At 70.6% G+C, this 56,679-nt stretch carries 48 protein-coding genes (2 of these 48 cut by a window edge); 27 read left to right on the forward strand and 21 right to left on the reverse strand.

All coding sequences use genetic code 11. The features are described from left to right. Positions 1 to 1,336 carry the 5' portion of a carboxylesterase family protein gene (locus ACIBSW_RS18970; RefSeq protein WP_354723558.1) on the reverse strand. Its footprint begins 269 nt before the window's first position, so 1,336 of the gene's 1,605 nt are visible here — the first part of the coding sequence; it begins with the start codon at positions 1,334 to 1,336; its stop codon lies beyond the left edge, outside the window. A 400-nt stretch (positions 1,337 to 1,736) separates the two neighbouring features. Here ACIBSW_RS18970 and ACIBSW_RS18975 point away from each other — a divergent pair, with 400 nt between their 5' ends. The 4 genes from ACIBSW_RS18975 to ACIBSW_RS18990 all read left to right on the forward strand — a co-directional run bounded on the left by ACIBSW_RS18975 (position 1,737) and on the right by ACIBSW_RS18990 (position 5,998). After that, positions 1,737 to 2,564 (forward strand): alpha/beta hydrolase, encoded by an 828-nt coding sequence (locus tag ACIBSW_RS18975; protein WP_354723556.1) that lies wholly within the window; start codon positions 1,737 to 1,739, stop codon positions 2,562 to 2,564. A gap of 381 nt (positions 2,565 to 2,945) precedes the next feature. Next, positions 2,946 to 3,878, forward strand: a complete 933-nt coding sequence (locus ACIBSW_RS18980; RefSeq protein WP_354723554.1) for a sugar ABC transporter permease — start codon at positions 2,946 to 2,948, stop codon at positions 3,876 to 3,878. Next, on the forward strand, positions 3,875 to 4,696 hold the full coding sequence (locus ACIBSW_RS18985; protein ID WP_354723552.1) for a carbohydrate ABC transporter permease: 822 nt from the start codon (positions 3,875 to 3,877) through the stop codon (positions 4,694 to 4,696). Before ACIBSW_RS18980 ends, ACIBSW_RS18985 begins: the two co-directional genes overlap by 4 nt. A 30-nt stretch (positions 4,697 to 4,726) precedes the next feature. Further along, complete coding sequence (locus ACIBSW_RS18990; RefSeq protein WP_354723550.1) at positions 4,727 to 5,998, forward strand: extracellular solute-binding protein; 1,272 nt, start codon at positions 4,727 to 4,729, stop codon at positions 5,996 to 5,998. A 53-nt stretch (positions 5,999 to 6,051) separates the two neighbouring features. Here ACIBSW_RS18990 and ACIBSW_RS18995 read toward each other — a convergent pair whose 3' ends face one another. The 3 genes from ACIBSW_RS18995 to ACIBSW_RS19005 form a co-directional block, all read right to left on the reverse strand. Then, on the reverse strand, positions 6,052 to 6,447 hold the full coding sequence (locus ACIBSW_RS18995) for a hypothetical protein (protein ID WP_354723548.1): 396 nt from the start codon (positions 6,445 to 6,447) through the stop codon (positions 6,052 to 6,054). A gap of 32 nt (positions 6,448 to 6,479) precedes the next feature. Continuing rightward, positions 6,480 to 8,462 carry an alpha-L-rhamnosidase C-terminal domain-containing protein gene (locus tag ACIBSW_RS19000; protein ID WP_354723546.1) on the reverse strand — a complete coding sequence of 661 codons (1,983 nt, stop codon included), beginning with the start codon at positions 8,460 to 8,462 and terminating at the stop codon, positions 6,480 to 6,482. 133 nt (positions 8,463 to 8,595) lie between these two features. After that, complete coding sequence (locus tag ACIBSW_RS19005; RefSeq protein WP_354723544.1) at positions 8,596 to 9,624, reverse strand: LacI family DNA-binding transcriptional regulator; 1,029 nt, start codon at positions 9,622 to 9,624, stop codon at positions 8,596 to 8,598. 68 nt (positions 9,625 to 9,692) lie between these two features. Between ACIBSW_RS19005 and ACIBSW_RS19010 the strand changes: the two genes are divergently transcribed. The 3 genes from ACIBSW_RS19010 to ACIBSW_RS19020 all read left to right on the forward strand — a co-directional run bounded on the left by ACIBSW_RS19010 (position 9,693) and on the right by ACIBSW_RS19020 (position 14,978). Then, positions 9,693 to 10,385, forward strand: a complete 693-nt coding sequence (locus ACIBSW_RS19010) for a copper resistance CopC family protein (RefSeq protein WP_354723542.1) — start codon at positions 9,693 to 9,695, stop codon at positions 10,383 to 10,385. 110 nt (positions 10,386 to 10,495) lie between these two features. Continuing rightward, positions 10,496 to 14,362, forward strand: coding sequence for a hypothetical protein (locus ACIBSW_RS19015; protein ID WP_354723540.1), 3,867 nt, complete (start codon positions 10,496 to 10,498; stop codon positions 14,360 to 14,362). A 136-nt stretch (positions 14,363 to 14,498) separates the two neighbouring features. After that, entirely contained in the window at positions 14,499 to 14,978 is a 480-nt protein-coding gene (locus tag ACIBSW_RS19020) for a hypothetical protein (RefSeq protein ID WP_354723538.1), read from the forward strand. 28 nt (positions 14,979 to 15,006) lie between these two features. Here the strand turns inward: ACIBSW_RS19020 and ACIBSW_RS19025 are convergent, their stop codons facing one another. Next, positions 15,007 to 16,323: a jacalin-like lectin gene (locus ACIBSW_RS19025; protein WP_354723536.1), complete on the reverse strand. Its 1,317-nt coding sequence runs from the start codon at positions 16,321 to 16,323 to the stop codon at positions 15,007 to 15,009. A gap of 48 nt (positions 16,324 to 16,371) precedes the next feature. Beyond that, complete coding sequence (locus ACIBSW_RS19030) at positions 16,372 to 16,899, reverse strand: helix-turn-helix domain-containing protein (protein WP_354723534.1); 528 nt, start codon at positions 16,897 to 16,899, stop codon at positions 16,372 to 16,374. Here ACIBSW_RS19030 and ACIBSW_RS19035 point away from each other — a divergent pair. Together ACIBSW_RS19035 and ACIBSW_RS19040 are read left to right on the forward strand one after the other, a co-directional pair. Then, positions 16,861 to 17,445 (forward strand): class I SAM-dependent methyltransferase, encoded by a 585-nt coding sequence (locus ACIBSW_RS19035; protein WP_354723532.1) that lies wholly within the window; start codon positions 16,861 to 16,863, stop codon positions 17,443 to 17,445. The genes ACIBSW_RS19030 and ACIBSW_RS19035 overlap by 39 nt on opposite strands. Positions 17,446 to 17,462: 17 nt before the next feature. After that, a complete protein-coding gene (locus tag ACIBSW_RS19040) occupies positions 17,463 to 17,654 on the forward strand; it encodes an SPOR domain-containing protein (RefSeq protein WP_354723530.1) in 192 nt (63 codons plus the stop codon). Here the strand turns inward: ACIBSW_RS19040 and ACIBSW_RS19045 are convergent, their stop codons facing one another. Next, complete coding sequence (locus ACIBSW_RS19045; RefSeq protein ID WP_354723528.1) at positions 17,655 to 18,590, reverse strand: LysR family transcriptional regulator; 936 nt, start codon at positions 18,588 to 18,590, stop codon at positions 17,655 to 17,657. A 76-nt stretch (positions 18,591 to 18,666) separates the two neighbouring features. On the opposite strand from ACIBSW_RS19045, the gene ACIBSW_RS19050 reads away from it, so the two are divergent. From ACIBSW_RS19050 to ACIBSW_RS19060, 3 genes are all read left to right on the forward strand, one after another. Further along, positions 18,667 to 19,446, forward strand: a complete 780-nt coding sequence (locus ACIBSW_RS19050; RefSeq protein ID WP_354723526.1) for a hypothetical protein — start codon at positions 18,667 to 18,669, stop codon at positions 19,444 to 19,446. An 80-nt stretch (positions 19,447 to 19,526) separates the two neighbouring features. Continuing rightward, positions 19,527 to 21,740, forward strand: coding sequence for an ATP-binding protein (locus ACIBSW_RS19055; RefSeq protein ID WP_354723524.1), 2,214 nt, complete (start codon positions 19,527 to 19,529; stop codon positions 21,738 to 21,740). Between the two features lie 54 nt (positions 21,741 to 21,794). After that, positions 21,795 to 23,033: an MFS transporter gene (locus tag ACIBSW_RS19060; protein ID WP_354723522.1), complete on the forward strand. Its 1,239-nt coding sequence runs from the start codon at positions 21,795 to 21,797 to the stop codon at positions 23,031 to 23,033. A gap of 63 nt (positions 23,034 to 23,096) precedes the next feature. Here the strand turns inward: ACIBSW_RS19060 and ACIBSW_RS19065 are convergent, their stop codons facing one another. From ACIBSW_RS19065 to ACIBSW_RS19080, 4 genes are all read right to left on the reverse strand, one after another. Then, complete coding sequence (locus tag ACIBSW_RS19065; protein WP_354723521.1) at positions 23,097 to 24,536, reverse strand: PepSY-associated TM helix domain-containing protein; 1,440 nt, start codon at positions 24,534 to 24,536, stop codon at positions 23,097 to 23,099. Between the two features lie 132 nt (positions 24,537 to 24,668). Next, on the reverse strand, positions 24,669 to 24,986 hold the full coding sequence (locus ACIBSW_RS19070; protein ID WP_354723519.1) for a hypothetical protein: 318 nt from the start codon (positions 24,984 to 24,986) through the stop codon (positions 24,669 to 24,671). A 73-nt stretch (positions 24,987 to 25,059) separates the two neighbouring features. Beyond that, positions 25,060 to 25,524, reverse strand: coding sequence for a hypothetical protein (locus ACIBSW_RS19075; protein ID WP_354723517.1), 465 nt, complete (start codon positions 25,522 to 25,524; stop codon positions 25,060 to 25,062). Further along, positions 25,521 to 26,930, reverse strand: a complete 1,410-nt coding sequence (locus tag ACIBSW_RS19080) for a pyridoxal-dependent decarboxylase (protein WP_354723515.1) — start codon at positions 26,928 to 26,930, stop codon at positions 25,521 to 25,523. The genes ACIBSW_RS19075 and ACIBSW_RS19080 overlap by 4 nt, the downstream gene beginning before the upstream one ends. 181 nt (positions 26,931 to 27,111) lie before the next feature. Here ACIBSW_RS19080 and ACIBSW_RS19085 point away from each other — a divergent pair, with 181 nt between their 5' ends. Next, entirely contained in the window at positions 27,112 to 27,858 is a 747-nt protein-coding gene (locus tag ACIBSW_RS19085) for a trypsin-like serine protease (RefSeq protein WP_354723513.1), read from the forward strand. A gap of 28 nt (positions 27,859 to 27,886) precedes the next feature. On the opposite strand, the gene ACIBSW_RS19090 is transcribed toward ACIBSW_RS19085, so the two are convergent. The 3 genes from ACIBSW_RS19090 to ACIBSW_RS19100 form a co-directional block, all read right to left on the reverse strand. After that, positions 27,887 to 28,771 (reverse strand): bile acid:sodium symporter family protein, encoded by an 885-nt coding sequence (locus ACIBSW_RS19090; protein WP_404799382.1) that lies wholly within the window; start codon positions 28,769 to 28,771, stop codon positions 27,887 to 27,889. A gap of 126 nt (positions 28,772 to 28,897) precedes the next feature. Continuing rightward, the gene (locus ACIBSW_RS19095; RefSeq protein ID WP_354727960.1) at positions 28,898 to 32,299 is read right to left on the reverse strand and encodes a family 16 glycoside hydrolase; all 3,402 of its coding nucleotides are present in this window, start codon (positions 32,297 to 32,299) and stop codon (positions 28,898 to 28,900) included. 119 nt (positions 32,300 to 32,418) lie between these two features. Next, positions 32,419 to 33,696, reverse strand: coding sequence for a methyl-accepting chemotaxis protein (locus tag ACIBSW_RS19100; RefSeq protein WP_354727958.1), 1,278 nt, complete (start codon positions 33,694 to 33,696; stop codon positions 32,419 to 32,421). A gap of 824 nt (positions 33,697 to 34,520) precedes the next feature. On the opposite strand from ACIBSW_RS19100, the gene ACIBSW_RS19105 reads away from it, so the two are divergent. From ACIBSW_RS19105 to ACIBSW_RS19120, 4 genes are all read left to right on the forward strand, one after another. Beyond that, positions 34,521 to 35,693, forward strand: a complete 1,173-nt coding sequence (locus ACIBSW_RS19105; RefSeq protein ID WP_354727956.1) for an aldose epimerase family protein — start codon at positions 34,521 to 34,523, stop codon at positions 35,691 to 35,693. A 57-nt stretch (positions 35,694 to 35,750) separates the two neighbouring features. Then, positions 35,751 to 36,872: a sugar ABC transporter substrate-binding protein gene (locus tag ACIBSW_RS19110; protein ID WP_354727954.1), complete on the forward strand. Its 1,122-nt coding sequence runs from the start codon at positions 35,751 to 35,753 to the stop codon at positions 36,870 to 36,872. A 101-nt stretch (positions 36,873 to 36,973) separates the two neighbouring features. Then, positions 36,974 to 37,945, forward strand: coding sequence for an ABC transporter permease (locus tag ACIBSW_RS19115; protein WP_354727952.1), 972 nt, complete (start codon positions 36,974 to 36,976; stop codon positions 37,943 to 37,945). Beyond that, entirely contained in the window at positions 37,945 to 38,706 is a 762-nt protein-coding gene (locus ACIBSW_RS19120) for an ATP-binding cassette domain-containing protein (protein ID WP_354727950.1), read from the forward strand. The genes ACIBSW_RS19115 and ACIBSW_RS19120 overlap by 1 nt, the downstream gene beginning before the upstream one ends. Positions 38,707 to 38,728: 22 nt before the next feature. Here the strand turns inward: ACIBSW_RS19120 and ACIBSW_RS19125 are convergent, their stop codons facing one another. Further along, positions 38,729 to 39,871, reverse strand: coding sequence for a substrate-binding domain-containing protein (locus ACIBSW_RS19125; protein ID WP_354727948.1), 1,143 nt, complete (start codon positions 39,869 to 39,871; stop codon positions 38,729 to 38,731). A gap of 138 nt (positions 39,872 to 40,009) precedes the next feature. Here ACIBSW_RS19125 and ACIBSW_RS19130 point away from each other — a divergent pair, with 138 nt between their 5' ends. The 3 genes from ACIBSW_RS19130 to ACIBSW_RS19140 are packed head-to-tail and all read left to right on the forward strand — an operon-like array spanning position 40,010 to position 43,137. Further along, entirely contained in the window at positions 40,010 to 41,326 is a 1,317-nt protein-coding gene (locus ACIBSW_RS19130; RefSeq protein ID WP_354727946.1) for an extracellular solute-binding protein, read from the forward strand. A 22-nt stretch (positions 41,327 to 41,348) separates the two neighbouring features. Continuing rightward, on the forward strand, positions 41,349 to 42,323 hold the full coding sequence (locus ACIBSW_RS19135; RefSeq protein WP_354727944.1) for a sugar ABC transporter permease: 975 nt from the start codon (positions 41,349 to 41,351) through the stop codon (positions 42,321 to 42,323). Then, positions 42,316 to 43,137: a carbohydrate ABC transporter permease gene (locus tag ACIBSW_RS19140; RefSeq protein ID WP_354727942.1), complete on the forward strand. Its 822-nt coding sequence runs from the start codon at positions 42,316 to 42,318 to the stop codon at positions 43,135 to 43,137. Before ACIBSW_RS19135 ends, ACIBSW_RS19140 begins: the two co-directional genes overlap by 8 nt. Positions 43,138 to 43,185: 48 nt before the next feature. Here the strand turns inward: ACIBSW_RS19140 and ACIBSW_RS19145 are convergent, their stop codons facing one another. Further along, positions 43,186 to 43,935, reverse strand: a complete 750-nt coding sequence (locus ACIBSW_RS19145) for a GH12 family glycosyl hydrolase domain-containing protein (RefSeq protein WP_354727940.1) — start codon at positions 43,933 to 43,935, stop codon at positions 43,186 to 43,188. A gap of 210 nt (positions 43,936 to 44,145) precedes the next feature. Between ACIBSW_RS19145 and uidA the strand changes: the two genes are divergently transcribed. Together uidA and ACIBSW_RS19155 are read left to right on the forward strand one after the other, a co-directional pair. Next, the gene (uidA, locus tag ACIBSW_RS19150; protein WP_354727938.1) at positions 44,146 to 45,927 is read left to right on the forward strand and encodes a beta-glucuronidase; all 1,782 of its coding nucleotides are present in this window, start codon (positions 44,146 to 44,148) and stop codon (positions 45,925 to 45,927) included. Positions 45,928 to 45,940: 13 nt separating this feature from the next. Next, on the forward strand, positions 45,941 to 48,244 hold the full coding sequence (locus ACIBSW_RS19155) for a glycoside hydrolase family 9 protein (RefSeq protein ID WP_354727936.1): 2,304 nt from the start codon (positions 45,941 to 45,943) through the stop codon (positions 48,242 to 48,244). 13 nt (positions 48,245 to 48,257) lie between these two features. On the opposite strand, the gene ACIBSW_RS19160 is transcribed toward ACIBSW_RS19155, so the two are convergent. From ACIBSW_RS19160 to ACIBSW_RS19170, 3 genes are all read right to left on the reverse strand, one after another. Further along, on the reverse strand, positions 48,258 to 48,419 hold the full coding sequence (locus ACIBSW_RS19160) for a hypothetical protein (protein ID WP_354727934.1): 162 nt from the start codon (positions 48,417 to 48,419) through the stop codon (positions 48,258 to 48,260). After that, on the reverse strand, positions 48,386 to 48,871 hold the full coding sequence (locus tag ACIBSW_RS19165; protein ID WP_354727932.1) for a TMEM175 family protein: 486 nt from the start codon (positions 48,869 to 48,871) through the stop codon (positions 48,386 to 48,388). Before ACIBSW_RS19165 ends, ACIBSW_RS19160 begins: the two co-directional genes overlap by 34 nt. Positions 48,872 to 48,955: 84 nt before the next feature. Then, positions 48,956 to 50,308, reverse strand: coding sequence for an FAD-dependent oxidoreductase (locus ACIBSW_RS19170; RefSeq protein ID WP_354727930.1), 1,353 nt, complete (start codon positions 50,306 to 50,308; stop codon positions 48,956 to 48,958). 104 nt (positions 50,309 to 50,412) lie between these two features. On the opposite strand from ACIBSW_RS19170, the gene ACIBSW_RS19175 reads away from it, so the two are divergent. Both ACIBSW_RS19175 and ACIBSW_RS19180 read left to right on the forward strand, forming a co-directional pair. Beyond that, entirely contained in the window at positions 50,413 to 51,030 is a 618-nt protein-coding gene (locus ACIBSW_RS19175) for a VOC family protein (protein WP_354727928.1), read from the forward strand. Positions 51,031 to 51,130: 100 nt separating this feature from the next. Further along, complete coding sequence (locus tag ACIBSW_RS19180) at positions 51,131 to 51,568, forward strand: nitroreductase family deazaflavin-dependent oxidoreductase (RefSeq protein ID WP_354727926.1); 438 nt, start codon at positions 51,131 to 51,133, stop codon at positions 51,566 to 51,568. 7 nt (positions 51,569 to 51,575) lie between these two features. Here ACIBSW_RS19180 and ACIBSW_RS19185 read toward each other — a convergent pair whose 3' ends face one another. Further along, on the reverse strand, positions 51,576 to 52,040 hold the full coding sequence (locus tag ACIBSW_RS19185; protein ID WP_354727924.1) for a helix-turn-helix domain-containing protein: 465 nt from the start codon (positions 52,038 to 52,040) through the stop codon (positions 51,576 to 51,578). A 128-nt stretch (positions 52,041 to 52,168) separates the two neighbouring features. Between ACIBSW_RS19185 and ACIBSW_RS19190 the strand changes: the two genes are divergently transcribed. Next, a complete protein-coding gene (locus tag ACIBSW_RS19190; protein WP_354727922.1) occupies positions 52,169 to 53,068 on the forward strand; it encodes a serine aminopeptidase domain-containing protein in 900 nt (299 codons plus the stop codon). Here the strand turns inward: ACIBSW_RS19190 and ACIBSW_RS19195 are convergent. Further along, a complete protein-coding gene (locus tag ACIBSW_RS19195) occupies positions 53,061 to 54,953 on the reverse strand; it encodes an EAL domain-containing protein (RefSeq protein ID WP_354727920.1) in 1,893 nt (630 codons plus the stop codon). The two genes, ACIBSW_RS19190 and ACIBSW_RS19195, sit on opposite strands and share 8 nt — an antisense overlap. Before the next feature lie 164 nt (positions 54,954 to 55,117). On the opposite strand from ACIBSW_RS19195, the gene ACIBSW_RS19200 reads away from it, so the two are divergent. Together ACIBSW_RS19200 and ACIBSW_RS19205 are read left to right on the forward strand one after the other, a co-directional pair. Further along, on the forward strand, positions 55,118 to 56,197 hold the full coding sequence (locus ACIBSW_RS19200; RefSeq protein WP_354727918.1) for a GGDEF domain-containing protein: 1,080 nt from the start codon (positions 55,118 to 55,120) through the stop codon (positions 56,195 to 56,197). Further along, on the forward strand, positions 56,194 to 56,679 hold the 5' portion of the coding sequence (locus tag ACIBSW_RS19205) for a TetR family transcriptional regulator (RefSeq protein ID WP_404799383.1). Its footprint extends 129 nt past the window's final position; only the first 486 of its 615 coding nucleotides appear in the window; the start codon lies at positions 56,194 to 56,196; its stop codon lies off the right edge, out of view. Before ACIBSW_RS19200 ends, ACIBSW_RS19205 begins: the two co-directional genes overlap by 4 nt.

Raw genomic sequence — 56,679 nt, forward strand, 5'->3', positions numbered from 1 at the left:
CGGGTACCAGGGTCGGGTCCTTGTAGGTGAGCTGGTACATGTACACGGGCGCGGCGCGCTGCGCCGCCTTGGCCTCCGCAATCTTGATCGCGTCGCGCCAGATGGGGGAGGTGGTGATCGCGAAGTAGAGCTGGGCCGGCGTCGCGTCAGGCCGCGAGGTGCGGAAGGTATCGATGATCCGATCGAGCTCGGCGCCCTGGTACGTGTCGCCCAGCCGGCTGCGCAGGCCGGCCTCGTCGATGCGGAAGACGTCGGGCGGCCCGAAGAGACTGAAGAACACCGTCTCGTCGCGGCAGGTGCCGCACATCAGCGGCTTGCCGCCCGAGTAAGAAGCGACGCCGTCGGCGAAGGGGTGCCGCGGTATGACGGCGCCGTCGACGAAGGCGCCGAAGCCGGGCAGCGGGTCGGGGTCGCCCCAGGGTGCAACGCCGTTCGCGGCCTCGGACTGCTGGATCTCGAGCAGTCTCGCGGCCGGAATCGCGTGCAGCCTGGGAATGTCCGCCGCGGTCAGCCCCAACAGTTCCAGCGTGCGCCCGGCGCGGGCGGTGGCGCCCTCGCGGGTAGGGAAGCGCAGCGGCGCCGCGCTCTCGATCGAGGCCTTGTGGAACAGCGGCGCGGCGGCCGGCATGGTGTAGACGGCCGCCGTCTTCGCGCCGCCGCCGCTCTCGCCCCAGACCATGACGTTGTCGGCGTCGCCGCCGAAGTCCTCGATGTTCTGCCGGGTCCAGCGCAGCGCCGCGAGAATGTCTAGCATTCCCTGGTTGGCGGCGTAGCCGCCGCCGGCGAGATCGCCCAGGAACAGGTAGCCCAGCAGGCCCAGCCGGTGGTTGGACTCGACCACGACCACGTCGTAGAGCCGCGCCAGGTGGGTGCCGTCCTGCCCCGTGGCGGAGCCGGAGCCGATCATGTAGCCGCCGCCGTGGTTGTAGAACATCACCGGTCGCCGCCCGTGGTCGGCGGCGGGGGTCCAGATGTTGAGGTAGAGGCAGTCCTCGGAGGGGGCCGGCATCCGGCCGTTGCCGTTGGGGCCCATCTCGCCGCCCGCTACCTGGTATGCCGGGTTGGGGAAGCTCACCGCGTCGCGCACGCCGGACCACTTCACGGGCGGCTTCGGTGCCTTGAACCGCAATTCGCCGAGCGGCGGCCTGGCATAGGGAACTCCCAGAAACTTGACGATGCCGTCCTCGCGCCTTCCGCGCACCCTTCCGTAGCGGGTCGCGGCCTCGTCGGTTCTAGGGCGGCCTCCCGCGTGCGCCGGGAATGGCACGCTCACCGCGGCGACCACGGACAAAGAACTGCCGATCATCGCCCTGCGGGTCATTCCTGAGCCGGCCATCAGGCCTCCTTTCGGGACCACAGTCGGTTTGCGCACCGTATTTCGAAGGCACTCACGCGCGGCGCGACGGCGGCTCCGCGCCGGGGTCAGGCATGTAGGCAACGTTCCTCATTAATCCAAACCAACGATAGACATCAATGCACCCCAGGGTCAACGGGATCGATGAAGTTGCTGGTGGGAGCGGCAGCGATGCAAGGCTTGGTGTAGGCAACGTTTCTCGCACTACCTATTGACCATCATGCATCTCCTGCTCTAGCGTCGGAGAGTAGCCATGGTGAAACGATTCAAGATGTTGGGTGCGCGAGGGGCGCATCCATTCCGGAACGGAGAATGAGTCGCTATGCCGCGAGTCGAGAACAGAAGATCGGTCTACTCCCGTATTCGAGGTGTCGTCGTATCCATGATCGTCGCCGGTGGACTCCTCGTGGCCGCGACGCCGAGCGTGGCCTCGGCGGCCGCGAACCCGTATGAGCGGGGCCCGGCCCCGACGGCGTCCAGCATTGCCGCCGTAAGGGGCCCGTTCGCCGTCGCCTCGGTGTCGGTCGCCCGGGGCAACGGCTTCGGCGGTGGGGTGATCTACTACCCGACCGACAGCAGCCAGGGCACGTTCGGCGGTGTCGCCATCTCACCCGGGCTCAACGGCACCTGGGCCGGCATCGCCTGGTTGGGGCCGCGCCTGGCCTCTCAGGGTTTCGTGGTGTTCGGGATCGAGACGAACAACCTCAACGACAGCCCGGCCAGCCGGGGCACGCAGTTGCTGGCGGCGCTGGACTTTCTGACCCGGAGCAGCTCGGTGCGCACCCGGGTCGACGCCGGGCGCCTCGCGGTGGCCGGCCACTCGATGGGTGGCGGCGGAGCCCTCGATGCGGCCCTGCGCCGGCCATCCCTGCGGGCGGCGATCGGAAACGCACCCCACCTGCCCTCGGGAAGCCTTGCCGCCGACCGGGTTCCGACGCTGATCTACGCCATGCAGAACGACACCCTGGTGCCGCCGTCCCGCCTGACGAGCCTGTACAACACGATCCCGGCGGCGACCGAGCACGCCTACCTCGAGGTCGCGGGGGCGGGCCACAACTACATCGGGCAGCCGAGCACGACTCTCGCGCGCACCATGATCCCCTGGCTGAAGATCTTCGTCGACAACGACACCCGCTACAGCCAGTTCCTCTGCCCCTTGACCGACCGGTCCGGCATCTCGGCGTACCGCAACACCTGCCCACTGATCTGACCAAGGGTGGTTCCGCCGGCGGCCGCCGCCGCGGTCGTCCGGCGGGTGATCAGGGTGGGGGAGAGCTTCACGTGGGCGGTGGGCCGGCGCGGTCGGCGATGCGGTCGAGCAGCAGCCGGGCGGCGTCGACCCCCATCTGGTACCCCGCTTGGTCGACGCCACGTCCACGATGGTGACGTGCCGCGCTGGATTCGCCTGTCTCGGCACCTACCCCTCCTTGATAGAAAACGTTACCCATCACAGATCTTGGCTTCCGTGCAGGTCAAGAGCCGAGCTCTCTTGACGTGTAGGGCACCGCCTCGTAAGGTCGGCGAAACATTTGGAGAACGTTACTCACGATCGTCCGTGCGTCGATGAAACGATTCAGCAAGGTTGGCGCCAGTGACAGCTGATCTCAAGGTCCGGCAGTTCGGCCGGGCCGCCACCACGCCGCGGGCCAATCGGCGGCGCGGGGCGCCGCCGTGGTGGTTCGCCCTGCCGGCCCTGCTGTTCTTCGCCTTCGTGGTGCTGGTGCCCAGCGTCCGCGGCGTCTACTACGCCTTCACCGACTGGGACGGGCTCGACCCCGAGTTCGACTTCATCGGCCTGCGCAACTTCACCGACATGCTCGACGACGCCACCGCGTTGCAGGCCATCTGGCACACGCTGCTGATCGCGGTCGCCATCACGGTGATCCAGAACGGCATCGGGCTGCTGCTGGCACTCGGCGTCAACTCCGCGATCAAGAGCCGGAACCTCCTGCGGGTGCTGCTGTTCGCCCCGGTGGTGGTCACCCCGATCGTTACCGCGTACCTGTGGCGGAACCTGCTCGGCCCGGACGGCGCGGTCAACAGCCTGCTCGCCGTCGTCGGTCTGGGGTCCTGGCAGCAGGACTGGCTCGGGGATCCGGAGCTGGCGCTGTGGATGGTCGTGCTGGTGGTGGTCTGGCAGTTCGCCGGCTACTCCATGGTCATCTTCCTGGCCGGGCTGCAGTCGATCCCCCGCGAGATCTACGAGGCGGCCGCGATCGACGGCACCGGCGCGGTGCGCCGCTTCTGGTCGGTGGTCCGGCCGCTGCTCGCCCCGGCGATCACCATCAACCTGATGCTGTCGATCATCGGCGGGATCAAGCTCTTCGACCAGGTGTACGCGCTCACCGGCGGCGGTCCCGGCCACGCGACCGACACCATCTCGACCCTGATCTACAAGGACGCCTTCACGCTCGGCGAGTTCGGCTACAGCATCGCCCTGGCCGTCGTGCTGACGATCATCATCGCGATCGTCTCCGCCGGGCAGTACGCCGTCCTGGCCCGCAACGAGAGGGCGGCCTCATGAACCGCTACACCGCTCGCACGTTCGCGCTCGAGCTGGTCATGGTCGCCGTCGGCATCTTCTTCGCCTTCCCGGTGTACGTGCTGGTGAACCTCGCCGTCCGCAGCCCGTCCGACACGTCCTCGCCGATCCGCCCGACCACCTCGCCGACGCTGTCCAACTTCACCGGGGCGTGGCGCGAGGCCGGCCTCGGTGGCGCGCTGGTCAACAGCGTGCTGGTGACCGCCGTCAGCGTCCTGATCGTGCTGATCCTCTCGGCGCTCGCCGCGTACCCGCTGGCCCGCTCGACCGCCCGCTGGTCCCGCGGCACCTTCCTGCTGATCATGCTGGGCCTGATCCTGCCGTTCCAGCTCGCCGCGCTGCCGCTGTACCAGACCGTCCGCGACCTGGGCCTGCTCGGCTCGGTCTGGTCGCTGGTGCTCTTCTACTCCGGCCTGCAGGTGCCGTTCACGACCTTCCTGTACGTCGGTTTCCTGCGCGCCCTTCCCCGCGACTTCGAGGACGCCGCCGCGATCGACGGCTGCTCGCCGCTCGCCACGTTCCGCTACGTCGTGCTGCCCATGCTCAAGCCGGTCACGGTGACGGCCCTGGTGCTGAACGCCGTCGCCGTCTGGAACGACTTCTTCACGCCGCTGCTCTACCTCAGCGGCAGCGACCGGCAGACCGTCCCGGTCGCCGTGGCCGGCTTCGTCGGCCAGTTCGTCTCGGACTGGAACCTCATCTTCGCCGCCCTGCTGATCAGCATCGTGCCGGTGCTGGTGGTCTACCTCGCGCTGCAGCGCAGCATCATCAACGGCTTTGCCGGGGGGCTGAAGGGATGACCCTTACTGATCTCCAATGCGGGAGTGATCATGAGAAAACCTAGATTCGCGGTCGTCGTCTCCGCCCTGACGGCGCTCACCCTCGCCGCGGCCTGCAGCAGCGGCACCAACGCCAAGTCCGGATCGGACGGCGCCGACAGCAAGACCCTCACCCTCGCCTCCGTCGACCAGGGCTCCATCGAGGACGTCATCAAGGCGTTCGAGGCCGCGAACCCCGGCGTGAAGGTCAACTTCACGACCAGCGGCGCCGACCAGTACCAGGCACAGATCCGTACCCAGCTCGCGTCCGGCACCGCGCCGGACGTGATGACGGTGTGGCCGGGCAACGGCAACCCCGGGGCCACGTACGTCCTGGCCAAGCCCGGCTACCTGCTCGACCTCTCCGACCAGCCGTGGGCCGCGAAGCTGCCGGAGGCGTTCAAGACGGTCGCGCAGTACGAGGGAAAGACCTACAACGCGGTGTTCGGGCTCAACGGCATCGGCGCGGTCTACAACGACGACGCCCTGGCCAAGTCCGGCCTCAAGGCGCCGACCACGTGGACCGAGCTGCTCGCCTTCTGCCGCGACGCCAAGGGCAAGGGCACCCCCGCCTACGCCCTCGGCATCCAGGACAACTGGGTCACCCAGCTCGTCCTCTACGCACTCGCGGCCACCGTCGTCTTCGGCCCGGACCGCGACTTCAACACCAAGCTCGCGAGCGGGCAGGCCACCTTCGCCGGCTCCGCCTGGACCCAGGCCATGGCCGGGTACCAGGAGATGGAGAAGGCCGGCTGCTTCCAGAAGAACCCCCTCGGCACCAGCTACGAGGCCAGCCAGACCCTCGCCGCGACCGGGAAGACCCTCGGCATCGTCCAGGGCAACTGGATCATCAGCCTGCTCAAGCAGAAGAACCCGGCCGGCAGATTCACCATGACCGCGCTGCCGGCCACCGACGACCCGGCCACCTTCCTGATGCCCGCCGCGGCCGGCGCCGGGTACGGCGTGAACGCCAAGGCCAAGAACAAGGACCTCGCGCTCGAGTTCATCACCTTCATCATGTCGCCCGCGGGCATGAAGCTGTTCAACGAGAAGCAGGGCAGCCTGCCGACCCTGCCCGGCGCCGGCACCACGGTCGACCCGGGCCTCAAGGAGCTGACCACCTTCGTGGAGGGCAACCGCACCGTGCCGTTCATGGACCAGCTCTGGCCCAACGCCAAGGTTCAGCAGAGCATGCTCAGCGGCCTGCAGGAGGTCTTCAGCAACCAGGCCACCGCCGACGAGGTCCTCAAGGACATGGACACCGAATACCAGAAGGGCGAGTAGCCACCGGGCGGCCTCCGCGCCCCGCCGGCGCGGGGGCCGCCCGGTCCCGCCACTCAGCCCAAGGGCCGCATGAGGTCGAACCTGGCGCGAAGGCGTTCGGGGAGCCGGCCGGTCAGCCCGTATCCCGGCTGCCCCGGCCAGGGCAGCCGGTACAGGAACTCGCCGAGCAGCACCTCGTCGACCTCCCGGTCGCCTCGGTCGAAACGCTCGTCGAAGTAATCCAGGACGCCCCGCCAGTCCAGGTCGTCCTCGCCGTCCCGCAGGTAGGCCTCGACGATGCGGTCGGTGAAGCCCTCACCGACGCCGAACCAGACGTGCGGGGAGAGGCCCCAGTTCACCATGTGGGCCTCTAAGTCCGGCCGGAGGACCGGGAAGCGATCCACGAGGGCCTGAACGAACTCGATCGCCGTCACGGCGCCGGCCCTCTTTTCTCGCGCGATGTTGATCATTGTGCTCCGGCCGGACCGGCGGCGACACCCGTTTACGGTGCCGAGGTGAACTCGGTGGTGCCGGCGCCGACGGCGTAGACGTCGTACAGGCCGTCGCGGCGCAGCAGGGTCGCGCCGGAGGTGACGGCCGTGCTGGTCGCCGACGCCGAGGCGAGAGGGACCCAGACCTGTCCGCTGGTTCCGGCGGGTGCGGTGACCTGGATGCGGAACTGACCGGCGGAGTCGCGTGCCCACTTGACGACCAGGGAGCCGCCGGCCGTCGGTACCTGGCCCTGAGCCCACGTGAGCGTGCCGGCCTGCGGCTTGACCTGCCAGGTTGCGTAGCCGGGGTTGATCGCGGTGGCGCCGAGGACGTTCTCGGTGAGCAGCTGTGTCGGGCCGGCTCCCCAGGCGTGCGCCAGGCTGTCGAAGCCGCGCGACGGCAGGCCGTTGGCGTTGACGAACTCCCAGAACGTGCCGGTGTAGTAGCCGCTGTTCGGGTCCACCTGGATGCCCCAGTGGCGGCGCAGGAGGTCGAGCGCGCCGGCCGTGTCGTTGCTGCTGAAGCGGGCCATGACCTCCCAGGTGTTGTTGAGCGGCTCGATCGTGTGGCCGTACGGGTCGGCCATGCTCGGCGCGGGCTGGGAGATCTGGCTGCCGTGCGCCTGCCACCGCGCCCGGAAGTAGCTCAGGATGCCGTTCACCCGGTCCGCGGGCGCGACACCGAGCCGGACCGCGTTCATGTTGGCGTCGAGCGGGAAGACGTTCGGCCGGCTGTTGGTGTGCTGGTAGAGCCCGGTGGAGGTGTTGAACAGGCGGGCGTTGATCGCGGCCTTCAGGGCGTTGGCCTTGTTGGTGTACTCGGTCACCCGGGCCGCGGTGCCGACCCGGCTCTCCATCCAGATCATGTTCTGCAGCAGCTCGTAGTAGGCGAGGCTGTACTCGGTGACCTCGCCACTCTGCGAGGTCTGCCAGTAGTCGTTGTCGTTCGTCACGACCAGGCCGTTCGCGTTGACCCGGGTGGCGTGGTACGCGGTCGCGGCCTCCAGTTTCGACCGCAGCCCGGTGATGAACGACGTGTCGTTGGTGTAGCGGTAGTACTGGACCGCGATGATCGCCGAATAGGCCGAGTACGTCACCGCGTAGTCGAAGGCGCCGCAGCCGCGGAAACCGACGGCGCTGGTGAGCCGGCCGTTCGACGCCTGCAGGTTGGTGATGCTGGTGATCGAGCCCTTGACGTACGGCGCGCTGTTCGTGCCGAGGGAGAGCTGGGCGACCGGGTTGGTGATCATGAGGTCGCCGGACCAGATGGCCCGGTCGCGCTTGGCGCCGTCGAAGATGACCGGCACGGTGAAGCAGGACGCGACGCCGGTGGGCACCATGTCCAGCTGCGCGGTGTAGGCGCCGGCGTACCACATGCGGTTGAGCTGGTCGTCGCTGGAGACGAACCAGCCCTGGTACCGGTCGGGGGTGGCGCGGTACGCCTTGAAGTTGACGCCGGCGGCGGTCAGGGTCACGCTGCCGACCGTGGTCAGCTGGAGCGCCGCGAACCGGAAGCCGCCGCGCAGCGCGCCGGTGTAGGTGCGTGCGCCGTTGACGGAGAAGGTGACCGCCGAGCCGTTGTCGCTGTTGTAGACCCCGCCGCTGCCGGCGGTCAGGAACGGCAGCGCCTCGCTGGTGGCGACGCGGACGGTGGCCGTACCGCTGGAAGAGACCGTGATGAACGGCGTGCCGCCGACCTCCTTGCCGAAGTCGAGGATGACGGTCGCGGGGGTGTTCGTCGCGGTGGTCCTCAGGACGGTGGCGCCGGTGCCCTGGCCGGCGAGGCCGCCGGCGTTGGTGACGCTGCCGCTGGTGCGGGTGATGCTCGCGGCGCGCACGCTGTCGGTGGCCGGCGCGGGCACCAGGGCCTGCCAGTTCGGGTCGGCGGGCCAGGTCGGCGGCGCGGCCGCGGCCCGGCCGGGCATCGCGGTCATGGCCAGCAGGCAGACGACGGCGCCGGCCAGGACACTCCGGGATCGGGGACGATCATGCATGGGCCTTCTCCTTACAGGAGCGTGTTGTAACGTTTCATTCAATGCGAAGACTGTGAGAAACGTTTCCCAGATGTTTCGCAGACGATAGGCATCGATGTCGCGATGGGTCAAGAGACCCGATGGGGAACGTTTCTCAGACGGCTGCCGTGGTGCGCCGGACCACCAGGGTCGGCGTCAGCTTCACGGTGGCGGTCCGGCGGTCGCGGTCGGCGATGCGGTCCACCAGCAGCCGGGCGGCGTTCGCGCCCATCTCGCGGCCGTCCTGGTCGACGCTGGTCAGCGAGATCGGCCCGAACGCCGCGAGGGCGCTGTTGTCGTAGCCGGCCACGGAGATGTCGCCGGGCACGGACAGTCCGGCCTCGGCGATCGCCTCCAGCGCGCCGAGCGCGACGACGTCCGCGCCCGCGAAGACGGCGGTGGGCCGGACCGGGCGGGCCAGCAGCGCCTTCGCCCCGAGGTAGCCGCCCTCGTGGGTGTAGGTGGTCGAGGCGATGTCGATCTCGTCGCCGAGCCCGCGGGCGCGCATCGCGTCCCGGTAGCCGTCGGCGCGCAGGGCGTTGGGCATCTCCCGCAGGCGTACGGGATCGGTCTCGTGGTGTTCGATGTGCGCGATCCGGCGGTGGCCGAGATCGGCGAGGTGGTCGACGACCAGCGCGGCGCCGACCGCGTCGTCGTCGGTGACCGTGTCGTAGGTGGTGGAGGGGCCGTGCCGGCCGACGACGACGGTGGGCACGCTGCGGGCGACCGCGTTGAGCCGGGCCTTGGCGGAGACCGGCGCGATCAGGACCAGGCCGTCCATGTTGCGGTCGATCATGGCCTCGATGACCCGGGCCTCGGCCTTCTCGCCGTTGCAGCCGGGTGCGAGCAGCACCTGGTAGTCGGTGCCGGCCAGCTGGGCGGTGATCCCGTCGAGGATGTCGGCGAAGAACAGGTTGCGCAGCTCGGGGAGCATGACGCCGATCGTGTACGTCTGGCCGCGTAGCCCGCGGGCGGCGGCCGACGGCCGGTACCCGAGCTCGGCGATGGACTGCCGCACCTTGGCCCGCATGGCGGGGCTGGCGCCGTACGCGTTGCGCAGGACCTTGGACACCGTGGTGGTGGACACCTGCGCGTGGCGGGCGACGTCGACGATCGTGATCCGCCGGGGCGCTGACTTGTCCACCGGGACAGCGTACTGATCATCCGGGCCAGGGTGTTGACTCGTGGCGCCGTCGATGGTCGAGTCTTCCGATGGGACGCACGGCCGCACGCATGTCCGCCATCGCCGCCGCCACCGTCCTGGCCGTCGCGGTCGTGGCGCCGCCGCCCGCGTACGCACACGGCGGCCTGGTGAGCTCCACCCCACCGCAGGGGGCGACGGTGGACGCGCCGGTCGAGGCGGTGTCGCTGGCGTTCACCGAGAAGCCCGCGCGGTTCGCCTTCTTCGCCGTGTACGCGCCGAGCGGGATCCGCGTCGACCAGCCCTGGTCGCACGCGGAGCCGTTCCGCCTCGAGCGGCCGGTCAAGGAGTTCCAGCTCGTCGACGGGGTGTGGCAGCCGCGGGAGTTCGCCGCGGGCTTCCCGGCCCGGGTGCCGGTGACGCACTGGCCGGAGCGCGGGCCGTACCTGGTCCGCTATCAGAGCGTCGCCTCCGACGGTGAGCCGGTCGCGGGGGAGGTCCGCTTCACCTACGGCGGCGCGGTGACCGCGGCGCCGCCGGGCTGGATCGCGCCGACCGGCGGCCCCTCCGCGGAGCTGCTCGCCGCCGCCGGCCAGGGGCACGACGCCGCACCCGCGCCGAGCGGGACCGCCGCGGCCGCCGCGCCGGCGCCGGTCGACAAGGGGCCGTGGCCCTGGCTAGTGCCGATCCTGCTGGTGGTCGCCGTCGCCGGGGCGATCGCCCTGGCGGTGACCGGACGGCGAAAGACGACTCACCGTTCCTGAGGCACAACTCACGGTTGCCGTGGGCGTGCGGATTCCCTTGCGACGCCCCGGTATCGTCCGTCCGCGCGCGATCGACATGTGTCGACGGGCGGGATGGACGGAGATCCTGAATGGCAGTGTTGGGTTCGTCGGCCGCCGCGAGTCCGGAGCGGATCGGGAACCGGGAGGACTTCGGCCGGGAGTTGTCCCTGCTGCGCCAGGTCGCGGGGCTCAGCGTCCGTGAGGTCGCGGCCCGGACCGGCGGCTACCGCAACCACAGCACCATCGGCGACTGGTTCGCCGGCCGCGGGCTGCCCGCCGCGTCGTCGCGCGAACTGCTCGTCCAGGTGCTGCGGGCCTGCGGCGTCACCGACCCCGAGTCGACCGCCGCGTGGGTGCAGGCCTGGCAGCGCCTGCGCCGGGCGCCGGGACCCCGCCCGCTCGGCCCGGAGCCGTACCGGGGGCTGGCGAGCTTCGAGCCCGAGCACGCGGAATGGTTCTTCGGGCGCGAGGCCCTGACCGCCGAGCTGATCGACCGGCTCGCGACCGCGTACGCGGCGGGCGGCGGGATGCAGGTCGTCGTCGGCGCGTCCGGCTCGGGCAAGTCGTCGCTGCTGCGCGCCGGGCTGATCCACGCGGTGCGGGGCGGCGGGCTCGCCGGCGACGGCTGGTCGGTGCGGCTGTTCACGCCCGGGCGCGCGCCCCTCGACGAGCTCGGGGCCCAGCTTGCCGCCGAGTCGGGCCTGCCGCACGAGGAGGTGGCGGCCGGCCTGCGCGAGCATCCGGCGGGCGCGGCGCAGTACGCGCACCACCGCCTGCTGCTCGTCGTCGACCAGTTCGAGGAGACGTTCACCACCTGCGACGACCGGGCGCAGCGGCAGTCGTTCGTCACCGCGCTGTGCGCCGCCGCCGGCCCGGGCCGGGCCCTGGTCGTGATCGGGCTGCGGGCCGACTTCTACGCCCCGCTGCTGCGCCACCCCGAGCTCGTCGCCGCGGTCCGCGCCAACCAGCTCACCGTCGCGCCGATGGCGGACGCGGACCTGCGCCGCGCGATCACCGAGCCGGCCCGCAAGGCCGGCGTCGAGGTGACCGACGGCCTCGTCGAGTTGCTGCTCAGCGAGGGCCCCGCCCGGTCGCACGACGCCGCCGTGCTCCCGCTGTTGTCACACGCGCTGCTCGCGACGTGGCAGCACAGCCGGGACCGCCGGCTCACCGTCGCCGACTACCGGGAGGTCGGCGGGATCGACCGCGCCGTCGCGGCCTCCGCCGACGCGGTGTACGCGGAGTTCGACGAGGGCCGGCGCCACCTCGCGCGGCAGGTGTTCCTCGGCCTCGTGCACATCGCCGCGGACGCGCCGGACACCCGGCGCCGCCGCGACCGGGCCGAGCTCGTCGCCGAGTGCGGAGGCCCGGCCGAGGAGGTGACCGAGGTGCTCGACCGCTTCGTCGCCGGACGGCTGATCACAGTGGACGCCGACCGGGTGCAGCTCAGCCACGAGGCGCTGCTGACCGCCTGGCCCGAGCTGCGCGGCTGGCTGGAGGCCGACCGCGCCGGCATGCTCACCCGCCGGCACCTCGTCGAGGCGGCCGCCACCTGGCAGCGTGAGCAGCGCTGCCACACGGCCCTGTACCGCGGTGCCCGGCTCGCGGTGGCGCGGGAGTGGGCGCAGCGTACCGGCGCGCCGGCGCTCAGCCCGGTGGCCCGCGACTTCCTGGCCGCCTCGCTCGCCCGTGAGCTCGCCGAGCGCGACACCGCCCGGCGCCGGACCCGTCGCCTGCGCCAGCTGGTCGCCGGGCTCACCGTGCTCTTCCTGCTCGCCACGACCATGACCGTGCTGGCGGTCCGGTCGCAGCGGGCCTCGGACCGCCAGCGCGACGAGGCCGTGTCCCGGCAGGTCGCGGAGGAGGTCGGCCCGCTGCGGGGCGGCAACCCGGCCCTGGCCAACCAGCTGAGCCTGGCCGCGTACCGGCTGGCCCGGACCCCGGAGGCGCGGGGCGCGCTGCTCAGCTCGTTCGCCGCGCCGTACTCCATCCGGCTGACCGGGCACACCGGGTACGTGCACGACGTGCAGTTCAGCCCCGACCGCCGGCTGCTCGCCAGCGCGAGCAGCGACCGCACCGTACGGCTGTGGGACGCCACCGACCCGCACCGCCCCACGCCGCGGGCGGTGCTCGACGCGGCGTCGGACTACGTGACGTCGGTGACGTTCAGCCCGGACGGCGCGACCCTCGTCACCACCAGCGCCGATCACACGGTGTGCCTGTGGGACGTCCGCGACCCGGACCGGGTCACCCGGACGGCCGTCATCACCGCTCACCGCGGCGCCGTCGACCAGGCGGCGTTCAGCCCCGACGGCCGCACCCTGGCCACCGCGGGCGGCGACCGCACCGTACGGCTGTGGGACGTCACGGACCGCCGGGACCCCCGCCCGCTCGCGACGCTGACCGGCGCGCGGGCGATGTTCTCCGTGGCGTTCAGCCCGGACGGGCGGACCCTGGCCGGCGGCGACGAACGCGACGTCCGGCTCTGGGACGTCAGCGATCCGCGGCGGCCCGGCGCCGCCGAAACGCTCGCCGGGCACACCGACGTGGTCAGCATGATCGCGTTCAGCCCGGACGGCCGGACCCTCGCCACCGGTAGCTACGACCGCACCGCGCGGCTGTGGAGCCTCGCCGGCGGCACGTCGAGCGTCATCACCGACCACACCGGCCTGGTGTACTCCGTCGCGTTCAGCCCCGACGGCCGCACCCTGGCCACCGGCAGCGGCGACGCCACCGCGCGGCTGTGGAACGTGACGGACCCGCGCCGGCCGGTCGCGGTCACCACCCTGCTGCGCCGCACCGACGAGCGCGGCGAGACGAACGCCATCACCGCGGTCGCGTTCAGCCCGGACGGCCGGAGCCTGGCCACCGGCAGCTACGACTACACCGTACGGCTGTGGGAGCTGACCGGCCCGGCGCCGACCGGGCAGGCGGACGCGGTCCGTCCGCTGCAGTTCGGACCGGACGACCGCCGGCTGCTGCTCGGTCCGGGCCGGACCCCGGCGGTACGGGCCTGGGCGGTCGACGACCGGGCCGCGTTGATCGACCCGGTCGACGCGCCCGCGGCGGGATCGGTGACCTTCTGCCGCGGCTCCCGGCTGCTCGTCACGGCGACGGCGACCGACGTACGGCTGTCCGAGCTGGGCGACGCGCGACGCGTCACGCGGCTGTCGCGGCTGGAACCCGGCCTGGCCGGCGACGTGCCACTGCCCGCGTGCGGCCGCGACGGGCGGCTGCTGGCGGTGCTCGGCGCGCGCAGCCGGGCCGCCCGGCTGTGGGACGTCACCGACGCCCGCCGCCCGGTCGCACTGTCCTCGTTCATTGCGACGGGACACACCAACTCGCTGAACATGGCCGCCCTCAGCCCCGACGACCGCATCCTCGCGACCGCCGGCATCGACCACACCGCGCGGCTGTGGGACCTGACCGACCCGCGCCGCCCGGTCCCGGCGGGGACGCTCGCCGGGCACGCCGACGCGGTCAACACCGTCGCGTTCAGCCCGGACGGCCGGCTCGTGGCGACCGGCGCCAACGACGGCACCATCCGGCTCTGGGACGTGACCGACCCCTACCGCCCGTCCGCGCTGGCGACGCTGACCGGGCACACCGCCTTCCTCGAGGAGGTCATGTTCGGCCCGGACGGCCGCACGCTCGCCAGCAGCGGCGGCGACCGCACCGTACGGCTGTGGGACGTCGGCGATCCCCGCCGGCCCGCGCGGCTGGCCACCCTGACCGGCCACACGGCGACCGTGAGCGCCGTGGCGTTCACCTCCGACGGCGGCCGGCTGGCCACGGCGAGCGCGGACGGCACGGTCCGGACCTGGGACCTGGACCCCGACCGGGTCGCCCGGCGGGTGTGCGCGCTCGCGCACCCCACGCTCACCCGCGCCGAATGGGACGGCCACTTCCCCGGCATCGCCTACCGGCCGCCGTGCCGTACGGCGCTGTCCGGCTAACCGCCCGGCCTCGTCCGGGCCTGTCCGGACAACCCCGCCGCGCCTTCCGGACCAGGGCGTACGCCCGGATCGTCTTCGGCAGACGTCCGGCACCGAACGCCGGCGACGAAGGGAATCCACAATGGTCATGCAAGCCGTGAAGCGCGCAATCACCGCCGCCCTGGTCGTCTCCGCGGGGCTCGCCGCCACCGCCGGGCCCGCACAGGCCGGCCCGATCGGCGCCTGCGCCGAGCTGCGCGCGTTCCACGTCAACCTCGGTACCGGGGGCGACGACCTGCGGGACAACTCGGAGGTCATCGTGTGGCTGACCCAGCGCTCCGGCGGGGACGTGGAGCTCCAGCACCTCAAGGGCGGCATCGGCAACTGGAGCAACCGCAGCGACTCGATCACCTACCAGAACGCCAACTGGCACGTGAGCAGCTGCAACGTGACCGGCATCAAGGTGCGCATGATCTCCCACAACGGCACGTTCCAGCACGACGACAACTGGAACATGGACTCGATCACCCTGAACGGGTACGCCGACGGGGGCGCCCCCGCCTACTCGATCTCCGCCAACGGCAGCCCGGTCAAGCGCTTCACCGGCAGCAGCCAGTGGTGGTCGCTGCTCGGCTGACGCCGCGGCGGGCGGGGTGGTCCCCGGATCACCCCGCCCGGGTGTACACGAAGCCGACCTTGTCGACCTCGGCGCCGGAGCGGCCGTGGAAGCCGCTGATCTGCCAGCCCGCCGGCGCCTGGTAGGTGACGCTGGTCGAGGTGAACGTGCCGCCCGACAGGACCCGCCCGGCGCTGGTGGCGAAGCGGATGCCGAAGACCCGGGTCTGCCCGCTCCGGACGCCGGTGTGCACGGTCGCCGTGGTCAGGTACTCACCGGCGGCGAGCGTCAGGCTCTGCGCGGTGCCACCGCCGCCGCCGTGCACGAAGGCCGCCGCGCCGTCCGGGGTGAGCGACACCTGGTCGACCCGGGAGCCGGCGCGGATGCCCACCTGGGCGACCCGCCCGCCCAGCGGCACGGCCGCCACGTCGGTGAACGGCGTGCCGTGCGGGCCGCCGGTGGCGTCGCTGAGCGACAGGTCCGGGTTCAGCGCCCACCCGAACTCGGCGGCGATCGGGTAGTGGTCGGAGAGCATCGCCCCGTCGGCGCGCCGGAAGCCGGCGTTCTCGTTGCCGTACCGCCGCAGGGTGAGGGTGATGTACCGGTTGCCGCGGTAGAGGATCTTGTCAACGACCTCGCACGCGTCGGTCACCGCGGCGTCGTCGCAACCGATCGACGGGCTGCCGACCGCCGGGGGTACGCCGCCCCGCTCCTCCTGCACCCAGGCGTCGGTGAGGCCGTTGACGGTCAGCAGCTCCCGGATGTTGTCCCCGGCCCGGGTGTAGCGGGTGTTCGTGTCGCCGGCGACGACCACGGCGTTGCCGGCCGAGTTCGCCGTGATGAACCTGGACAGCTCGCTGATGTTGGCGCGGCGCGCGGACAGGTCACCCTCGGCGCTGCCGGCGTTGGCGTGCACGTTGTAGAAGTCGATCAGGACGCCCTCGGCGAGCCGCGTCCGCGACCAGGTGAAGCCCTTCGGGGTCAGGCAGTCGGTGCCGTTGCACGAGTCCCAGTCGTCGCGGTAAAGATCCGAGTACGGGTGGTCCGACAAGGTGTTGAGCCCGTCGCCGAACGCCGCCGGCCCGCTGGTCGGTGTCCGATGTGGATGGGTGTCGTTCGCGTACAGCGCCGCGTGATAGTTGAAGTCCTCCTGGACATGCACGATCTCGTAGGGCCGGATGCGCTGCCCGATGATCGGCGTGTTGACGGCGGGCTCGCTGCCGGATATCGGCTCGGGCAGCCCGGCGATGTTGTAGCTCAGGATCGAGAACGAGCCGGTCGGTGGGGGCGCGGCGAGCGCCGGCGTGGCCGGCGCCAGGGCGGCGCCCGCGACGAGTACTGCGGCGAGGCTGAGCGGCACGGACATGGCGTTGCTCCTGCCTGGGAGACGACACTGGCACCCAACGCATCGACACTAGCCGATGTGAATTGTTTTCGCATCAGCCGTTTCCGGGTCCTCGGGCAGGGCGGGGACGTTCGCCCGGTACAGGCTGAGCAGCACGCCGTACGACTCGCCGGTCTGCTGTTCGGGGAGGTCGGCGAACCGCTCGAGGCTCGCCGCCAGCGCGCGGGCCTGCGCGGTGGTGAGCCGGACGTGGCGCAGGATGGTGAGGTCGGGCGCCGCCTCGTCGGGCGGAAGCATCTCGCTCAGCGCGGCCCGGACCAGGAAGTCGCCGCCGACCGGGGCGTCGGCGGCGATGCGCAGCCGCTCGCTGGTCGGCTCGTAGTACTGCTCCGTGCCGCCGCGCACGCGCCGGACGTGCGCCACCCGCACCAGGCCGGCCTGCTCGAGGATCTTGACGTGGTACCCGACGGTGCCCTTCGTCGCGCCGAGCGCCGCCGCGAGTTGCGCGAGCGTCGCCGGCCGCTGCCGAAGCGCCAGCACGAGCCGGTGCCGCAGCGGATGGCCGAGCGCCCTGAACTGGTCGGGCTCGCTGAGCACCAGGTCGCCGCGGGGATGCAGGTGTCCCCGGACGAGGGGCGGCTGCTGACGATGCTGGTGCAGCTCACCGGCGCCGCGTACGCGGTCGAGGTCGGCGTCTTCACCGGCTACTCGGCCCTGTGCATCGCCCGGGGCCTGCCCGCCGGCGGCAGGCTGCTCGCCTGCGACGTGTCCGAGGAGTGGACGGCCCTCGCCCGTGGGTACTGGCGGCGGGCCGGCGTCGAGGACCGCATCGACCTGCGGATCGCCCCGGCCGCCGAGACACTTCGGACACTGCCCGCCGATCCCGTCATCGACTTCGCGTTCCTCGACGCCGACAAGACCGGCTACCCGGAGTACTACGAAAGCCTCGTGCCGCGCCTGCGCCCCGGCGGCCTGCTGGTCATCGACAACGTCCTGCTCGGCGGCCGGGTCCTCGACCCGACACCGAGCCGCCCGGCCCACCTGGCGGTCCAGCAGCTCAACGAGACCGTGCTGCGCGACGACCGCGTCGACTCGGTGATGCTCCCGGTCCGCGACGGCGTCACCCTGATCCGAAAGCGATGATCTGGGATCATGCCTGAATGTCGACCACCTCCTCTGCCGACGGGCGACCGGTCCGATGGATCGTCTGGCGTCAGGACGACAACGGCAATCGATTCGAGGTCGCCCGGCGGGAGTCGCGCGCCGAGGCGGAGGAACTGGCCGCGACGATGGAGGCGCGCGGACACAAGCAGATCTACTGGGTGGCCGCACAGGATTCCCCGCGCTCCTGATCAGGACGCGATGACCTCGATGTCCGGGCGGTCGTGTGCGATCGCGGCGGCGGCCTCCCGTAGGGCGCGCTGCACCGCGATGACGGCCGGCGCCTCGGCGGCCGTGGCGCGGATCGCGGTGAAGATCGTGCGCTGGAGGCGTTCCTCGCGCAGTGGGCGGGCGGCGATCTGAGGCAGCGCGGCGGTCAGCAGCGCGGGCAGCAGGGCGACGGCCCGGCGGGAGGCGACGAGCGCGCCGAGGACCAGCCCGTCGTCGCTGCGGTGCTGGATGCGGGGCTCGAAGCCGGCGAGGCGGTTGCAGACGTTGCGCAGGACGGCGTCCAGGCCGGTGCCGGGGTGCCCGGTGGCCCAGGCGGCGTCCTCGCAGGCGCTCAGCGCGACGGGCCGGTGCGCCGCGAGCGGGTGTCCAGGGTGGACGGCGATCAGGACGTCCTCGCGCAGCAGGTCGCGCCGGCTGACGTCGCGTTGCCGCGCCACCGGGACCGGGTCGTACTCGATGCCGACGACGAGGTCGACGGCGCGCGAGCGCAGCTCCTCCAGCGCCGGGGCGGTCTCCCGCTGGTGCACCTCGACCTGCAGGCCGGGTGCGGTGGCGGCGAGCCCGTCCAGGGTCGCCGGCAGCAGCGCGAGCGCGGGCGTCTGCACGATGGTCATGCGCAGGAGCCCGCCCGGCGCGTCCCCGACGGCGGCCAGCTCGGCGCGGACGGCCTCGTCGGCGGCGAGCGCGTCGGCCGCGTGGGAGGCCAGCCGGCGGCCGGCCGGGGTGAGTTCGACGTTGCGGCCGGCCCGGCGCAGCAGCTTGACGCCGGCCTCCCGCTCGAGCTGCGCCAGCTGGACCGAGACGCTCGACGGGCTGTAGGACAGCGCCTCGGCGACCGCCGACACGGTGCCGAGGCGGGCGAGCTGGTCGAGCAGGCGCAGGCGTCGTAGCTCCATCGTTCGGATTCTCCTACGTTTTCCCGTCGGAAATGTGCGCTGGTCGCGAACGATTTCCTTCGGGACGCTTGTCCGCATGGTGCTCATCTCGTTGTTGACCGCCTCCGCCGTGATGGCCGCAGCCGCGCGGATCGAACGGCGGCTCGGCCCGTCGGCGGCCGGTTGGCTGGCCGCGCTGCCGGTCGCGTTCGCGGTCTCGCTGGTCGCGATCGCCGCCGACGCGACCCCGGATGTGGCCGGGTCACTGGCGCTGAGCGCGGCCACGCACGTGCCGGCGCAGGTGGCATTCGGTGTCACGTTCGCGCACGTGCTGCGGCGGCGGGGCCTTGCTCTCGGCCTGGGTTGCGGCATCCTGGCCTACCTCGTCGGCGCGCTGCTGGTCAGGGGTGTCCCGGCCGCGCTCGCCGTCGTTGTGGCGGCGGTCGCGCTCGCGGTAGGCCCGCGGCTGATGCCCGCCGGACAGCCGCGCCTGCCCGCGCCGCGGCACTGGTCGGGCACCGCGCTCACCTGTCTCAGTGCGGCGGCGGTGGTGGGAGCCGTGCTGCTCGCCAGCCGGTTCGCCGGTGCCGGCGTCGCCGGTGCGGTCGCCGCCTTCCCGACGATGTGCGCGACTCTCACCGTCGTCGCCGTCGCCCGCGACGGTGCCGCCGCCGGGGTGCACGCGCTCGGCGGGCTCGTCCGCAGCCTGCCCTGCTACCTGGCCTTCTGCCTGGTCGTCGCGCTCAGCGCGCCGGGGGCGGGCGTCGTCGCCGTCGGTCTCGGCCTGCTCGCCTGCCTGGGCACGGCGACGCTCACCTGGCGGCACGTCCCGAAAGCCCTGCGCCCGCACGCACTGTCAGCTAGTGATATGGGATAGATTGCGTTGATACGCCCGCTACCCTGCAGGTACAGGGCTGATCCGCGTATGCCTGACACCTTCCGTGGGAAGACCGAGACATGCACACGTGGCGTCGGATCCGTGGCGGCGCGCGGTTCGGCGGCGTCTTCGGGCTCGTGGCGCTTCTGCTGATCATCATGATCGGCATCGCCGTTGGTAATCTCCACGCGCAGCGTAGGGCGGACCGGCAGGTCGCCGAATCCGCCGCGGTGCAGCGTGACGCGCAGACGGCCAAGTTCCGTATCGCCGACTTCAACGGCTGGCAGACCGCGTACGCGTTCGACGCGATCCGGGGTGTGCCGGGCGCCGCCGATGACGGGGTCCAACGCCGCCGTTTCCTGACCTCGGCGGCGACGTTACGGCAGGACTTGGCCCGGATCGGAGCTCATCCGCTCACCGCGGCGCAACGGCAGCAGCTGACCGTGGCCGAGGACGCCCTCGACCAGTTCATGGACCTCGACGCGCGGATCGTGTCCGGGTACCGGTCCGGTGTGCCGAGCCGGATCGCGGCCGCCAACGACCTGGTCACGGGTGAAGAACTGCAATGGTTCGACAGGGCCGCCACCGCGGTCGATCACCTGTCCGCGCTGGCGCAGGCCGACGCCGACGCCGACGCCGCCGCGGTCCGGCGCACGAGCTCCCGAGCGCAGACCATCATGGTCGTCGTCGGGGTCGGGTGTGTCCTGCTCACGGCCGTCCTGGCCTTGCTGGCAACCCGTACCTTCGCCAACACGGCACGGTACAAGGCGATGCTGGCGGCCATCGCCGAACAGTCCGGCGACGCGACGATCGCCCTCACCCTCGACGGTGTCATCACGGCCTGGAACACGGCCGCCGAGCGCGTCTACGGCTTCACCGCCGAGGAGGCCATCGGTCGCACCCCGGCGATCTTCATGTTGCCGGCCCGGGCGCACCTGGTCAGCGTCACGCTCGCAGAAGTGGCCGCGGGACGCCAGATCCACATCGAGGGGGCGCCTCGCCTGCGCAAGGACGGCCGCCAGATCAGGGTGTCGACGATGGTCGTGCCGATCCGGGACGGGAACGGGGTGGTCGTCGCCGCCGCGGCTACCGAACGCGACGTCACCGCACGCATGCGGCGCGAAGCCGAGGAGCAGCTCGCCAATGACCGCGCGGAGCGGGCCGGCCGGCTGGAGAGCCTCGGCCAGCTCGCCGGAGGCGTCGCGCACGACTTCAACAACGTGCTGGCCATCATCCTCAGCTGCGCCGAGTTCATCGCCGACGAGCAGGGCGGGCACGTGGCGGACGATCTCGCCCGGATCCGCGACGCCGCCAGGCGGGGCCAGTCCCTGACCACCCAACTGCTGATGTTCGCCAAGCGCGATCCGGCCCACGCCGAGAACGTCGACCTCAACTCGGCTGTCACCGGCGCCAACGACCTGCTCGGCCGCACCATCGGCGCAGACATCACCCTGCGCTGCCATACCTACGACGGCGCCCTGCCGGTACGCGTCGACCGCGGCCGGCTCGACCAGATCCTGCTCAACCTCGTGATCAACGCCCGAGACGCGATGCCCGACGGTGGCGTCGTCGACGTCGGCACCGACCTCGTCGAGCTGGCCACCGCAAGCGTGGTCATGCCGCTGCCTGCCGGGCGTTACGCCCAGCTGACCGTCACCGACAACGGCACCGGCATGAGCGCTGAGGTCAGAGACCGGCTCTTCGAGCCGTTCTTCACCACCAAACCGTCGGACAAGGGCACCGGCCTCGGCCTCGCCACCGTCTACGGCATCGTCATCGACGCCGAAGGCACCATCACCGTGGATTCCACGCCCGGTGCCGGCACCACCTTCCGGATCCTGCTGCCCTTCGCCACCCGGTCGGCCGACGGCGCCGGGCGGCTCGCGCCGATCCTCGGAACCGGCCACGGAAAGGGTGAACGGATCCTGGTCGTCGAAGACGACGACACGATACGCGACGACGTGGTCCGCATCCTGAAACCCAACGGCTACCGCACCACCGCGGTCCGCGACGCGGACTCCGCGCTGCGCATGGATCTCAACAACGTGGACCTGTTGATCACCGACATGATCCTGCCCGACCGCTACGGCTCGGCCGTCGCCGACCAGATTCACGCCCAGCACCCCGACCTGCCGGTGCTGTTTCTGGCCGGCCAGGGCGACCCCGTGGTGGTGTCGGAGAGTGCCAAGGCCGAGCGGATCCGCACCGTGTACAAGCCCTTTACCGCCGACGAACTACTCAGCAACGTCGGCAAGGCACTCGACGCCACAACCGCGCGCCCGCGCCAGGGCTGATCCGTGTTGGCGCGGTCGTCCCGCCTCGCCTGGGTATCCCGGCATTTTCCGTTGGTGGTCTTCACGCTGACCTTCGCGCTGATGCTGTCGGACTACATGTCCCGGCAGGCCTTGGTCGCGGTGTTCCCGTACCTGAAGGCCGACTGGGCTCTGACCGATACGGAGCTGGGTGTCCTGACGAGCGTCGTATCCCTGATGGTCGGCGTGCTGGCCGTGCCGCTGTCGATGCTCGGCGATCGATGGGGGCACGCCCGGGCGATCGTGGCTATGGCGTTGCTGTGGAGCGTTGCCACGATCGGCTCCGCGCTCGCCTCCGGCTATGGGCAGATGTTCGCCGCCCGCGCGGTGATGGGCATCGGTGAGGCGGCGTACACCAGCGTCGGGCTCGCGGTCGTGTTGTCCGTGTTCGCCCCGGCCCGCCGCGCGGCTCTGTCCGGGACGTTCATGGCGGGCGGCCCGCTCGGAATGGTCGTCGGCGTGGCCCTCGGTGGTGTCCTGTCAGCCCAGTTCGGTTGGCGCTGGATGTTCGCCGCGATGGGCGTCCTCGGACTCGTGCTCGCTTCTGCGTACGCTCTGCTGATCACCGACCGCCGCCTCAGTGCACACCGGGTCACCGACATCAGCGGCGCACCGCGGCTCCCGCCGGGACGACGACGCGCCAGGCTGGGAACGCTGTTCTCCAAACCCTCGATGGTGGTGGCCTACTTCGCCAGCGGCATGCAGTTGTTCGTTGCCGGGGCGATGGTGGTGTGGGTGCCGAGCTACCTCAACCGGGTGCACGAGATGGCGCCGCGCAGCGCCGCCGGTGCCGCCGCGTTGCTTACCCTCGTGCTGGCCATCGGCATGGTGACGTGCGGCTTCATCGCCGACCGGGTCAGCCGGAACCGGCCGTTCCGGCCGTGGACGGCGGCGGCGGTCTTCTCGGCGCTGTCGCTGGTCTTTCTCGGTGCCGGCTTCGCGATGACCCCGAACGGAGCACAGCTGCTGGTGCTCGCGGTCGGCTTCTTCTTCGTCGGAGGAACCAACGGCCCCATGGGCGCCGTGGTGGCCCACCTGGCCCATGAGTCCGTCCGCGCCACCGCGTTCGGCTTCCTGACCACGTCCAACAACGTGCTCGGGCTGGCCCTCGGCCCGATCATCACCGGGATGATCGCCGACCGCATGGGCCTGCAGAGCGCACTGCGCATCATTCCCCTGATCGCGGTGGTTCCCATCATCGCCATGCTTGTCGGACGCCGGATGTACCCTGCGGATCTCCTCCGGCTGGGCGCCGCCCACGACGCCACCCACTGAGATGGCTTGCCGTACGAGCCGGAGCCGGCCGGGCGCGGGGCCCGGCCGGGAGTCCGGTTCTGGTCAGGGAGCGGGCGAGACCGGCACGTCCGGCTGGTTCCCGCGCTTGCGTACGGCGCCGATCGCGAGGTCGATCAGCAGGAACGCGATCAGTGGGATGCCGAGCAGCGGTAGTGCCCAGGCGATGGCGAAGACGACCGGTACGCCGACGGCGATGCCCCAGGCCGGCAGCTGCTGCCAGGCGCCCCGCGCGGGCGCGGTGCCGACGAGGGCGCTCCGGTCGGCGCGGGTGGGGCGGCGCTGCCACCACATCCGGTAGCCCCAGATGATCACGCAGATCAGGCCGATCGCCAGCGATGCGAGCAGGAGCTGGTTCACCAGGCCGAACAGGATGCCCATGTGCGCCTGCACGCCCCAGGAGGTGAGCTTGGCCGGCAGCGGCCAGTCGGCGAAGTCCACCCGGTCGGTGACCGCTCCGGTGGCGTCGACCGCGACGCTGTCCAGGCGTACCGGCCACAGGTTGTCGTTCTGGCTGACGGTCCAGGCGCTCGCTTCGTCCGCCGGCACGCTGATCTGCAGCGGGCCGTCGAGGCCGGCGCCGCGGGCGCCCGCCACGACGGCGTCGACGGCCGCCGGGTCGGCGCCTTCGCCCGTACCGGAGGAGGGTCCGCCGTGGTGTCCGCCGGAGGAGGCGGTCAGGTCGGTGGCGACGTAGGGCCGGTTGCCCTGCAGCGCGTCGAGGGCGGCGCTGAAGTTGGCGCCGGCGTAGCCGGACCAGGTCAGGCCGGTCGCCGACAGGATCAGCAGGCCCAGGGTGAGCCAAATGCCGGTGGCGGCGTGCCAGCCGCGGGTGCGGCGCACGCCCTTCTTGGCGGCCAGGTCGGGGGCGAGCAGGCGGCGGGCGGTGCGGTTGCCGCGCAGGCGGCGCCACCACAGGAACACGCCGCCGAGGGCGATGACCCACAGCCAGCTGGCGGCGAACTCGGAGTAGAGCTCGCCGGTCTTGCCGAGTTGCAGGTCGCGGTGGAACCTGTCCAGCCAGGTGGTCAGCGGCGTCGACGTCCACCAGGTGGTCAGCCGGCCGGTCACCTTCGCCGTGTACGGGTCGACGTACACCGTGTGCACGAGCTCCGACTCGGCGCTGAGCTCCGGCGAGGTGAAGTCGACCTGGGTGGTGGCGTCGCTCTCGCCCAGCCGTACGGAGGTCAGCGTGCCTTCAGGGTGCGCGGCGCGGGCCGCCGCGACCTGCTGTGCCACCGGCAGGGCCGCGCCGCCCGGGGCGGCGACGACGAGCTCATCGCTGTAGATGATCTTGTCGAGCGTCGGGGTGAGGGTGTACAGCAGGCCGGTCATGGCCGCGACCAGGATGAACGGGGCGACCAGGATGCCGGCGTAGAAGTGCAGGCGCAGCAGCAACGGGCCGAAACCTCGACCGTTCGGGGCACGCGGCGGCGCGGGTCTGACCGCCGGGACGGGCTCGGTGACGTCGGGGGCGAGGGCCATCGGCTGTCCTTGTGGGGGTGGGCGAGTCACTGCCGACGCGTCGGCCGGGCCGAGGCGACGGGTGGCCTCCGCGGGGGTGCGCAGGTCACCGCAGTAGTCGTCGACCGGTCCTGGAAAGTTCCCAGGGATTCGTCAGGATGCCGGTTTCGCTGCCTTCGGGCGGCGCCGCTTGGCGCGCACGACCCGCACCGGGGTGGAGGCCTGCAGGTAGAGGCTGGGGCGCCGCTCGCCGTGCGCCAGGTGCACCTGGATGACGTCGAACTTCGGCGGATCGACGCTGGCGACCCGGTAGCGCTCCGCGCCGGAGATGATCAGGTCGCCGGGGCGCACGTGCGAGGGGGACTGCACGATGCTCTCGCGGCCGAGGACCGAGCCGAGGCCGACGCGGGGGAGGGCGGCGACCCAGGTCGCCGAGGTCTCCGCGCTGAGACCGGTTCGGTAGCCCCGCATGGCCGGCCTCCCCGGTGTCGTCGCTGTCTCCTGGCTTCCCAGCAATCGGCGGGCGCGGGCCCCGGTTGAGGATTTACGTCGCCCGTGCCGAGTTCAACACCGCCTGGATCAGCTCGCGGTCGGCGCCGGAGGCGTACACGGCGTAGTCGCCGGCGTACACGTAGCCGGCCCAGCCGTCGGCGGTGCGCCGGACACCCGGGCCGTGCGCCGGGTCGAAGGTGGCGGAGCCGTAGAAACGGACGCCGCCGTCGAAGTTGCACGGGTGCGGGCCCGGCGGCGCCCAGTGCTCGAACTGGAACTCGCAGTCGCCGTTGTCCAGCCGCTTCCAGCGGGCCGGGACGTCGACCTTCGCGCCGCGATACTCGATGGTCTGCCAATCGTCCCGTACGGGGGCGGAGGAGTTCGCGGGCGATGCGGGGGCGTCGGCGACCACCGCCGGGCGTTGATCGCCCGTGGTGGTCTGGAACCAGATGAGAACGCCGGCGACGAGTGCTGCGCCCGCGGCAGCCGCCACGAGGAGCCGGACACGAAAAGTCATTCTGCTCGGACGGGTACGGCGCCGTCCCAGTTCCGCGCCCACAGCACTTTGCGGAAGGCGGCGACGATCCGCTCCTCGTCGGCCTCGGTGGTGCGCCAGTTGCTGAAGGCCAGCCGGAGCGCGGGCGTGCCGGCGTACACGGTCGGCGTCACGAACGCCTCGCCGGTCTCGGCGAGCGCCCGGGCCGTCTCGGCCGGGTCGCCCGGTACCGCCAGGCAGGCGACGTTGAGCCGGACCGGGGCGAGCAGCCGCACCCCGGGCAGTTCCGCCAGGCGCGCGCCGACCCGCCGCGCCGAGGCGACGTTGCGCTCGACGATGTCCCGGTGCCCCGCCCTGCCGTACGCGGCGAGCGAGAACCAGGCTGCGAGGGCCCGCAGCCGCCGGGAGTTCTCCGGCGTCAGGTGCAGGAAGTCCGGCCGCTCGGTGAGCGGGCCGAGATACGCCGCCGAGTTGCCGAACACCCGGGACTGCAGGTCCGGCCGGCGGGTGTACTGCACCGCCGAGTCGTACGGCACGTTGAGCCACTTGTGCAGGTCGACGCAGACGGAGTCGGCCTCGGTCAGCCCGTCGAGCAGCGGCGCGTGCTCCGGGCTGAGCGCGGCGAACGCGCCGAACGCGGCGTCGACGTGCAGCCAGAACGGGAACTCCTCGCGCAGCGCGGCGATCGCCCGCAGGTCGTCGAAGTCGACGGTGTTGACGGTGCCCGCGTTGGCGACCACGATCGCCGGGCGGCCGTCGCGGGCGGCCAGCGCGGCACGCAGCGCCGCCACGTCGACCGCCTCCCGGCCGGGCCGGACCGGCAGCTGCCGCACCGCGTCCCGACCGAGGCCCAGGATGGACAGTGCCTTGTAGATGCTGGAGTGCGGCGCGCCGGACAGCACCTCGACCGGTCCCAGCGCGTGCGCACCGTGGCGCGCCACGTCGACGCCGAGCCGCTCGCCGAGCCATTCCCGGCCGATCGCCAGGCCGACGAGGTTGGACATGGTCGCGCCGCTGACGAACGCACCGGACTGGCCGGCGTCCAGGCCGAACAGCTCGCGCAGCCAGCCGAGCGTCTCCCGCTCCAGCTCGCCGCCGGTCGAGCCGACCTCCGAGCTGCCGTTCTGGTCGAAGACGCCGGTGAGCCAGTCGCCGGCGAGCGCGGCCGGGGTGGCGCCGCCGGTGACGAAGCCCAGGTAGCGAGGGCCGGCGCTGCCGGAGAAGCCGGGCGCCCAGCGCTCGGCGAACGTGGCCAGCGCGCCGGCCAGGCCCGCGCCCCGCTCGGGCAGCGGCTCCGCGGCGGGCGGCGCGGGTGGGTGGGCCGCCGGCCGCTCGTCCAGGCCTTCGAGTACGCCGGTGGCGTACACGCGGGTCGACTCCAGCAGCTCCGGTAGCGCCGCGAGGTCGGCGGCGAGTCGGTGATCCATGAGCACACGCTAGGCCCCGCGGCCGGGCGGGCCGGGATCCAATCCGGAGGTTCTGGCCGGCGCCCGGTCATCACCCGGCGGTAGGCCCCGTTCAGGATGTATCGATGTTCATCAGTGTGTCGATACCGTTTCCGCGGGCAACCGCCCGCTTACACCCCCACGGCACAGACAGGAAAACGGTATGCGTCCCCTCATCCGTACACTGCTCACAGCCGCAGTCACCGCGGCCGCCGCCGGCTCGCTCATGCCCGCCGCCGCGGTCGCGGCCCCCTCGCCCGAGCCGCCGCCCGTCGCCCAGGTCGTCGGCGGCCGGCCGGCCACCACGAACTACTCGTTCATGGTGTACGTCTCCGGCTGTACCGGCTCGCTCATCAAGGCCAACTGGGCCGTCACGGCCAAGCACTGCCCGACGCCCAGCACCGTGCGCGTCGGCAGCATCGACCGCAGCAGCGGCGGCACCGTCGTCTCCGTCCGGCGCGCGGTGAATCACCCGCGGATCGACGTCAAGCTCTTCGAGCTGGCCTCGTCGGTGTCGCATGCACCCGCGCCGATCCCCACGGCCTCCGGCGCCAACGGCACCGCCACCCGGATCATCGGCTGGGGCCAGACCTGCCCCACCCGGGGCTGCGGCTCCACGCCCCGCATCGCCAACGAGCTCGACACGTCGATCGTGGCCGACAGCCGCTGCTCCGGCATCGACGCGGCGTACGAGATCTGCACCAACAACACCAACGGCAACTCCGGCGCCTGCTACGGCGACTCCGGTGGGCCGCAGGTGCGACAGGTCGGCGGCCAGTGGGCGCTGATCGGCGTGACCAGCCGCGCCGGCAACAACAGCTCGACGTGCGCGACCGGGCCGTCCATCTACGGCGACCTGTCGTCGATCCGTGCCTGGGTCAACACGCAGGTCGGCGGGCTCCCGGCCTGACACCGGGATGAGGTGGGCCGGCGTGAACTCAGGCGGGCCGGCCCACCTCCACCTCCTTGCGCCGCCGGGTGACGAGGTAGCCGAAGGCGGCGGCGGTGAAGAACATGACGATGCCGTACACGGCGGCGGGTATCGCCATCTCGGTGCTGTCGAGCAGGCCGGGGCTGACCGCGATCGTGATCGCCAGGGTGCTGTTGTGGATGCCGATCTCCATGCCGACGGCGATCGACTCGCTCTTGCCGATCCGGGCCAGCCGGGGCGCGCCGTACCCGATGGCGAGGCTCGCCACGTTGAAGATCAGGACCGCGACGCCGACGGCGACGAAGTAGTCCGCGACGTTCTCGAGCTCCTTGAGCACCGTACCGACGATCACCGCGACCAGCACGATGACGGACAGGATCTTGACGGGCCGGGCCAGGCGGTCGGCGAGCGCCGGGAGGCGCGCCCGCAGCGCCATGCCGATCGCCACCGGCACCAGGACGATCGCGAAGACCTGCAGCACCTTGTCGAACTGCAGGCCGATGGAGCCGGCATCGGGGAGGAAGTACGCGGCCGAGAGGTTCACGACGATCGGCAGCGTGACGACGGCGAGCACCGAGTTGACGGCGGTCAGGGTCACGTTGAGCGCCACCTGCCCGCCGAAGAGGTGGCTGTACAGGTTGGCCGTGGTGCCGCCGGGCGAGGCCGCGAGCAGCATCATGCCGACCGCCAGCGCCGGCGGCAGGTCCAGCGCCACGACCAGCCCGAAGCAGAGCGCGGGCAACAGCAGCGCCTGGCAGGCCAGCGCGATGAGGATCGGCTTGGGAAAGCTCACGACCCGGTGGAAGTCCGCCACGGTCAGGGACAGACCGAGACCGAGCATGATGATGCCGAGCGCGATGGGCAGCCCGACCGCCGTCAACGACGAGTTCATGGCGCCGAATTCTGCTCCGGCCACCGGAGCTGAGGAATCCTCATTTCGGTTGCCGAAGATCCCGGTTGCCGAAGAACCCGGTCCCGCCCGGCCGGGTCGGATGACCGCGGCCGGGCGGGCCGGGCGCTACGCGGGTTCGATCCAGATGTTGCGGTAGCGGACGTTGGCGCCCGGGTCGCCGTGGTCCTGCAGGCGGATCGGGCGCAGGTCCGGGCCCTCCGGCGCGCCGTTGCCCGTCGGGCCGTCGACGGCGACGTCGTCGTGGACGGTGACGCCGTTCCAGACCACGGTGACGCGGGCGTTCTCGGTCTTGGTCGCGCCGTCGTAGCGCGCCGCCCGGAACGTGATGTCGTAGGTCTGCCACGTCTCCGGCGCGGTGCCGGGGTTGGCGGACGGCGCCCGTTTCAGGTAGATCGCGGCGCACTCGTTGTCGGCCAGCGCCGGCTTGCCGTACGTGTCGAGGACCTGGATCTCGTAGCGGTCCTGCAGGTAGATGCCGCTGTTGGCGCGGGCCTGGCCGGTCACGTCGGCCGGCAGGTTCGGCAGCCAGAACTCCGCGTGCAGCCGGAAGTCGCCGTAGGTCTGCTTGGTGCGCAGGTCGCCGCCGAGCACCTCGGCCGAGCCGCCGGAGATCGGCCAGGTCGGCGCCGTGCCGTCGGCGTTCTGGAACGCCTGCAGGTTGCCGCCGTTGAACAGGGTGACCCGGCTGGTGCCGTTGTGGGTCCACCGCTGCTGGGTCACGTCGGCCCACTGCCAGAGCTGGAGCTGGGTGCCGTCCGCGCTCGCGCCGCCCGCGGCGTCGAGCACCTTGCCGGACTGCGGGTTGAGCAGCGAGCCGTTCGGCTGGGTCTGCCACACCTGCGCGGCGCTGTTGTTGCAGGTGTACAGCTGGACCTTGGTGCCGTCGGCGGTGCCGCCGTTGTCGATGTCCAGGCACTTGCCGAGCGCCCGCAGCGTGTCGCCGCTGCGGGTCCAGCTCTGCGCGGACGAGTTGTTGCAGGTGTAGAGCTGAATCTTGGTGCCGTCGGCGGTGCCGGCGTTGTCGACGTCGATGCACTTGGCGCCGATGCCGGTGATGGTGCCCGTCCGCGGCGTCGCGGCGGACGTGCCGTTGTCGACGGTCAGGCTGTCCAGGTTGACGTGCCCGACGTCGCCGGTGTCGACCCGGTACGCGACCGTGTTGCCGCCGGCCCGCAGCGTCACGGCGTCGGTCTTGACCGCCCAGGTGTCCCAGTTGCCGGTGTCGGCGAGGCTCACCTGCCGCACCTTGGCGCCGTTGACGTACAGGCTGACGGTCTTGGCTCCGGCCGACGGGTTCGGGCCGTTGCTGTAGCGCAGCGAGACCGGGTAGGACCCGGCCGACGGCACGTCGACGGTGAAGGTGGTCGCGGCGCCGACGGAGCCGTACCCGGCGACGAAGCCGGATCCGGTGTAGCCGCTGTGGTCGGTCGCCACGCCCGCGGTCCCGCTCAGCCCGGAGTGCTCCGCCTCGACCCGGCCGGTCCGGGACGTCGTGCCGTCGACGAGGCTGTTCAGCGAGTACCAGGCCTCGGTGCTCCACAGCGACGCCCCGGAGGTCGAGGTGAAGGGCCGCGGCGAGCGCACGTGCACGACCCGGCCCGGCTTGAGCCCGGTCAGCTTGAGCGTCACCTTGAGCCGGTCGGCGGACAGGACCGCCGATGCCACCGGCAGCGTCTCCTCGTCGACCTTCGGGCCCCCGTACGCCGGCGTCGGCACGTAGCGCCACTGCTCGGCGCGGTACCGGGCGGCGAGTTGCTCGGCGGTGGCGGTCGAGACGGGCTGGGTGTACTCGAGCTCGAAGCCGCCGGCGACCGCGCGCATCGCCTTGATGTCGAAGACGCTGGTGCCGTTGGGCGTGAGCTTCTGCAGCCCGTACGTCAGCTTGCCCTCCTGGCCCCAGTTGCCGCCCGCGCCGAGCCCGCCGGCGTACAGGGCGCCGTCCGGCCCCTGGCTCAGGCGCAGCACGCCCGCCTCGAGGCCCTGGGTCAGCCGGAAGACCGCGCCCTGGTACTGGCCGTTGATCTTCTCGAGGAAGGCGCGCTGGACGCCGCCGTACGTGACGTCGCCGAAGAGCATCTGACCCGCGTACGGGCCGGAGTCGAGCAGCAGCGGGGTGCTCGGCGAGTTGGCGATCTCGTTCTGCGGCAGCCACAGCACGGGCTGGGTGACCGGCTGGCCGTCGTACGGGCCGTCCGGGTTGGTGTAGTGGTTGAAGAAGCGGCCCGGCTTGATCTGCACGAGCTTCGAGGCGGGCAGCCAGCCGCCCTGGTTGTCGGTGACGAAGATGTCGCCCTCCGGCCCCCACCCGAGCCCGTCCGGGGTGCGCAGGCCGCCGGCGACGTACTCCACCGCGCCGGTGGTCCGGTTGATCTTCAGGCTGGTGCCGCGGTTGGGTGAGCCCTGCGGCTCGGTGGTGGCGCCGCCGAGGTTGATCGAGACGGACAGGTTCAGGTAGAAGAAGCCGTCCTTGTACAGCAGGCCGAACGCGAACTCGTGGAAGTTGCCGTCGAACGGCCAGGTGGCCACCCGCCGGTACTGGTCGATGGTGCCGTCGCCGTTGGTGTCGTTGAGCTCGGTCAGCTCGTGCTTCTGCGCCACGTAGATCTTGCCGTCGACGATCTTCAGGCCCATCGGCTCGCGCAGCCCGGTGGCGATTTTCCGGTACGTGACCTGGCTCGGCGAGGTGGCGCCGGTGACGCCGCTGAGGATGTAGACCTCGCCGGCGACGGTGTCGCTGCCGCCCCAGGTGGCGATCGCCAGCCGCCCGTCGGGATAGAAGTCCATGGCGCTCACCTGCGGCTGGAAGCCGGACGGCCGCAGGTTGGTGAGCGTGTAGCCGGGGTGCACGGCGGTCAGCGGCAGGCCGTCGCCGGGGCTGTCGCCGGAGGCCTCGCACTCCTTGCGCCCGGGCGCGGTCACCCGCACCACGCCGGCGTCGGTGCTCAGCACGCTGTTGGGTACGACCGCGAACGCGCTCGCGCCCGGCGGCCGCCACTCCAGGGTGAGCTGCTGGCCGCCGTCGCGCTCGAAGTAGTCGACGCGCAGGGCGTGGTAGCCGGTCGTGAGGGTGACGGCGCCCTCCTTCGAGGTGACACCGTGCAGCCCGTCGTGGTCGATGACGGTGGCGCCGTCGATCTGCAGCCGTGACCCGTCGTCGCTGGTGAGCCGGAACGTGTACGCACCCGCCGCGGGGATGTTGACGTTGCCGATCACCTCGCTCTGGAAGCGGTCGGCGAAGCCGAAGTCGGCCGTGGTGGTCCAGTTGACCACCGGCATGAGCTTGTCGACGTTGGGTGTCTGCCCCGGCTTCAGGGCGCAGATCTTGTCCCGGGCGGTCTGCAGATCGTAGGTCCGCAGGGTGACGCCGGGCTCCTGCGGCGGCGGGGCGGCGTACGCGGGGAGGGCCGGCACCAGGGCGGTGAGCAGGATCGCGGTGCCCAACACGAGGGAGGAGGACTTCGGGGGACGGGTCAGTCTTCTCATCGAGCGCTCCAGGGGCAGCAGCATGAGGACGACTCAAGGTCGACCATCATCGATGCCTGGACGCTAGGCAGGTTCTGTTCAGAAGTCCATAACTTTGTTGAAACCAAGTTGAACTTTTGCCTGAAACAACGAAAGGCTAGGGGTCAGCTGTCCGCCGAGATGCGCTCCAGCGCGAGGATGCCGCTCGCCATCGTCTGGGTCTCGCCGGCGGTCTGGGTGACGGTGCGGGTGACCTCGGCGACGGCGGCGGACTGCTGTTCGATGGCGGCGGCGAGGGTGCTCTGGTGTGCGGAGAGGGCGTTCATGCCGCCGGCGATCTGGGTGACCTCGGTGACGGCGGCGTCGACCTGCGCGCGGACCTCGGTGAGGGTGCGGTTGATGGAGTCGGCGTTCTCGCCGGACTGGCGGGCGAGTTCCTTGACCTCGTTGGCGACGACGGCGAAGCCCTTGCCGGCCTCGCCGGCCCGGGCCGACTCGATGGTGGCGTTGAGGGCGAGCAGGTTGGTCTGGGCGGCGATGGACTGGATGATGTCGCTGGCCGCCATGATCTGTTCGCTGGAGGCGGCGAGGGCCCTGATCACGGTGGCGGCGCTGTCGGCCTGCCGGACCACGGTGGCGGTGATCTCGTCGGAGGAGTGTGCGGTGCGGGACAGGTCGCGCAGCGCGGAGGACATCTGCTCGGTCGCGGTGGCCGCCGTGGTGGTGTTTCCGTTGACCTCGGCGGCGGAGCGGGCCAGCACGGACACCTGCTCGGCGATCTCCCGCTGCAGCCGCGCGTGCTCGGCGACCTGCGCGGCCGCCAGCTCGGCCCGGCGCGCCTCGGCCCGCTGCTGCTCCGTCAGCGTGCGCACCTGCAGCTCGCTGATCTCGGCCTGTGCCGCCGCGACCTGGTCGGCGCTGTCGTCGAGCAGCCGGCGCAGCCAGTGCATCGCCACGCAGAGCGTGGTCAGCAGCAGCCAGATCGCCACGGAGTGCCACACCGCCGTCCACGGCGGCGCCAGCAACCACTCCGTCACGAAGGTCTGTGCGCCCATGATGATCGACAGCGCCACCACGTCGCGCCGTTCCAGGGTGAACCCGGCCCAGACCAGGCCGACGGCCGAGTCGAGCAGGACGAGGTAGTACGTCTCTGGGGCGGTGACCGCCCCGAACCCGATGATGATCACCCCGACGTAGGCCATGGCGCGCAGCGCCTGCGGGTGCACCCGGTCCCAGTCGACCCGCCAGAGCGCCGCCGCGATCGCGCAGGCGATCAGCCCACGGATCACCAGCGAGCCGCGATAGCCGTCGACGTTGGACAGACCGATGATCACGCCGGCGATCCCCGTCGGTGCGAACAGCCTCGGCAGCAGCTTGCCGGAGATGGAGCGGTCCTCCAGCGGGCTGCGCCGGCGCGCGATCGGTGCCTGAGCCTGCGTCATGCCCCTGCGGTCGACAGGCCCTGATCGTCCTTGAGTTCTTCGGTGGGGTGTGCTGCGTCTCCCACGCCTGAGGGCTCGCGTGATCTCCGACACCGCGCAGCTGCGGTAATGGGGAAACGGGAAGCTCGGTTTTCAGTTTCGAAGCAATTGTTTTCCGATGCGGGCGAGGCCGATAATGCGCAGAAAGGCGTCGCCCGGCGAATGCAGGCGTTGGGCGTTCCTGTCGCCGACACAGCATTATGATCGCGGCCGCCGTGGCGGGCGGCCCGAGACGGGATCGCACTCCTTTCTACGCGTCGGTGAACGCTGGGCAGGTGGACCGTACCGAGGCTGCATACGATTGCATACATTCGTATGCAGCATTGCGTCGTGGCGAGAATCGTCACATAGCCGAAATCTCAGAGAAATGTTTCTATAGCCCGCGGTAACCCTGCTTTCCGTGCCAGACCAGGACGGAACCCTACGCATGCGGCGCGGTGTCAGCGCGGTTTGCCCCAGCCGGTCTACTTCGGACCGGTATTCTCCGGCCCGATCCACCGGACTAGTTGACCTCCGTCCGCATAACAGATCTCAAGAGATCGAAATGTAGCGGCCGGCGATTCGAAGATCGAAGAATCTATGGGTGTTGACACCGTTTGTGATCGAAATATAGCGTCGATTCCGCGCTCTTGGCCTCGCACATGTTGCCTACTGGTTTCGATGCCGTCGGTCGCATGACGAGACGTTCTTTGTCACCCGAGGATGTTGACTCCCTCCCCGGGTTGCCCTCATGTCGCTATGCCTGCCACGCGAGGACGTGGCATTGCCGCGAGAGGCGAGGCACCATGCATAAGTTCTCAACAGGCCGGACCGCCGCCCGGCTCGGGGCGGTGGCACTCATGGTCGGCGCTGTCGGCGTGGTCGGATCGACCTCGTACGCCGGTGACCGCACGACGATCACCAAGGAAGCCTGGGGCACGACCGCCGGTGGCGAGGCCGTCGACCGCTACACCCTCACCGCCAACGGGATGCGGGTACGGATTCTCACGTACGGCGGCATTCTGCAGACCATCGAGACGCCGGACCGGCGCGGCCGGCTGGCCAACGTGGCGCTCGGGTTCGACAACCTCGCCGACTACGAGACGAAGAGCCCGTACTTCGGCTGCATCACCGGCCGGTACGCCAACCGGATCGCGAAGGGGCAGTTCACCCTGGACGGCACGACGTACCAGCTGCCGATCAACAACGATCCCAACAGCCTGCACGGCGGAACGATCGGGTTCGACAAGCACGTGTGGGCGGCCACGCCCCTGAAGAACAGCAAGAGCGTCGGGCTGCGGCTGCAGTTCACCAGCCCCGACGGCGACCAGGGCTACCCCGGCGAGCTGCGCTCCACGGTGACCTACACGCTCACCACCGACCACGCCATCAAGATGGACTACGTAGCCACGACCAGCAAGCCGACGGTCGTGAACCTCACCAACCACGCGTACTGGAACCTGGGCGGCGAGGGCACCGGAACGATCGACGATCACAAGCTCTACCTGAACGCGAGCAGGTACACGCCGGTGGATCCCACGCTGATCCCGACCGGCGCGATCGACCCGGTCGCCGGGACTCCGATGGACTTCCGCCGGGCCACCGCCATCGGCGAGCGCAACCGTGACGGTTTCGAACAGCTGGTGATCGGCCGCGGCTACGACCACAACTGGGTGCTCGACCGGCGCGACAACACGTTCACCCGCCTCGAGCTGGCCGCGCGGGCCACGGATCCGGCGAGCGGCCGGCAGCTCACCATCCTCACCACCGAGCCGGGCATCCAGTTCTACGGCGGCAACTTCCTGGACGGCACGCTCGTCGGCACCGGCGGGCGGATGTACCGGCAGGGCGACGGCTTCGCCCTGGAGACGCAGCACTACCCCGACTCGCCGAACCAGGCCGGCTTCCCGTCGACGGTCCTGCGGCCCGGGCAGACCTACCGGACGACCACCATCTACCAGCTCGGCGTAGCGCGCTGACGCTGTCCTTATAGCCCGCCGCTGCCCTCACCGGCAGCGGCGGAGGAGGTGTGCAAGATGCCTGTTCACCCTGCCGTCGCGGAGGCGGCCGACAAACTCGATCTCAGTCGGGTCACCCGCCGGCGGCTGCTCGCCGGCACCGGCCTGGTGAGTGCCTCGCTCGCGGCGACGGGGCTGCTCAGCGCCTGCGGCGACAACGAGACCAGCGCCGACGCCGTCGGCAACTTCCCCAAGACGCCGAACTGGAAGTTCGTCTTCATCAACCACGTCACGACGAACCCCTTCTTCACGCCGACCCAGTACGGCGCGGAGGACGCCTGCAAGCTGCTCGGCTGCTCGTACCAGTGGACCGGCTCGGCCAACTCCGTGGTGGCCGAGATGGTCAACGCCACCAACACCGCGATCAGCGGCAAGGCCGACGGCATCGCCATCGCCGTGGTGGACAAGACCGCGTTCAAGGCGCCGGTCGACCAGGCGCTCGACGCCGGCATCCCGGTCGTGTCCTACAACGCGGACGGCGCCCGCGAGGACCCGGGCACCAACCGGCTGACGTACGTCGGGCAGGGCCTCTACGAGTCCGGGTACGCCCTCGGTCAGCGCGCGCTGACCCAGGTGCAGTCCGGCGAGGTGGTCGGCTTCATCGCCACGCCGGGCCAGCTCAACATCCAGCCCCGGATCGACGGCGCGCAGCAGGCGTTCAAGGACGCCGGCGGCGCGATCACCTTCACCTCCGTCGCGACGAACGCCGACATCACCAAGGGCCTGTCCATCATCGACGCGTACGCGCAGGGCCACCCCAACCTCGCCGGAATGCTGGCGGTGGACGCGGGATCGACCCAGTCGATCGGCCAGACCGTGAAGAAGTACGACATGCGTAGCAAGGGCCTGAAGGTGGCCGGGGGCTTCGACCTGATCCCGGAGACGCTCGCCTCGATCAAGGACGGCGACCTCGACTACACCATCGACCAGCAGCCCTACCTGCAGGGCTTCCTGCCCGTGCTCTACCTGTACCTCTACAAGATCTCCGGCGGGCTGATCTCGCCGCCGCAGACCAACACCGGGCTTCTGTTCGTGACCAAGGACAACGTGGCCCAGTACCAGAACACCCAGACCCGGTACGAGGGCGCGTCCACCGACGTCAAGCTCGTCGAACGGTCCGGGCCCATCGCACACGAGTGAGTGACCGGGATGGACTGATGCACGAGACGGTTCGAGAAGGGGACGCCCCAACCGGACAGAACGGGGCGCCGACCGCGGATCGCGGCCGGCGCCTCCTGCCCGTGCTGCGGCAGCTCGGCACGATACTGGTGCGCTGGCGCGAGGCGAGCGTCCTGATCGTCGCCATCGCGATGGCCGTCTACTTCCGGGCGGCCAACGAGGCCTTCCTCACCCACGACAACCTGCGCAACATCGCGCAGGCGACCGCGCCGGCCGCGATCGTCGCGGTGGGCATCGTGCTGCTGCTGGTCAGCGGCGAGATCGACCTGTCGGTCGGCGTGGTCGCCGCGCTCGCGCCGTTCCTGGTCCACTACGCGGTGGACCTGTACGGCGTGCCCGTGGTGCCCGCGTTCCTGCTGGCCTTCGGAATCTCGGCGGCCATCGGGTTCTGCAACGGCTTCATCGTCACCAAGCTGAAGGTGCCGTCGCTGGTGGCCACCCTCGGCATGTACTACTTCCTGCTCGGCGTGCTGCTCACCACCTCGCACGCGTACCCGGCGCAGATCCCGGAGGAGGCGCAGGGCCGGATCCAGCAGATCTTCGGCGCGGCCGACTGGGCGTCGCTGACCTGGTGCCTCTCGATCGTCGTGTTCTTCCACATCGTGCTCACCCGCACCCGGTGGGGGCTGCACACGATCTCGGTCGGCGGCAACCTGATCGGCGCGACCGAGGCGGGCATCCGGGCCAACCGGATAAAGATCGGCAACTTCATGATCGCCAGCGTGCTCGGCGCGCTCGCCGGGATCCTGGAGGCGTTCCGGATCAACAGCATCGATCCCAACATCGGCGGCGGCACCGCGCTGGTCTTCACCGCCATCTCCGCCGCGGTCATCGGCGGCACCGCCCTGGCCGGCGGCTCCGGCACGGTCATCGGCGCCCTGCTCGGCGCCCTGATCCTCGCCGAGCTGCAGAACGGCTTCAACCTCATCGGCATCAGCGCCAATCCGTTCAACCTGATCCTCGGCAGCGCGATTCTGATCTCGATGATCGCGAACCAGTACCTGTCGCGGTTGCGGCGGACGGGAGGCGCCTGATGGCGGAGGAGACCGCCCTGCGGGTCGAGCACGTCCGCAAGCAGTTCGGCGCGCTGACCGCGCTGAGCGACGTCAGCCTGCGGCTGGAGAAGGGCGAGGTGCTCGGCCTGATCGGGGACAACGGCGCCGGGAAGTCCACGCTCATCAAAATCATCTGCGGGTACCACCAGCCGGACGCCGGCCGCATGTTCGTCGCCGGCTCGGAGGTCGTCCTGCGCAGCGTCGACCATGCCCGGTCGCTCGGCATCGACACCGTGTACCAGGGGCTCGCCCTGATCAACGAGCTCTCCGTCTACCACAACATGTTCCTCAACCGGGAGCTGCGGATCGGGCCGCTGCTCAACAACCGGGCCATGCGCCGCCTGGCCCGCGAGCACCTGGCGGACATGGGGGTGAACATCCCGGACGTCTCCGCCGAGGTGGCCAAGCTCTCCGGCGGCCAGCGGCAGGCGGTCGCGGTCGCCCGGGCCGTCTACTCCGACGCCCGGATCCTGCTGCTGGACGAGCCGCTCGCCGCCATGGGCGCCAAGGAGGGCGTGCTGATCCTCGACCTGATCCGCGACCTCAAGGCCCGCGGCGACGTCTCGGTCATCATCATCGCCCACAACTACGCACAGGTCCTCGACGTCTGCGACCGGGTCAACCTGCTGCAACACGGCACGATCACCTTCGACCGCCGCACCTCCGAGGTGACGGTGGACGAACTGACCGAGCTGGTGGTGGCCGAGTACCGTCGCCGCCGTACCGGATCCGGATCCTGACCGGGCGCGGCTCGAGAGCTGGTCAGAGCCGTGTGGGCCGCACCGATGAGCTCCGGACGACGAGCTCGGGAACGACCAGCAGGCGGTGGGCCGGCCGACGGGAGCCCTCGATCAGCCGGGAGACGAGCAGCTCGACCGCCATCCGGCCGAGGTGGCCCTTCGCTGGGCGGATCGCGGTCAATGGGGGTTCGCCCAGCTGCGCGATCTCGTCGTCGTACGAGACGATGGCCAGGTCCTGAGGGACCGCGATGCCCTGTTCGGCGCAGAACTGAACGAGCGAGATGGCGTCCGGATCGCTGTGCACCACCAACGCCGTCGCTCCAGCCTGCTGACAACGGCGCAGGATGGCGGCGAGGTGACCGCGGTAGTCGGGTGTGCCCGGCCGTACGGACGCACGGAAAACCAGATCGCCGGCGAGGTTCAGGCGGGAACAGGCCCGCGCGAAGCCCTGGGCGATGTGGTCGGCGTTGGGGCTGATCGGGGTCAGCACGAGGCCGATCCGGCGGTTTCCCTGGCGTACGAGGTGGCGCAGTGCGGTCTCGACCCCGGCATCGTGATCGCTGCGTACCCATTCGAGCGGGGGAGCGGAGCTCCGTTTCGCCGGCGGAGTCCGTTCCGCTTCCTTGATGGAGTCGAGCCGCGCCGACGGCGTCTGCCGTTCCATCATGACGCACGGCACCGGCAGCCCGGCGATCCAAGCGAGCATCTCGTCGCCGTGCTCGGAGTCCAGGTCCGGCGCGAGGAGCAGGCCTGAGATCTGTTCGGAGTCGAGCAGTCGGGTGATCTGGCGGCGATCCTCGCCGACGTCGTAGCTCGAACCACGCAACCGGATGTCGACACCCAGCACGGCCGATGCGGTGCGCGCACCCGCGATGACCGGTGGCCAGAAGAAGTCCAGTGTCGGTACGACCATGCCGAGGGTGAACCGGGTGGCCGGCTTCCGGGCTCGCCGGGGCGCCGGCGAGAGCTCCGTCGGCAGCACGGCCCCGCCGTGCACCTTCGTGAGCAGCCTCGCCTGCGCCAGCGCGGCGATGTCCCGCCGCACGGTGATCTGACTGACCTGGAGAAGCTCGGCGAGCTCGACGACCCGGACCGCACCGTGCTGCCGGAGCTCGATCATCAGGCGCTCCCGGCGTTGCATGTTGAACGCTCGTTGTGTCGGCATGTGGCACCGCCCCGGCTGTCCCGTCGCGTCTGTTCTCCAGGCTCGCCCGTCGCGTGATCGATTGTGATCGATCAGGACCGAGCATGGCTGGACTGTAGCCCGCACGGAGGGAAATCGCGCCTACTCGAGGCCGTCGTGATGACTGTCAGCGCTTACGGATTCGAGGCGGATATGAGATTACGAGGACGGCGGGCACCGCTCGCCATCGGGTTGTGTGCGCTGCTGGCGGCGGCGACCGCGTGCGGTGGCGCGGACGGCTCGGAGGAGCCGGGCCAGACCACGCTGGTGGTCAAGACCTTCAGTCAGTTCGGCTACCAGGATCTCTACAAGCAGTACGAGTCCAGCCATCCCGGCATCAAGATCAAAGAAGAGAACATCGGGAAGCTCGGCGACTACACGCCCAAGCTGCAGCAGTGGATGGCCTCCGGCAGCGGTGCGGGTGACGTGGTGGCGTTGGAGGAGGGCATCCTCATCCAGTTCATGGCCAAACCCGACAAGTTCGTCAACCTGCTGGACCACGGTGCGAGCTCGCTGCAGGGCGATTTCCTCGAATGGAAGTGGAAGCAGGGGCTCACGTCGGACGGTGCGAAGCTGGTCGGTCTCGGCACCGACGTCGGTGCGCAGGGCATGTGCTATCGCACGGACCTGTTCGCCAAGGCCGGCCTGCCCACCGGCCGCGACCAGGTGGGCGCGCTGTGGCCGACCTGGGACGCGTATCTGGCCACCGGGCAGAGGTTCATGACGGCCAAGACCGGGGCGAGCTTCTTCGACTCGTCCGGCAGCGTGTACCTGAACATGCTGATGCAGCTCAGCGACCACACCTACTACGACACCGCGAACAACCTGGTCATCGACACCAACCCGGCGGTGAAGGCGGCGTGGGACAAGACCGTCCAGATGATCCAGGCAGGGCTGTCCGGGAACATCGCGGCCTACAGCCCGCAGTGGAACGCCGGCTTCAAGAACGGCAGGTTCGCCACCATTCCCTGCCCCTCCTGGATGCTCGGCACCATCGAGAAGCAGTCCGGCCCGGAGAACGCCGGCAAGTGGGACGTGACGAAGGTGCCCGGCAACGGCGCCGTACGCGGTGGCTCGTTCCTGGCCGTACCGACACAGAGCAAACACCAGCAGGAGGCGGCGGAGCTGGTGAAGTTCCTGACCAGTCCCTCGGGCCAGATGGCGGCGTTCAAGGCGGTGAACAACTTCCCGTCGTCGCCCAAGGCGATCGACGAACCGGCGGTGCGGAACTTCACCAACGCGTACTTCAACGACGCGCCGGTCGGGAAGATCTTCGGTGACAGCGTGAAGGCGCTGAAGCCGGTCTATCTCGGCCCGGCCAACAACCCGGTGAACGACCGGGTGACGAACGCGCTGACGGCCATTGAACAGGGCAAGCTCAGCCCGGAGGAGGCCTGGGCCAACGCCGTCGCCGAGGCGAAACGGGTGGCCGAGTAGTCCCGCCGGACGGTAGGGACAGATGTCGGTGACTCGATCGCGCGAGCGCCCGGCCGAGGGCGCGTCCGGCGGCGGACCTGCCGCCAGGAGACAACGAGGCCGGCTGCGGGACCGGCTGGACACGGCGGCCTCCCCGTACCTCTTCATCGCTCCGTTCTTCGTGATTTTCGGGATCTTCGGGGTGTTCCCGGTGGGGTACACCGCTTGGGTGTCCCTGCACGCCTGGGACATCTCCGGCGCTCAGGGATTCGTGGGTCTCGACAACTTCGTGACCCTGTTCGGGGACCCGAATTTCTGGAATGCGATCGTCAACACCATCGGCATGCTGATTCTCGGCACCGTGCCACAGCTGGTCATCGCCCTGATCCTCGCGAACGCGCTGAATCAGCGCATGAGAGGACTGGCGTTCTACCGACTCGGCGTCCTCGCACCGATCGTCACGTCGGTGGCCGCTGTGGGCATCGTCTTCAGCCAGATCTTCGACCGCGACGCCGGCCTGGTGAACGGGCTGCTGCACCTGGTCGGCGTGCAGCCGATCGACTGGCACGCGGACAAGTGGTCGTCCTGGATCGCGATCTCCACGATGGTCAGCTGGCGCTGGACCGGCTACAACGCGCTGATCTATCTGGCCGCCATGCAGGCGGTGCCGCACGATCTCTACGAGGCGGCCGAGATCGACGGTGCCACCAAGGCCCGGCAGTTCTGGGCCATCACCGTGCCGATGATCCGGCCCGCGGTGCTCTTCACGGTGATCGTTTCGACGATCGGTGGCACGCAGTTGTTCACCGAGCCGTTGATCTTCGGCCAGGGTGGTTTCGCCATCTCGGGCGGCAGTCTGCGGCAGTTCCAGACGGTCTCGATGTACATGTTCGAGAAGGCGTTCCGGGACTTCGACTATGGCTACGGCTCGGCGGTCGCCTGGATGATCTTCATACTCATCATGCTCCTGACCTCGATCAACTTTCTCCTCACTCGGATTTGGGGCGGTCGTGCGTAAGTCACATCCCTTGCTGCACGCCGTCCTGCTGATCGCGGTCGCCCTGTCGGCGTTTCCGCTGTACTGGCTGTTCGTGGTGGCTACCCGGACCAACGACGTGATCGGCGACTGGCCGCCGCCGTTGCTGCCGGGCGGAAATCTCACCGACAATCTCCGGCGGCTGTTCGACGCGGAGGACGCGCATTTCATGCTCGGCATGGCCAACTCGGCGATCGCCTCGATCGCGGTGACGGTCGCGGTGGTGTTCTTCAGCTCGCTGGCCGGGTTCGCGTTCAGCAAGCTGCGGTTCCGCGGGCGCAACGGACTGCTGGTGGTACTCCTGGCGACGATGATGATCCCGGTACAGATGGGCATCATTCCGCTCTACATGATCATGGTGCAGCTCGGTTGGCAGAACAGGTTGCAGGCGGTCATCGTGCCGTTCCTGGTCTCGGCGTTCGGGGTGTTCCTCATGCGCCAGTACGCCGAGCGGGCGGTGCCCGACGAACTCATCGAGTCGGCCCGGATCGACGGCGGCACCACGTTCCGGATCTTCTGGAGCATCGTGTTGCCCGCGTTGCGGCCGGGCGCCGCCGTGCTCGGGCTGTTCACCTTCATGGCCACCTGGAACGAGTTCCTGTGGCCGCTGGCCGTGCTCGAGGCCGACAACCCGACCGTGCAGTTCTCGCTCAATCAGCTCTCCACCACGTATTACACCGACTACACGCTGATGTTCGCCGGGGTCCTGGTCGCCACGCTGCCGCTGCTGATCGTCTTCATCCTGTTCGGCCGGCAGATCATCGGCGGGATCATGGACGGGGCAGTCAAGGCGTGACGGCACGCCCTCGGTGGTCCGGGACATGCCGTCACGTCGCCGCGCCGGTCAGCTCACCGACGCGGAGAACGAGTTGACGGTCAGGCCGATACCGCCGGCCCACGGTTCGAATCCCGCCTGGATGCTGGTGAGATACCAGCTGCTGGATCCATGTCCTCGGGCGATCGCGTCGTTCAGGAACGCCTTGACGTCGAAGCTCCAGCTCGAGATCGCCGACGTCGAGACGTACGAGATGACGTTGTTCTTGCCGTTGCTCCCGGTCCAGACCTGCCAGCTGCGACCGCCGACGGACGCCGTACCGGTGACCGAGCCGATGGGTTGCGGGGTTGCCGACTTGTTGAACCAGATCATGATCTCCTGCTGGTTGACGCCGTTGGTCTTCGGCGTGGGATCCAGCCAGATGTCATAGGCCGCCACGTACTTGGCGTTGGTGAACGTGTAGCTGATGCTGCTCCGGGCGCTGCTGATGCCGCTGATCTGCCGCGGCGTACGCATGCCCGGGCTGCACAGCGTGTAGTGGCAGCCGAGGAAGATCGAGGGGTAGGACACCGGCCCGGATGCGTTGACGCCGTCCTGACGGGTGATCTGGAAGCCGCTACCGGTCACGTTGATGCACTGGGTGGCGGTACTGCCCCAGACATTGTTCTGTACGTAGTAGTTGCCCTGCACGGTCGAGCCGAACCGGGTGCAGATCGGGCCGGGGGCGGCGTTTGCCGGCGTCGAAACCGCGACCGCGGTGCCGACGGCCAGCACCAGCGACAGGGCCGGCGGCAGCAGTCGAATTCGTTGTCTTCTCATCGATGGGTCCTTTCCGGACGGAGGAAGGGGACATCGACATCAATAAGTAGACTTGGTTTTACGGTCCGGCTACAGGCCGGTTACAATCGATCCCTTTCGATCGCGATCGACCAGTCCCGAGTGGATCGCCGTGATGATCGAATCTGCTCGATTCGGATTGAGCGAGAGCAATACGTTGTGCGGTGGAGGCCCAGAGCCTTCAATACGGGCGTGCTTCGACCTCAAGACACCGCGACGCGGGAACGCAAGCTGCTCAACGGACTCTGGCGGTTCGCGCTGGATCCGGGCGGCGCCGGACGTGCCGGCCGATGGTTCACGGCCGCATTGAGGCAGGCGCGGGAGATGGCCGTGCCGGCGAGCTACAACGAGGTGGCCGCCGACGCACGCGTGCGGGATCACCTCGGTGAGGTCTGGTATCAGACCGAGGTTCGGGTGCCCCGAGGCTGGGCGGGGGATCGCATCGTCCTGCACTTCGAGTCCGCGACGCACCGCGCCACGGTCTGGGTCGACGACACCGAGGTGGTGTCGCACGAGGGCGGATACACGCCCTTCGAGGCGGACGTCACGAACCTTGTCACGGCCGGCGAGACCGCTCGGATCACTGTCGCGGTCGACAACACGCTGACCTTCGAGAGCGTGCCGCCGGGCGTCGTCGAGGACACCGCCGCCGGCCCTCGCCAGCGCTACTGGCACGACTTCTTCAACTACGCCGGCCTGCACCGCAGCGTCTGGCTGTACGCCACGCCGGCCGCGCACATCACCGACATCGCCGTGGTGACCGACCTCGACGAGTCCACCGGCGTCCTGCACTACGTGGTCGAGGCGGCCGGGGCCGGATCGGCCGCACCGCAGGTCGTGCTGCGCGACGCGGGCGGCACCGTGGTCGGACGGCGGCGCGGGGCGCGGGGCGTCCTGACCGTCCGCGACGTGCATCCGTGGGCGCCCGGCGACGGCTACCTGTACGACCTCGAGGTCCAGCTGGTCACCGCGACCGGCGAGATCGTCGACAGTTACCACCAGAGCGTCGGTGTCCGGACCGTCTCCGTGGCGGGTAACCGGTTTCTCATCAACGGCGAGCCGTTCTATTTCACCGGGTTCGGCAAGCACGAGGATCTCGCCGTCACCGGCAAGGGTCACAACGACGCGTTCCTGGTGCACGACTTCGATTTGTTCGAGTGGATCGGCGCCAACTCATTCCGGACGTCGCACTACCCGTACTCCGAGGACGTGCTGGACTACGCGGACCGGCGCGGCATCGTCGTCATAGACGAGGTCGCCGCGGTCGGGCTCAACGTCCGGACCGGCGAGGGAGTCTTCGGCGCGGCCGACTACCCGACGTTCAGCGACGACACGATCAACGAGCGGACCCGCGAGGTTCACGCCCAGGCCATCCGCGAGCTGGTGGCGCGCGACAAGAACCATCCGAGCGTGGTCATCTGGTCGATCGCGAACGAACCCGAGTCCGGCACCGAAGCGGCCGAGGCCTACTTCCGGCCGTTGTTCGAGCTGACCCGTGAGCTCGATGCCAGCCGGCCGGTCAGCTTCGCCAACGACGCGCTGGCACCGCACGGCAGGTGCCGGGTCGCGCAGTTCGCCGACTTACTGATGCTCAACCGCTACTACGGCTGGTACGTCCTGCCCGGTGACCTGGCCGCGGCCGAGATCGCCTGGGAGGAGGAGCTCCGGGCCTGGGGCGCAGAGAACAAGCCGATCCTCATCGCCGAGTACGGCGCGGACGCCTATCCCGGGCTGCACTCGGTCGCGCCACAACCCTGGACCGAGGAGTACCAGGTCGCGTACCTCGACATGAATCACCGGGTATTCGACCGCATCGATGCCGTGGTCGGCGAGCACGTATGGAACTTCGCCGATTTCGCCACCACGCCCGGCATCATGCGGGTCGGCGGAAACCGGAAGGGCGTGTTCACCCGAGACCGCCGACCGAAGGCGGCCGCGCATGTCCTGCGGCAGCGCTGGCTCAAGGAAAGCTGAAGGGAACGCTCCCGTGCACACGACGAGAATCCCGGCGGTGCTGGCCGGCGTCACCCTGGTCGCCGTCGCATGCCCGGGTACGGCCCGGGCCGCCGACGAATTCGACCAGGTCACCAACGGCACCTTCGACACCACGGTCGCACCGTGGGTGGCGTACGGAACCGCGGGCGGGAAGCTGCGCGTGGTCGACGGGCAGGCCTGTGTCGACACCGGCACCGGCTCGATCAACCCGTGGGACTCGATGCTGGCCCTGCCGCACCTGCAGATCCAGAACGGGGCGACCTACACCCTGACGTTCGATGCGAGCGGCACCGCCGCGGTGCCGGTGACGGTGGTGTTCCAGCAGAACTCCGGCAGCTACTCCACCGTGCTGAGCAGCGTCAAGACCATGACGCCCGGGATGACCACGTACACGGTGACCGGCACCGGCAAGGGCGACTTCGCCGACGGCCAGCTGGGATTCCAGTTCGGCGGCAAGCCCGACTTCACCTTCTGCATCGACAACGTCAGCCTCAAGGGCGGCAAGCCGGTCCTGCCGTACCAGCCGGATACCGGACCGCGGATGCGCGTCAACCAGGTCGGCTACCTTCCGTACGGGCCGAAGGCGGCCACCCTGGTCACGACCGCGACGGCGGCGGTGCCCTGGACGCTGAACGACGCCGAGGGCAAGGTCGTCCGCAGCGGCTGGACCAGAGCCCGCGGCGTCGACCCGACCTCGGGCCAGAACGTGCAGACGCTCGACTTCTCGTCGTACCGCCGCGGCGGCTCCGGGTACACCCTCACCGCGGACGGCGCGACCAGCCATCCGTTCCCGATCTCCGACACCGCGTACCAGGCACTGCGGGTCGACAGCAAGACCTTCTTCTACACCCAGCGCAGCGGTACCCCGATCCTCGACACGATCGCGCCGGGTTACGCACGCGCCGCCGGACACGTCGGCGTCGCGCCGAACCAGGGCGACACCGCAGTGCCGTGCCTGCCGCCGGCGGTGTTCGCGGACAACTGGACCTGTCCGGCCGGCTTCACCCGCGACGTCACCGGTGGCTGGTACGACGCCGGCGACCACGGCAAGTATGTCGTCAACGGCGGGATCGCGGTCGCTCAACTGCTGTCCGAGTACGAGCGCAACCGGACCGCCGACGACACCGACAGGCACGCGCTGCGGGACGGGACGCTACGGATCCCCGAGGTGGGCGACAACGTGCCGGACATCCTCGACGAGGCACGCTGGGAGCTCGACTTCCTGCTGCGGATGCAGGTGCCGGATGGTCAGCCGCTGGCCGGGATGGCCTACCACAAGATCAGCGATACCACGTGGACCGGACTTCCGCTCGCGCCCGCGGCGGACGCGAAACCCCGTGCGCTGCACCGGCCGTCGACCGCCGCGACGCTCAACCTGGCCGCCGCGGCGGCCCAGGGCGCCAGGCTGTTCAAGCGCTTCGACCGGGCGTACGCCCGCCGTCTGCTGACCGCGGCCCGCACCGCCTACGCCGCCGCCGAGGCCAACCCGGCGCTGTACGCCTCGAACGCCGACGGCACCGGTGGCGGCGCGTACGCCGACGGCGACGCGACCGACGAGTTCTATTGGGCCGCCGCCGAGCTGTACCTCACCACCGGCGAGCGGGCCTACCGCACCGACGTGCTCGGCTCGCCGCTGCACACCACGAACGTCTTCGACCCGGACGGCTTCTACTGGGGCTCGACCGCGGCGCTGGGCCGGCTCGACCTCGCCACCGTCGACAACGACCTGCCCGGCCGGCGCAACGTCCGCGCCTCGGTGGTCGCGGCCGCGAACGCCCTGGTCGCACTGCAATCCACCCAGGCGTACGGGCAGCCGTACGCGCCCTCGGACAACAGGTGGGTGTGGGGCTCGAACAGCTCGATTCTCAACAACATGGTGGTAATCGGCACCGCGTACGACCTCACCGGCCGATCCAGATACGCCGAAGCGGTGCTCACCGCCGCGGACTTCCTGTTCGGCCGCAACGCGCTGAACATCTCGTACGTCACCGGCTACGGCACGGTCTTCGCCCAGAACCAGCACTCCCGGATGTACGCGCATCAACTCGACCCGAGGCTGCCACACCCGCCGGCCGGCACGGTCGCCGGCGGCCCGAACTCCGGCCTGCAGGATCCGCTGTCCAGGGTGAAACTCGCCGGCTGCGTCGCCCAGTTCTGCTACCTGGACGACATCAACGCCTACTCCACCAACGAAATCACCATCAACTGGAACTCAAGCCTGTCCTGGGTCTCGTCATTCCTCGCCGACCAGAGAAACGGCATGAATGGGGATCCCCGGCGCCGTACCGGATCCTGACCGAGCGCGGCCCTCAGTCCGGGGTCGCGTGCCGGCGGACGGCCCGATCGATGCGGCGGTCGGGAACGACCCACATGATCGCCGCGCCGACGTAGCACGCCACGGCGATGCCGACACCGACGTGCCCGTCCCGGTCGATCGTCAGGGCGCTGAGGATCCCGGCGAGGTAGAACACGGGGAGAGCTTGCCCTTGAGGTCGGCGCCGACGGCCTCCCGCAGCGGCGACTCCGCGCCCTGCTGCCGGATGATCACCGTCTGCAGCACGAAGTACGCGACGGCCGCGCAGAGCAGGTTCAGACCGTAGACGACGACCGGGGTCACCGCGAACTTCGACTCGTCCATCCAGGCCGTGGTGAACGGGAGCAGCGACAGGCAGAACAGCAGCGCCAGGTTCGCCCACAGCACCGCGCCGTTGACCTGCCGCACCAGGTGGAACATGTGATGGTGGTTGTTCCAGTAGACGCCGATGTAGACGAAGCTGAGCAGATAGGTCAGCAGCCCGACGCCGGTCGCGTGTACGAGGTCGGTGAGCTCGTGGCCCTCCGGAATCTTCAGCTCCAGCACCATGATCGTGATGATGATGGCGAGTACCCCATCGCTGAACGCCTCCAGCCGGCTGGTCCTCATCCGCGTCACACCGCCTCTCTGCGTTCGTGTCGTCGCGGAAGACGATCTTACGGTGGGTTCCGTCGCACAACGGCCTGTCGGCGGCTACCGGCTCTCACCCGAGCGCATGGCGGGCGTCCGCGGTGGATCGGCGGCGCCGGTCACGAACGCCTCCCGGGGGTGCTGCACCGAGGTCAGCGAGACGATGTCCCGGCCGAACAGCGCGGCGGTCGCCCACACCGCGAACACCCGCACCTTGCGCTCCCAGGTCGGCACCGCCAGCACGTGATAGCCGCGGTGCATCAGCCAGGCCGGGAAGCCCTTGATGACCAGTCGGCGGAACTGGAAGAGGCCGCGCCCGATGCCCAGCGTGGCGACGACACCCAGGCTGTGGTGCAGGTACGGCTTCGGCTCGCGTCCGCGCAGCGTGGCGATCAGGTTCCGGGCCAGCAGCTTGCCCTGCCGCACCGCGTGCTGGGCGTTCGGCACCGTCGTCGTGCCGCCGCTGCCGGCGGCGAGGTCGGGCACGGCCGCGTCGTCGCCGGCGCCCCACGCGTCCGGCACCGGCGCCGCGTCGGTGCCGACCCGCAGGTCGGCCCGGACCACCAGCATGCCGCGCGCGTTGATGGGCAGGTCGGTGTGGTTGTGCACCATCGGGTTCGCGGCGTTGCCGACGGTCCAGACGATCAGCTCGGAGTCGAACTCCTCGCCCGTGGACAGCACCACCCGGCCGTCGCTCGCGGAGACCAGCTGGCTGTTGAGGTGCACGCGAGCGCCGCGCTTCTCCAGCGAGCGCACCACCCATTCGCCGGGCCCGTCGCCGACCTCCGGCAGGATCCGGCCGCTGGCCTCCACGAGGTGGAAGCTCAGCTCGTCGCGGCTCAGCTCGGGGTAGCGCCGGACCAGAGCCCGAGCCAGCGTCAGCAGCTCGCCGAAGCCCTCGACGCCGGAGAAACCGCCGCCGACGAACGTGACGGTGAGCAGCTTGCGCCGCTGCGGGCCGGGCGGCAGCCCGGCGGCCTGGTCGAAGGCGGTCAGCAACCGGTCGCGGATCGCGACGGCCTCCTCGACGTGCTTCATGCCGATCGCGTGCTCGGCCACGCCGGGCACGGCCAGGACGCGGGTCACCGCGCCCGCGGTCACGACGATGATGTCGTACTCCAGCGGGTACTCCTCGCCGACGGCCGGGCGCACGACGACCGTCCGGTTCGCATGGTCGATCCGGCTGACCCGCCCGGCGATCAGCCGGGTCCTCCTGAGGTGCCGGCGCAGCGAGACGGCGGCGTGCCGCGCCTCGACCGAGCCGGCCACGACCTCCGGCAGGAACGGCTGATACGTCATGTACGGCCGCGGGTCGACGACGATCACGCGCGCCTCGCCCCGGCGGAGCTTCTTCTCCAGTTTCCAGGCGGTGTAGAAGCCGGCGTACCCGCCGCCGACCACCAGAATCGTCCGCACCTCGGCTCCTGTCTCGCGGGCGTCGCACGATGCGCCGATTCACCGTCTGGCTGCCGAACGCGGACGGTGAAACGGTGGTGCGGAGTCCACTCTAGGGGGTCACGATGGCGATGATCGACAACGGCGACAGCGGTTCTCTCAAGCTCGAGGTGGTCACCCTCCCGGTCGCTGATCTCGACCGCGCGAAGGCGTTCTACGCCGGCCTCGGCTGGCGGCTCGACGCGGACTTCGTCCTCGGCGGCGGCCGCGCGATCCAGTTCACCCCGCCGGGCTCGTCCTGCTCGATCCACTTCGCTCCGGGTACCGAGGCGACCCCGCCCGGATCGGTGCGGAACCTGTACCTGATCGTCGCCGACATCGAGCGGGCGCGCGACGAGCTGACCAAGCAGGGCGTCGAGGTCGGCGAGATATTCCACCTGACGCCGCAGGGCCGCGGCGACGGGCCCGCGCCCGACCGGGCCACGTACAGCTCGCTCGCCGCGTTCAGCGATCCGGACGGCAACGGCTGGCTGCTGCAGGAGGTCACCACGCGGCTGCCGGGAAGGATCGACCCCGGCGCGACGACATACACGTCGGTGGCCGGCCTGGCGGGCGCGTTGCGCCGCGCCGCGGCCGCGCACGGCGAGCACGAGCGGCGCACCGGCGAGGCCGACGAGAACTGGCCGGACTGGTACGCGGAGTACCTCGCCAGCGAGCAGGCGGGCACCGAACCGCCCAAATGAGCCCGGACCTCCCGGGAGAGCACTGCTCTTGACTGAGAGCGGCTGGATACGGTTGACTGCTCTCAAGCGAGAGCACTGCTCTCAGAATTGAGGAGGCGATATGCGGTACCTGGCACCCAAGCGCGGCGCCAACGTCTTCAACGGCGCCGCCAAGTGGCTCACCGCCCGCGGGATCAGCCTGCTGGGCAGCCGCGTTCTCGCGGTCCGCGGCCGCAAGAGCGGCGAGGTCCGCACCACGGTGGTCAATCTGCTCACCTACGAGGGCGAGCGCTATCTGGTCGCTCCCCGCGGACACACCCAATGGGTCCGCAACCTGCGCGCCGCCGGCGAGGGCGAGCTCCGCCTCGGCCGCCGCGCGGAGCGGTTCACCCCGGTGGAGCTCGCCGACCCGGACAAGGCGCCGGTGATCCGCCTCTACCTGCGCAAGTGGGCGTGGGAGACGGGCGCGTTCTTCGACGGGCTGAAGGCGGATTCCCCCGAGGCGGACATCGCCGCGGCCGCTCCGGGCTTCCCGGTCTTCCGCATCGTCGCGGCCTGAGGCCGGGTCAGGCCCGGTCGTCCGGGTCCGGCTCGGCGACGACGGTGATCAAAGTGACGAGCTGGCGCCGGAAGTTCTCGTAGTCCTCCACCGCGCCGAACAGCCGCTCGGACCGCCGCTCCTCCCGGCGGGCCACGGTGAGCGCGTCGACGCCCCCGGCGCTGATCGCGACCAGGGTGCGCCGGCGGTCGCGGCCATCCGGCGTGCGCTCGACGTGGCCGGTGCGCGCCAGCCGCTCGATGGTGCGGCTCATCGTCTGGTCGGTCACCCGGCACAGGTGCGCGAGTTCCCGCTGCGACCGGGGCCCGCCGACGAGGTGGTGCAGGACGATCAACCCGGCGTGGGTGAGATCCCAGTCGGCAAGGAGTTGGTGGTAGCGGCCCTCCACCATCCGGGCGGCGACCGACAGTAGGCGCCCGGTCGGCCAGGTGCCGACTTCGGTGCGCGCCGCGTCGTGCCCGTCCTCCGCCATTCGATCATTCTTTCATGTGGACGGAGGCGAGTCCGGTTTTAATCATAGATACACATCTATTGCTAAGCATGCTGAACATCGGTGATACTGCACCTCCGTGCAGTCGTTTCCATCACCCTGGAGGCACGATGTCCCGGACCGCACTGGTCACACTCGCCCTCGCCGCGACGATCTTCGTGGCGCCCGCCCCGGCACACGCCGCCGACGACACCTCGGCGCCGGGTGCCTACGCCGTCGGCACCACCGACGTCACCGCCACCGCTAGTGGCCGCTCGGTCGCCGCGAAGGTCTGGTACCCGGCCACGTCGGCCGGCGCGAACACCGCCGTCGCCGCGGGCGACTTCGGCGTCGTCGTGTTCGGCCACGGCTTCCTGCAGGGCGTCGCCAAGTACACCTCGACGCTCAAGCACCTGGCGTCCTGGGGCTACATCGTCGCCGCGCCCACCACGCAGGGCGGCCTGTCGGCCAACCACTCGGCCTTCGCCGACGACCTGAACGCCACCCTGACCTGGTTCGTCGCGCAGGACACGACCGCCGGGTCGCGGTTCGCCGGTCACGTCGACCCGGCCGCGCTCGGCCTGTCCGGCCACTCGATGGGCGGCGGCGCCAGCGTGCTCGCGGCCGCCCGCAACCCGCGGGTCGGCGCGGTCGGCAACCTGGCCGCCGCCGAGACGAACCCGTCCGCGGCCACTGCCGCCGCCTCCCTGCGTACGCCGGCCATGCTGGTGTCCGGTGACCGCGACACGATCGCGCCGCCGGCCGACCACCAGGTCCCGATCTACCAGGCGAAGGCGGCGCCGAAGCAGCTGCGCACCGTCGTCGGCGGCAGCCACTGCGGCTTCATGGACAGCAGCGGCCTGTTCTGCGACAGCGGGTCGATCGACCGGGCCACCCAGCTCAAGCTCACCCGGCGGCTGCTGACCGACTGGTTCCGGTACACGCTGTCCGGCGAGACCACCCGGTACGACGCGGTGTGGGGCACGGCCGCCCAGAACGACCCGCAGGTCCGCTTCCAGGGCGTCAGCTGACCCCGAGGGTGTTGAGCCTGGCGTCGAGCCAGTCCCGGAACTGCTCGGCGGCCATCGGCCGGCCGACGAGGTAGCCCTGCACGAGATCGCAGTCGAGGTCGGCGAGCGCGGTCATCGTGTTCTGGTCCTCGACACCCTCGGCGACCGTGGTCAGGCCCAGGCGGTGGGCGAGATCGATCGCCGTGTGCACGATGATCGCGTCTTTCGACTCGCCCACCATCCGGGAGATGAACGTCCGGTCGATCTTCAGCTCGTGGATCGGCAGGTCACGCAGGTAGGCCATCGAGGTGTACCCGGTGCCGAAGTCGTCGATCGCGATCCGGGCGCCGAGCGCCTCCAGCCGGGACAGCACCTCGCGGGAGCGCTGCGGGTCGGCCATGATCGCGCTTTCGGTGATCTCCAGCGTCAGCAGGGAGGCGGGCAGCCCGGCCGAGGCCAGGACCGCCTCGACGGTGTCGGGCAGCGTGACGTCCAGCAGGCAGCGCGTCGAGATGTTGACGGAGATCGGCACCGCCTCGCCCGCCCGCAGCCACTCGCCGGCCTGGCCGACCGCGAGCCGCAGGACGTGGCGGGTCAGGTCGTGGATCAGCCCGGTGCTCTCGGCCAGCGGGATGAACTCGATCGGCCCGAGCAGCCCCTCCTCGGGGTGCTGCCAGCGCACCAGCGCCTCGACGCCGTGCAGCCGCTTGTTGCCGACGTCGACCAGCGGCTGGTAGTGCATGACCAGCTCGTTCTCGGTCAGGGCCCGGCGCAGCTCGGCCAGCCGGGACAGCTTGCGCGCGTCGGTCTCGTCCATCGAGGGCCGGTAGCTCGCGATCCCGCCGCCGGAACCCTTCGCCGAGTACATGGCGAGGTCGGCGCGCTGGAGCAGCTCGCCGCCATCCGCGGCGCCGTCCCGGGGGTGGCGGGCGATGCCGATCGTCGCCTCGGCGACCAGCGCCACGCCGTCGATCACCACCGGCTCGCGGAGCGAGTCCATGATCCGCTGGGCGACCATCTCGGGGGTGTCGCCGCCCGGCTGGGTGATCAGCAGCGCGAACTCGTCGCCGCCGAGCCGGGCGATCAGGTCGCTGTCGCGTACCGCGGCGCGCAGCCGGTCGGCGACGGTGACCAGCAGCCGGTCGCCGGTCCGGTGGCCGAGGGTGTCGTTGATCTCCTTGAACCGGTCGAGGTCGAGCAGCAGCACCGTGACCTCCGCGCCGCTCTCGGCGGCCCGGTCCAGGGCGGCGTCCATCTGCCGCCCGAACTCGGCCCGGTTCGGCAGCCCGGTGAGGCTGTCGTGCCCGGCCTGGTGCCGCAGGGCACGCTGGTAGCCGGAGAGCAGGCGGGCGAAGAGCGCCAGCGGGATCAGGCCCAGACCGAAAACGATCGGGGTGCCCCACATCAGGAAGCCCTCGCTGGCCCGCAGGCCGTTCACGCCCTCGGCGGCGATGTCGGACCAGTCGTCCTCGGCGTGGCCGAGGCTCTGCGACATCTCCCGGAACGCCGGTTCCGTGGTCGTGGAGTCGGCCCCGGCCGCGGTGCCCAGATAGGCATCGTGCTGCTCACGGACCCGGGCGACGATGGCCCGGTCGCGTGGCTCGACGGCCGAGTCGATGCTGACCAGCGCGTCGCGGAAATAGGTGGTCGCGGCGATGAAGCCGTGCAGGCTCTCCGGGTTCGGCGAGCGGCGGTACTCCAGCAGCTGGGTCCGCTCGACGTCGAGGGCGTCGCCCGCGGCACAGTACATCTCCTCGATCTCGCCGGCCCGCGCCGCGCTCGTGGCGGCGTTGCTGGTCCGCCAGGCGGTGCTGACGGCGAAGATCGCGAGCAGCAGCATGACGGTCGCCATCCCGGCGAACGCCAGCCGATCACGCCGTAGCGCGCTCCGCACCACCTGGTTCATGATCTCCCCCGCCTGTCGCCTTCGTCGCCCAGCCCATCGGCCGTCTGACGAATCCGCTGAGCCCGCCGGGCGGGTTTCGGACACACGACGGCCTGAGTCGAGCGCCACCCCTCATGCGGTCGGCGAATCGTCATGCCCCGCTCGGGCCGACCGATGAGGGGCCTGTGAGCACCACGCCGGAAGCCTCGATGCTGCGCAAGCGCCGCGCGGTCGAGGGCGCCAACTTCCTCTCCCGCGGCAGCGGCCTGCTGGCCACGGTGCTGTTCCTGGCCGGCTGGTTCGGCATGCCCGTCCCGGACGAGCCGCAGCTCATCGCCGGGTGCCTGGCCGGAATCGCCGTGATGGCGATCGGCAACGTGCTCGCGCTGATCAACTTCCGGCGCCCCGACGGTCCGCGCTACGGCGTGCTGAGCGCCGGCCAGGTGGCCGGCGACACCCTCGTCATGAGTGGCATCGTCGTCTGGTTCCAGGTGTACGGAGACCTCACCACCTGGCCGGGCCTGATCGTCCCGATCGTCGTCGGCGCCCTGCGGCACCGGCTGCGCGGCGCGCTGATCGCCTGGGCGGCCACCTCGGCGGTGTTCGCCGTCACGGTGATCGCCCTCGGCGACCAGGCCGTGCGCCCCGAAGACCTGCCGTTCGCGATCGCCATCCACCTGTTCGTCGCGGTACTCAGCGGCACCCAGTCGGCCGCATACGCCCGCCAGGTCAAGGAGCTGAACGCGACCCGCAAGGCGCTGCAGCACCAGGCCACGCACGACGGCCTCACCGGCCTGCCGAACCGGGCCCGGATCACGGAGTACGCCGAGGGGCTGGCCGGCCGGGAGCTGACCGTGCTGCTGCTCGACCTGAACGGCTTCAAGCTGGTCAACGACGTCCGGGGACACGCGACGGGCGACAGCGTGCTGCGCGAGGCGGGCGGCCGGCTGCGTGCCGGGCTACGCGCCGGCGACCTGGCCGGCCGGCTGGGCGGCGACGAGTTCGTGGTGCTCCTACCGGACACCGGCCCGGCCGAGGCGGCCGAGCTCAGCGCCCGGCTGCGCGCCGAGATCGGCCGGCCGGTGCGGGTCGACGGTCACGAGATCTCGGTGGGCGTCAGCATCGGTGCCGCACACCGTCCCGCCGGCGTGGCCACCGGCCTGGCGGCGCTGACCGCCGAGGCGGACGTCGCCATGTATCAGGACAAGACCGCGGATCTGCCGCGCCCATCCGACCGGAATGGTGTCTACGATCCTGTGCGATGAGTGCCGAATCGCCGTCCAGGATGAACAGCCGGGCCCGGATCCGCGAGGCGCTCGTGGACGCCGCGCGCGAATCGGCCGTGACGCACGGGTGGGACCGCGTGCGCATGGCCGACGTGGCCCGGGCCGCCGGGGTCAGCCGGCAGACGCTCTACAACGAGTTCGACGGCCGGGCCGGCCTGGCCGAGGCGCTCGCCGTCCGGGAGATCCGGACGTTCGTGACGGGCGTCGACCGTCGCCTGAACGCGCACGGCGGTGACGCGCGCGCCGCGGCGCGCGCGGCGATCCGGTTCGCGCTGGCGGAGGCCGACCGCAACCCGCTGGTACGCGCCATCCTGACCGACGGGCGCGGCAGCGCCGACGAGCTGCTGCCCTTCCTGACCACGCGCGTGGACATCGTGCTCGACACCGCCGGCGACGTGATCCGCGGCTGGGCCGCGGCGCACCTGCCCGGCGTCGCCCCCGCGGCGGTCGACGTCGCCGCC

Source organism: Actinoplanes sp. NPDC049668, from assembly GCF_044465445.1.
Taxonomy (GTDB): Bacteria; Actinomycetota; Actinomycetes; order Mycobacteriales; family Micromonosporaceae; genus Actinoplanes.

Excerpts from the sequence above, each read along its gene's own strand:
- ACIBSW_RS18975 (WP_354723556.1), top strand. The coding sequence starts at position 1,737 with ATGATCGTCGCCGGTGGACTCCTCGTGGCCGCGACGCCGAGCGTGGCC.
- ACIBSW_RS18985 (WP_354723552.1), top strand. The coding sequence starts at position 3,875 with ATGAACCGCTACACCGCTCGCACGTTCGCGCTCGAGCTGGTCATGGTC.
- ACIBSW_RS18990 (WP_354723550.1), top strand. The coding sequence starts at position 4,727 with ATGAGAAAACCTAGATTCGCGGTCGTCGTCTCCGCCCTGACGGCGCTC.
- ACIBSW_RS18995 (WP_354723548.1), bottom strand. The coding sequence starts at position 6,447 with ATGATCAACATCGCGCGAGAAAAGAGGGCCGGCGCCGTGACGGCGATC.
- ACIBSW_RS19000 (WP_354723546.1), bottom strand. The coding sequence starts at position 8,462 with ATGCATGATCGTCCCCGATCCCGGAGTGTCCTGGCCGGCGCCGTCGTC.
- ACIBSW_RS19010 (WP_354723542.1), top strand. The coding sequence starts at position 9,693 with ATGGGACGCACGGCCGCACGCATGTCCGCCATCGCCGCCGCCACCGTC.
- ACIBSW_RS19015 (WP_354723540.1), top strand. The coding sequence starts at position 10,496 with ATGGCAGTGTTGGGTTCGTCGGCCGCCGCGAGTCCGGAGCGGATCGGG.
- ACIBSW_RS19025 (WP_354723536.1), bottom strand. The coding sequence starts at position 16,323 with ATGTCCGTGCCGCTCAGCCTCGCCGCAGTACTCGTCGCGGGCGCCGCC.
- ACIBSW_RS19035 (WP_354723532.1), top strand. The coding sequence starts at position 16,861 with ATGGCCGAGCGCCCTGAACTGGTCGGGCTCGCTGAGCACCAGGTCGCC.
- ACIBSW_RS19040 (WP_354723530.1), top strand. The coding sequence starts at position 17,463 with ATGTCGACCACCTCCTCTGCCGACGGGCGACCGGTCCGATGGATCGTC.
- ACIBSW_RS19045 (WP_354723528.1), bottom strand. The coding sequence starts at position 18,590 with ATGGAGCTACGACGCCTGCGCCTGCTCGACCAGCTCGCCCGCCTCGGC.
- ACIBSW_RS19050 (WP_354723526.1), top strand. The coding sequence starts at position 18,667 with ATGGTGCTCATCTCGTTGTTGACCGCCTCCGCCGTGATGGCCGCAGCC.
- ACIBSW_RS19055 (WP_354723524.1), top strand. The coding sequence starts at position 19,527 with ATGCACACGTGGCGTCGGATCCGTGGCGGCGCGCGGTTCGGCGGCGTC.
- ACIBSW_RS19065 (WP_354723521.1), bottom strand. The coding sequence starts at position 24,536 with ATGGCCCTCGCCCCCGACGTCACCGAGCCCGTCCCGGCGGTCAGACCC.
- ACIBSW_RS19070 (WP_354723519.1), bottom strand. The coding sequence starts at position 24,986 with ATGCGGGGCTACCGAACCGGTCTCAGCGCGGAGACCTCGGCGACCTGG.
- ACIBSW_RS19075 (WP_354723517.1), bottom strand. The coding sequence starts at position 25,524 with ATGACTTTTCGTGTCCGGCTCCTCGTGGCGGCTGCCGCGGGCGCAGCA.
- ACIBSW_RS19080 (WP_354723515.1), bottom strand. The coding sequence starts at position 26,930 with ATGGATCACCGACTCGCCGCCGACCTCGCGGCGCTACCGGAGCTGCTG.
- ACIBSW_RS19085 (WP_354723513.1), top strand. The coding sequence starts at position 27,112 with ATGCGTCCCCTCATCCGTACACTGCTCACAGCCGCAGTCACCGCGGCC.
- ACIBSW_RS19090 (WP_404799382.1), bottom strand. The coding sequence starts at position 28,771 with ATGAACTCGTCGTTGACGGCGGTCGGGCTGCCCATCGCGCTCGGCATC.
- ACIBSW_RS19095 (WP_354727960.1), bottom strand. The coding sequence starts at position 32,299 with ATGCTGCTGCCCCTGGAGCGCTCGATGAGAAGACTGACCCGTCCCCCG.
- ACIBSW_RS19100 (WP_354727958.1), bottom strand. The coding sequence starts at position 33,696 with ATGACGCAGGCTCAGGCACCGATCGCGCGCCGGCGCAGCCCGCTGGAG.
- ACIBSW_RS19105 (WP_354727956.1), top strand. The coding sequence starts at position 34,521 with ATGCATAAGTTCTCAACAGGCCGGACCGCCGCCCGGCTCGGGGCGGTG.
- ACIBSW_RS19110 (WP_354727954.1), top strand. The coding sequence starts at position 35,751 with ATGCCTGTTCACCCTGCCGTCGCGGAGGCGGCCGACAAACTCGATCTC.
- ACIBSW_RS19120 (WP_354727950.1), top strand. The coding sequence starts at position 37,945 with ATGGCGGAGGAGACCGCCCTGCGGGTCGAGCACGTCCGCAAGCAGTTC.
- ACIBSW_RS19125 (WP_354727948.1), bottom strand. The coding sequence starts at position 39,871 with ATGCCGACACAACGAGCGTTCAACATGCAACGCCGGGAGCGCCTGATG.
- ACIBSW_RS19130 (WP_354727946.1), top strand. The coding sequence starts at position 40,010 with ATGACTGTCAGCGCTTACGGATTCGAGGCGGATATGAGATTACGAGGA.
- ACIBSW_RS19135 (WP_354727944.1), top strand. The coding sequence starts at position 41,349 with ATGTCGGTGACTCGATCGCGCGAGCGCCCGGCCGAGGGCGCGTCCGGC.
- ACIBSW_RS19145 (WP_354727940.1), bottom strand. The coding sequence starts at position 43,935 with ATGAGAAGACAACGAATTCGACTGCTGCCGCCGGCCCTGTCGCTGGTG.
- ACIBSW_RS19165 (WP_354727932.1), bottom strand. The coding sequence starts at position 48,871 with ATGAGGACCAGCCGGCTGGAGGCGTTCAGCGATGGGGTACTCGCCATC.
- ACIBSW_RS19175 (WP_354727928.1), top strand. The coding sequence starts at position 50,413 with ATGGCGATGATCGACAACGGCGACAGCGGTTCTCTCAAGCTCGAGGTG.
- ACIBSW_RS19180 (WP_354727926.1), top strand. The coding sequence starts at position 51,131 with ATGCGGTACCTGGCACCCAAGCGCGGCGCCAACGTCTTCAACGGCGCC.
- ACIBSW_RS19185 (WP_354727924.1), bottom strand. The coding sequence starts at position 52,040 with ATGGCGGAGGACGGGCACGACGCGGCGCGCACCGAAGTCGGCACCTGG.
- ACIBSW_RS19190 (WP_354727922.1), top strand. The coding sequence starts at position 52,169 with ATGTCCCGGACCGCACTGGTCACACTCGCCCTCGCCGCGACGATCTTC.
- ACIBSW_RS19195 (WP_354727920.1), bottom strand. The coding sequence starts at position 54,953 with ATGAACCAGGTGGTGCGGAGCGCGCTACGGCGTGATCGGCTGGCGTTC.